General features: G+C 59.9%; 50 protein-coding genes (2 of these 50 cut by a window edge). 37 read left to right on the forward strand and 13 right to left on the reverse strand.

Annotation, left to right across the window (positions count from 1 at the left end):
• The 3 genes from IWX87_RS12485 to IWX87_RS12495 form a co-directional block, all read right to left on the reverse strand.
• Positions 1–262: the beginning of an NAD(P)H-hydrate dehydratase gene (locus IWX87_RS12485; RefSeq protein ID WP_196863848.1), read on the reverse strand. 1,325 nt of this gene lie to the left of the window's left edge; 262 of the gene's 1,587 nt are visible here — the first part of the coding sequence; its start codon is at positions 260–262; its stop codon lies beyond the left edge, outside the window.
• Between the two features lie 128 nt (positions 263–390).
• On the reverse strand, positions 391–894 hold the full coding sequence (gene lysM, locus IWX87_RS12490) for a peptidoglycan-binding protein LysM (RefSeq protein WP_196863929.1): 504 nt from the start codon (positions 892–894) through the stop codon (positions 391–393).
• Between the two features lie 359 nt (positions 895–1,253).
• The gene (locus IWX87_RS12495; RefSeq protein ID WP_196863849.1) at positions 1,254–2,606 is read right to left on the reverse strand and encodes an amidase; all 1,353 of its coding nucleotides are present in this window, start codon (positions 2,604–2,606) and stop codon (positions 1,254–1,256) included.
• A gap of 148 nt (positions 2,607–2,754) precedes the next feature.
• Between IWX87_RS12495 and rpsB the strand changes: the two genes are divergently transcribed.
• From rpsB to IWX87_RS12595, 20 genes are all read left to right on the forward strand, one after another.
• Positions 2,755–3,507, forward strand: a complete 753-nt coding sequence (gene rpsB / locus IWX87_RS12500; protein WP_196863850.1) for a 30S ribosomal protein S2 — start codon at positions 2,755–2,757, stop codon at positions 3,505–3,507.
• Positions 3,508–3,640: 133 nt separating this feature from the next.
• Positions 3,641–4,555: a translation elongation factor Ts gene (gene tsf, locus IWX87_RS12505; RefSeq protein WP_196863851.1), complete on the forward strand. Its 915-nt coding sequence runs from the start codon at positions 3,641–3,643 to the stop codon at positions 4,553–4,555.
• A 62-nt stretch (positions 4,556–4,617) separates the two neighbouring features.
• Positions 4,618–5,328, forward strand: coding sequence for a UMP kinase (gene pyrH / locus IWX87_RS12510; protein WP_196863852.1), 711 nt, complete (start codon positions 4,618–4,620; stop codon positions 5,326–5,328).
• Positions 5,329–5,393: 65 nt separating this feature from the next.
• Complete coding sequence (frr, locus tag IWX87_RS12515; protein ID WP_196863853.1) at positions 5,394–5,954, forward strand: ribosome recycling factor; 561 nt, start codon at positions 5,394–5,396, stop codon at positions 5,952–5,954.
• Between the two features lie 28 nt (positions 5,955–5,982).
• Positions 5,983–6,723: a polyprenyl diphosphate synthase gene (gene uppS / locus IWX87_RS12520; protein ID WP_196863854.1), complete on the forward strand. Its 741-nt coding sequence runs from the start codon at positions 5,983–5,985 to the stop codon at positions 6,721–6,723.
• A complete protein-coding gene (locus IWX87_RS12525) occupies positions 6,723–7,553 on the forward strand; it encodes a phosphatidate cytidylyltransferase (RefSeq protein WP_196863855.1) in 831 nt (276 codons plus the stop codon). The genes uppS and IWX87_RS12525 overlap by 1 nt, the downstream gene beginning before the upstream one ends.
• Positions 7,554–7,579: 26 nt before the next feature.
• Positions 7,580–8,767: a 1-deoxy-D-xylulose-5-phosphate reductoisomerase gene (gene ispC, locus IWX87_RS12530; RefSeq protein ID WP_196863856.1), complete on the forward strand. Its 1,188-nt coding sequence runs from the start codon at positions 7,580–7,582 to the stop codon at positions 8,765–8,767.
• Between the two features lies 1 nt (position 8,768).
• Positions 8,769–10,145: an RIP metalloprotease RseP gene (rseP, locus tag IWX87_RS12535; RefSeq protein WP_196863857.1), complete on the forward strand. Its 1,377-nt coding sequence runs from the start codon at positions 8,769–8,771 to the stop codon at positions 10,143–10,145.
• A gap of 13 nt (positions 10,146–10,158) precedes the next feature.
• A complete protein-coding gene (gene bamA, locus IWX87_RS12540) occupies positions 10,159–12,459 on the forward strand; it encodes an outer membrane protein assembly factor BamA (RefSeq protein WP_196863858.1) in 2,301 nt (766 codons plus the stop codon).
• Positions 12,459–12,965 (forward strand): OmpH family outer membrane protein, encoded by a 507-nt coding sequence (locus IWX87_RS12545; protein ID WP_196863859.1) that lies wholly within the window; start codon positions 12,459–12,461, stop codon positions 12,963–12,965. Before bamA ends, IWX87_RS12545 begins: the two co-directional genes overlap by 1 nt.
• A gap of 46 nt (positions 12,966–13,011) precedes the next feature.
• On the forward strand, positions 13,012–14,082 hold the full coding sequence (gene lpxD / locus IWX87_RS12550) for a UDP-3-O-(3-hydroxymyristoyl)glucosamine N-acyltransferase (protein ID WP_196863860.1): 1,071 nt from the start codon (positions 13,012–13,014) through the stop codon (positions 14,080–14,082).
• Positions 14,079–14,519 (forward strand): 3-hydroxyacyl-ACP dehydratase FabZ, encoded by a 441-nt coding sequence (fabZ, locus tag IWX87_RS12555; protein ID WP_036810831.1) that lies wholly within the window; start codon positions 14,079–14,081, stop codon positions 14,517–14,519. Before lpxD ends, fabZ begins: the two co-directional genes overlap by 4 nt.
• A 10-nt stretch (positions 14,520–14,529) precedes the next feature.
• Entirely contained in the window at positions 14,530–15,342 is an 813-nt protein-coding gene (lpxA, locus tag IWX87_RS12560) for an acyl-ACP--UDP-N-acetylglucosamine O-acyltransferase (RefSeq protein WP_196863861.1), read from the forward strand.
• Between the two features lie 94 nt (positions 15,343–15,436).
• Positions 15,437–16,576: a lipid-A-disaccharide synthase gene (gene lpxB / locus IWX87_RS12565; protein ID WP_196863930.1), complete on the forward strand. Its 1,140-nt coding sequence runs from the start codon at positions 15,437–15,439 to the stop codon at positions 16,574–16,576.
• On the forward strand, positions 16,548–17,165 hold the full coding sequence (rnhB, locus tag IWX87_RS12570; protein WP_196863862.1) for a ribonuclease HII: 618 nt from the start codon (positions 16,548–16,550) through the stop codon (positions 17,163–17,165). The genes lpxB and rnhB overlap by 29 nt, the downstream gene beginning before the upstream one ends.
• Positions 17,162–17,947: an RNA methyltransferase gene (locus tag IWX87_RS12575; protein ID WP_196863863.1), complete on the forward strand. Its 786-nt coding sequence runs from the start codon at positions 17,162–17,164 to the stop codon at positions 17,945–17,947. Before rnhB ends, IWX87_RS12575 begins: the two co-directional genes overlap by 4 nt.
• Before the next feature lie 257 nt (positions 17,948–18,204).
• Positions 18,205–19,386 (forward strand): glutamine-hydrolyzing carbamoyl-phosphate synthase small subunit, encoded by a 1,182-nt coding sequence (carA, locus tag IWX87_RS12580; RefSeq protein WP_196863864.1) that lies wholly within the window; start codon positions 18,205–18,207, stop codon positions 19,384–19,386.
• Positions 19,379–22,621 (forward strand): carbamoyl-phosphate synthase large subunit, encoded by a 3,243-nt coding sequence (carB, locus tag IWX87_RS12585; RefSeq protein ID WP_196863865.1) that lies wholly within the window; start codon positions 19,379–19,381, stop codon positions 22,619–22,621. The genes carA and carB overlap by 8 nt, the downstream gene beginning before the upstream one ends.
• A gap of 119 nt (positions 22,622–22,740) precedes the next feature.
• The gene (gene greA, locus IWX87_RS12590; RefSeq protein WP_196863866.1) at positions 22,741–23,217 is read left to right on the forward strand and encodes a transcription elongation factor GreA; all 477 of its coding nucleotides are present in this window, start codon (positions 22,741–22,743) and stop codon (positions 23,215–23,217) included.
• Positions 23,217–23,657, forward strand: coding sequence for a DUF4149 domain-containing protein (locus tag IWX87_RS12595; RefSeq protein ID WP_196863867.1), 441 nt, complete (start codon positions 23,217–23,219; stop codon positions 23,655–23,657). Before greA ends, IWX87_RS12595 begins: the two co-directional genes overlap by 1 nt.
• Positions 23,658–23,710: 53 nt before the next feature.
• Here the strand turns inward: IWX87_RS12595 and folD are convergent, their stop codons facing one another.
• From folD to IWX87_RS12610, 3 genes are all read right to left on the reverse strand, one after another.
• On the reverse strand, positions 23,711–24,556 hold the full coding sequence (gene folD / locus IWX87_RS12600) for a bifunctional methylenetetrahydrofolate dehydrogenase/methenyltetrahydrofolate cyclohydrolase FolD (protein WP_196863868.1): 846 nt from the start codon (positions 24,554–24,556) through the stop codon (positions 23,711–23,713).
• An 84-nt stretch (positions 24,557–24,640) separates the two neighbouring features.
• Complete coding sequence (locus IWX87_RS12605; protein WP_196863869.1) at positions 24,641–25,267, reverse strand: response regulator transcription factor; 627 nt, start codon at positions 25,265–25,267, stop codon at positions 24,641–24,643.
• 45 nt (positions 25,268–25,312) lie between these two features.
• Positions 25,313–27,883: a PAS domain-containing sensor histidine kinase gene (locus IWX87_RS12610; RefSeq protein ID WP_196863870.1), complete on the reverse strand. Its 2,571-nt coding sequence runs from the start codon at positions 27,881–27,883 to the stop codon at positions 25,313–25,315.
• A gap of 271 nt (positions 27,884–28,154) precedes the next feature.
• Here IWX87_RS12610 and aceE point away from each other — a divergent pair, with 271 nt between their 5' ends.
• From aceE to lpdA, 4 genes are read left to right on the forward strand one after another with little or no spacing between them, the layout of a single operon-like run.
• Positions 28,155–30,890, forward strand: coding sequence for a pyruvate dehydrogenase (acetyl-transferring), homodimeric type (aceE, locus tag IWX87_RS12615; RefSeq protein WP_231374771.1), 2,736 nt, complete (start codon positions 28,155–28,157; stop codon positions 30,888–30,890).
• A gap of 43 nt (positions 30,891–30,933) precedes the next feature.
• Positions 30,934–32,691, forward strand: a complete 1,758-nt coding sequence (gene aceF / locus IWX87_RS12620) for a dihydrolipoyllysine-residue acetyltransferase (RefSeq protein ID WP_196863871.1) — start codon at positions 30,934–30,936, stop codon at positions 32,689–32,691.
• Positions 32,688–33,278, forward strand: coding sequence for an MFS transporter (locus IWX87_RS12625; protein WP_196863872.1), 591 nt, complete (start codon positions 32,688–32,690; stop codon positions 33,276–33,278). Before aceF ends, IWX87_RS12625 begins: the two co-directional genes overlap by 4 nt.
• Positions 33,275–35,158 (forward strand): dihydrolipoyl dehydrogenase, encoded by a 1,884-nt coding sequence (lpdA, locus tag IWX87_RS12630; RefSeq protein ID WP_196863873.1) that lies wholly within the window; start codon positions 33,275–33,277, stop codon positions 35,156–35,158. Before IWX87_RS12625 ends, lpdA begins: the two co-directional genes overlap by 4 nt.
• Before the next feature lie 209 nt (positions 35,159–35,367).
• Here the strand turns inward: lpdA and IWX87_RS12635 are convergent, their stop codons facing one another.
• A complete protein-coding gene (locus IWX87_RS12635) occupies positions 35,368–35,988 on the reverse strand; it encodes a C40 family peptidase (protein WP_231374772.1) in 621 nt (206 codons plus the stop codon).
• 256 nt (positions 35,989–36,244) lie between these two features.
• Between IWX87_RS12635 and IWX87_RS12640 the strand changes: the two genes are divergently transcribed.
• The 9 genes from IWX87_RS12640 to IWX87_RS12680 all read left to right on the forward strand — a co-directional run bounded on the left by IWX87_RS12640 (position 36,245) and on the right by IWX87_RS12680 (position 43,770).
• A complete protein-coding gene (locus IWX87_RS12640; RefSeq protein ID WP_196863874.1) occupies positions 36,245–37,417 on the forward strand; it encodes a PQQ-dependent sugar dehydrogenase in 1,173 nt (390 codons plus the stop codon).
• Positions 37,418–37,515: 98 nt separating this feature from the next.
• Positions 37,516–38,319, forward strand: a complete 804-nt coding sequence (locus IWX87_RS12645; RefSeq protein WP_196863875.1) for an ABC transporter permease — start codon at positions 37,516–37,518, stop codon at positions 38,317–38,319.
• Between the two features lie 18 nt (positions 38,320–38,337).
• Positions 38,338–39,366 (forward strand): MlaD family protein, encoded by a 1,029-nt coding sequence (locus tag IWX87_RS12650; RefSeq protein WP_196863876.1) that lies wholly within the window; start codon positions 38,338–38,340, stop codon positions 39,364–39,366.
• Positions 39,363–40,037, forward strand: coding sequence for a hypothetical protein (locus IWX87_RS12655; RefSeq protein WP_231374773.1), 675 nt, complete (start codon positions 39,363–39,365; stop codon positions 40,035–40,037). The genes IWX87_RS12650 and IWX87_RS12655 overlap by 4 nt, the downstream gene beginning before the upstream one ends.
• A gap of 17 nt (positions 40,038–40,054) precedes the next feature.
• Positions 40,055–40,357, forward strand: coding sequence for a hypothetical protein (locus IWX87_RS12660; protein WP_196863877.1), 303 nt, complete (start codon positions 40,055–40,057; stop codon positions 40,355–40,357).
• 236 nt (positions 40,358–40,593) lie between these two features.
• On the forward strand, positions 40,594–41,118 hold the full coding sequence (locus tag IWX87_RS12665; RefSeq protein WP_196863878.1) for a hypothetical protein: 525 nt from the start codon (positions 40,594–40,596) through the stop codon (positions 41,116–41,118).
• Entirely contained in the window at positions 41,115–42,392 is a 1,278-nt protein-coding gene (locus IWX87_RS12670) for an Hsp70 family protein (RefSeq protein WP_196863879.1), read from the forward strand. The genes IWX87_RS12665 and IWX87_RS12670 overlap by 4 nt, the downstream gene beginning before the upstream one ends.
• A 286-nt stretch (positions 42,393–42,678) precedes the next feature.
• Complete coding sequence (locus IWX87_RS12675; RefSeq protein WP_196863880.1) at positions 42,679–43,158, forward strand: phasin family protein; 480 nt, start codon at positions 42,679–42,681, stop codon at positions 43,156–43,158.
• Positions 43,159–43,305: 147 nt separating this feature from the next.
• On the forward strand, positions 43,306–43,770 hold the full coding sequence (locus tag IWX87_RS12680) for a DUF2721 domain-containing protein (protein WP_196863881.1): 465 nt from the start codon (positions 43,306–43,308) through the stop codon (positions 43,768–43,770).
• A gap of 248 nt (positions 43,771–44,018) precedes the next feature.
• Here IWX87_RS12680 and IWX87_RS12685 read toward each other — a convergent pair whose 3' ends face one another.
• Complete coding sequence (locus IWX87_RS12685; protein WP_196863882.1) at positions 44,019–45,680, reverse strand: 4-hydroxyphenylacetate 3-hydroxylase family protein; 1,662 nt, start codon at positions 45,678–45,680, stop codon at positions 44,019–44,021.
• 108 nt (positions 45,681–45,788) lie between these two features.
• On the opposite strand from IWX87_RS12685, the gene IWX87_RS12690 reads away from it, so the two are divergent.
• From IWX87_RS12690 to IWX87_RS12700, 3 genes are all read left to right on the forward strand, one after another.
• Complete coding sequence (locus tag IWX87_RS12690) at positions 45,789–46,439, forward strand: TetR/AcrR family transcriptional regulator (protein ID WP_196863883.1); 651 nt, start codon at positions 45,789–45,791, stop codon at positions 46,437–46,439.
• Positions 46,436–48,157: an acyl-CoA dehydrogenase family protein gene (locus IWX87_RS12695; RefSeq protein ID WP_196863884.1), complete on the forward strand. Its 1,722-nt coding sequence runs from the start codon at positions 46,436–46,438 to the stop codon at positions 48,155–48,157. Before IWX87_RS12690 ends, IWX87_RS12695 begins: the two co-directional genes overlap by 4 nt.
• A 71-nt stretch (positions 48,158–48,228) precedes the next feature.
• Positions 48,229–48,852 carry an isochorismatase family protein gene (locus IWX87_RS12700; protein ID WP_196863885.1) on the forward strand — a complete coding sequence of 208 codons (624 nt, stop codon included), beginning with the start codon at positions 48,229–48,231 and terminating at the stop codon, positions 48,850–48,852.
• A 19-nt stretch (positions 48,853–48,871) separates the two neighbouring features.
• On the opposite strand, the gene IWX87_RS12705 is transcribed toward IWX87_RS12700, so the two are convergent.
• Positions 48,872–50,626 carry an ABC transporter ATP-binding protein/permease gene (locus IWX87_RS12705; RefSeq protein ID WP_196863886.1) on the reverse strand — a complete coding sequence of 585 codons (1,755 nt, stop codon included), beginning with the start codon at positions 50,624–50,626 and terminating at the stop codon, positions 48,872–48,874.
• Between the two features lie 389 nt (positions 50,627–51,015).
• Between IWX87_RS12705 and IWX87_RS12710 the strand changes: the two genes are divergently transcribed.
• Positions 51,016–52,929: a propionate--CoA ligase gene (locus tag IWX87_RS12710; protein ID WP_196863887.1), complete on the forward strand. Its 1,914-nt coding sequence runs from the start codon at positions 51,016–51,018 to the stop codon at positions 52,927–52,929.
• A 112-nt stretch (positions 52,930–53,041) separates the two neighbouring features.
• On the opposite strand, the gene IWX87_RS12715 is transcribed toward IWX87_RS12710, so the two are convergent.
• The 4 genes from IWX87_RS12715 to dapE all read right to left on the reverse strand — a co-directional run.
• Positions 53,042–53,527 (reverse strand): hypothetical protein, encoded by a 486-nt coding sequence (locus IWX87_RS12715; RefSeq protein WP_196863934.1) that lies wholly within the window; start codon positions 53,525–53,527, stop codon positions 53,042–53,044.
• Between the two features lie 109 nt (positions 53,528–53,636).
• Positions 53,637–55,655, reverse strand: coding sequence for an ABC-F family ATP-binding cassette domain-containing protein (locus IWX87_RS12720; protein WP_196863888.1), 2,019 nt, complete (start codon positions 55,653–55,655; stop codon positions 53,637–53,639).
• An 81-nt stretch (positions 55,656–55,736) separates the two neighbouring features.
• A complete protein-coding gene (gene prmB / locus IWX87_RS12725; protein ID WP_196863889.1) occupies positions 55,737–56,651 on the reverse strand; it encodes a 50S ribosomal protein L3 N(5)-glutamine methyltransferase in 915 nt (304 codons plus the stop codon).
• On the reverse strand, positions 56,648–57,671 hold the 3' portion of the coding sequence (gene dapE / locus IWX87_RS12730; RefSeq protein WP_196863890.1) for a succinyl-diaminopimelate desuccinylase. Its footprint extends 197 nt past the window's final position; the window shows 1,024 of its 1,221 coding nt (coding positions 198–1,221); the start codon falls outside the window, past its right edge; it ends in the stop codon at positions 56,648–56,650. Before dapE ends, prmB begins: the two co-directional genes overlap by 4 nt.

The raw sequence follows: 57,671 nt of genomic DNA on the forward strand, positions 1-57,671 counted from the left end.
TCCAGGTCACCACCACGCACTTGCCCCATTGATGCAGGTGCATCGCTGCCTCGAAACCATCGCCGCCGTTGTTGCCCGGCCCGCACGCGATCCAGATGCAACGGGCATGTGGTGCCAAAGCCATTGCCAGGCGTGCAACCGAAAGACCGGCGCGCTGCATCAGCATGTGCGGTGCAAGCTTGCTTGCCATCTGTTTCTCAATCAGGCGCGTACTGGCAACAGTGTGAAGCGGAAAACTTGTGAGGTTGGAGATTTTCTGCATTCCGCCATTGTGCGGGTTTGCCGATATTGCGAACGCTCCAAAAATTCGGCGGTCTGACAAAAAGGCGAAAAAAAGCCCGGCAAACCGGGCTGGCAAGCACACATCATGGTGCGAAGGCGTCAAAAGGGTCAGGCGTCAGGTGGAATCCTCAGAACCTGTCCCGGATAGATCTTGTCCGGATCGCTCAGCATGGGCTTGTTTGCCTCAAAAATCTGGGTGTATTTGTTGGGCGTTCCGTAGAACTGCTGGCTGATCTTGGACAGGTTGTCGCCGCTGGCCACGACATACATTTTGGACTCGGGCGAACTGGTGGCGACGGTCATCATGTCTTTGACAGCAGCCACTTTTTCCACGTTCCCACAACACAAAAGAACTTTTTCCTTCGTTGCTTGGTCCGGTGCCAGCCCGGCCACTGTCACCGTGCTGCTGGGCGCATCAAAGCTGACCTGCAAGTTTTCAACCTTCAAACCCTGAGTATTAATATAGGCGGCAATTGCGTCTCCAGCCGTCTTGCTCAGGGCCGCAACATTTTCAGGTGTCGGTTTTGCGGTTGCGGCTTCCTGAGCCGCCTTGGCTTCGCCGCGACCGAAAAGTTTCTCGCCGGCTTCCTTGATAAAATCGAACATGCCCATTGGGATTCTCCAGTCAAAATGAATCGCCCGGTGCAACATGCCGGGACTGGAATCACTTTAAAGCTTTCTTGGGTCGCAACCGGCAGCGACTCTGTGACAGAGCCTGTAGGACAAGTCCGCCTTGAAACCATCACATACTTCCGGGCGCTGCCGTAACTCAGCACCGAGCCACTGAAGTCAACCCTGGCGGATTCACAGGCCGTAGGGATTCACAAAGTGCCAGCGGCCACAATTGCGATTTTCATATGCTGGAGTTGGACCGGGCATGAAGATCGCGCCTCATCGCGTCAAACGGGAACCTCCTGCTTTGACAAAAAGGTGGATACCGCTAAACCAGCAAGCATTCATAAATAATATTTTTATATCGAAGAAGCCAGGGCTGCCTCGATTTGCAGCGCCAAGTCCAGCAATGGATCATCATGCATGGCCGCATGCCATAGCATCAGCCCGACCGGTAACTGGTCTGGTGTGTGGCAGGGAATGGAAATGGCGCAGCCGTCAAGCATGTTAACCACCGAGGTATTGCGCAGCAGCAGTGAATTGACGCGGAAAAATTCATCGTCGTTGTGCAGCACGCTTGCAATCGATGGCGCGACCATGGGCACGGTGGGAGACAGCACGGCGTCAAAGTTGTGCAGCCGCGCTTGCATGCGGACAATCCATGCTTGGCGCGCTGCCAGCAAGTCGATGTAATCGGCGGCGCGCATGCTGGCGCCGCGCAGGATGCGAAGTGCTACGCGGGGGTCGTATTGCGCTTCGTGCTCGGCCAGCAGTTTGCGGTGCCAAGCGTGACTTTCTGCTGCTGACAGTCCGCCTGTGGCGTTGATAGATGCCAATTCGTTGAGTTCTTCTAACGCCACCTCTTCAATACTGGCCCCCGCCCGGCGCAATTGCTGCAGGCTTTTCTCGAATGCCATCGCCACCGTGCTGCTCAACCCGTCCTGCATCAAAGTGCGCGCGACCGCCAGCCGACACGATGACAGCGGCTTGCAGGCCAGTCGGACGGTGCGTGCTGACAGAATTTCGTGCACCGTCACCGCATCGCGTACCGAGCGGGTCAGCGCGCCTATCGTGTCGAGGCTGGTTGACAGCGGCACGGCGCCGTTCAGCGGCACCAGGCGTGCGGTGCTTTTAAAGCCGACGATGCCGCACAGTGCTGCAGGAATCCGCAGAGAGCCGCCAGTGTCGGAGCCCAGTCCCACCAGGGCCGCCCCGGTGGCGACAGACACGGCCGCGCCGGAGGACGAGCCCCCCGGAATGCGCTCGATATCGGCATCGGCCGGGTTCACAGGCGTGCCGTAGTGGGGATTGGTGCCGACACCTGAAAAAGCAAACTCGACCATGTTGGTGCGGCCAACCAGCACCGCGCCCGCAGCGCGCAGTCGTGCCACGGCGATGGCATCGGCCCGGGCGGGTGGCATTGCGGCGAGCACCTTCGATCCAGCCATGGTGACCTGTCCCGCTACATCGAAAAGGTCTTTGATCGAAACCGGAATGCCGGTCAGCGGCAAACTGGGATCTTTATCATTGCCACGTAGAGGTGAATTGGGCATGCCTTGGGCTTGTGCTGGCATGAAGGCATGGCGACAGGTGTCGCCCAAAGCTATAGACGCGGCCTGCGAAAGGATTTCCTCAGTGCTGTTTTGTCCATCATGGACAGATTGCCGTGCGGCGTGAAGGTCGTTCGGTAATAAGGGTTTGTACGGGTTCATGGGGATGGAATGTTATACTCAGCTGGCTCTGCCAATGGCGACAAGGTCGTTTGCAGGGTAAATCGCAAATCAGCCATACAAGGTGTTGTCCGGAAATTCCTCTGGCAATAAGCGCTGGTTTTAGAAACAACCTTCGGAGTTATGAATTATGTCCACGAACATGCGCGAAATGCTGGAAGCCGGCGTCCATTTTGGTCACCAAACCCGCTTCTGGGACCCAAAAATGGCCCCCTTCATTTTTGGCCATCGCAATCGCATTCACATCATCAACCTAGAAAAATCGCTGCCGATGTTCCAGGAGGCGATGAAATTCGCCAAGCAGTTGACTGCCAACAACGGCACCATCCTGATGGTCGGCACCAAGCGTACCGCTCGCGAAACCGTAGCCTCCGAAGCGCAACGCGCCGGCATTCCTTACGTTGACCAGCGTTGGCTGGGTGGCATGCTGACCAACTTCAAGACGGTCAAGACCTCGATCAAGCGTCTGAAGGAAATGAAGGCTCAACAGGAAGCCGGCCTGGACACGATCAGCAAGAAAGAGCAGCTGACGTTCAAGCGCGAAATCGAAAAGCTTGAAAAAGACATCGGCGGCATCCAGGACATGACGGCATTGCCAGACGCCATCTTCGTGATCGACGTGGGTTTTCACAAAATTGCCATCCTGGAAGCCAAAAAGCTTGGCATTCCGCTGATCGGTGTGGTGGATACCAACCATTCTCCACTCGGAATCGACTACGTGATTCCCGGCAACGATGACTCCTCCAAGGCTGTGGCTCTCTATGCCCGCGGCATTGCAGACGCGGTGATCGAAGGCCGTGCCAGCGCCATGGACAATGTTGTCCGCGCCGTGTCTGACGAAGGCTCGGACGAGTTTGTCGAAGTGGAAAACGCTGCCGCTTGATCGTCATTGGCCCAGTGCCAAACGTATAAAAGGGGCTCATGTAGCCCCTTTTTTGCAAGTTAACAAGATGAAGGGCGCGAACTGCAGCGAACTTCCAAGTCCTAAACGAAATTACGGAGAACTAGAAATGGCAATGGCAATTACTGCAAAAATGGTGGCTGAACTGCGCGCCAAGACCGACGCACCGATGATGGAGTGCAAAAAAGCGCTGACCGAAGCGGAAGGCGACTTCGAAAAAGCCGAAGAACTGCTGCGCGTCAAACTTGGCAGCAAGGCCGGCAAAGCAGCTTCCCGCATCACCGCTGAAGGCGTAGTAGCCATGGCCCGTGAAGGTGACAACGCCGCGCTGGTGGAAATCAACTGCGAAACCGACTTCGTGACCAAAAACGACAGTTTTCTGGCTTTTGCCGATGCGGTCGCACAAGCCATTGTCAAGAACAATCCAGCCGATCTGGCCGCTCTTGCTGCATTGCCGATGTCCATGGACAGTTTTGGTCCTACCGTCGAAGACGTTCGCAAAGGCCTGATCGGCAAGATCGGCGAAAACATGACGGTTCGCCGCTTCAAACGGTTTTCCGATGGCAAGTCGGCTGCTTACCTGCACGGCACACGCATTGGCGTGGTGGTCGAGTTTGAAGGCGACGAAGCCGCTGCCAAGGACGTGGCCATGCATGTGGCCGCCATGAAGCCAGTGGCCTTGTCCAGCGCCGATGTGCCGGCCGAGCTGGTGGCCCGTGAACGTTCAGTCGCTGCTGCCAAGGCGGCAGAAGACGCTTCTGTAGCGCAGGCTGCTGGCAAGCCAGTCCAGTCCGCTGAAATCGTTTCCAAGCGTATTGAAGGCGGCGTTCAGAAATACCTGAAGGAAGTCAGCCTGAACAACCAGACCTTTGTCAAGAATGACAAGCAGACTGTCGAGCAGATGCTCAAGGAAAAGGCGACCAGCGTCAAATCTTTCACGCTGTATGTTGTCGGCGAAGGCATCGAAAAGAAGGTTGACGACTTCGCCGCCGAAGTTGCAGCTCAGGTGGCTGCCGCCAAGGGCGCCTGAGCCCTGGCGTTCATCCGGAAGTCCATTTTTTTACACATTAATCCCATCACGAAAGCAATCGCATGCCAGCCTACAAGCGCATCTTGTTAAAACTGTCAGGCGAGGCCCTGATGGGCGATGATGCATTCGGCATCAACCGCGCAACCATTGTTCGCATGGTGGAGGAAATTGCCGAGGTCACGCGCATGGGCGTGCAGGTGGCTGTGGTCATCGGTGGCGGCAATATCTTTCGTGGCGTGGCCGGCGGTTCGGTGGGTATGGACCGCGCCACTGCCGATTACATGGGCATGTTGGCCACGGTTATGAATGCCTTGGCGCTGGGAGATACCATGGACAAGGCCGGTCTGATTGCCCGCGTGATGTCGGCTATTGCCATTGAGCGTGTGGTGGAGCCTTATGTCCGGCCCAAGGCCTTGCAGTATCTGGAAGAGGGCAAGGTGGTTGTTTTTGCAGCTGGCACGGGTAATCCGTTTTTTACAACCGACACGGCCGCAGCCTTGCGCGGCGCTGAAATTGGTGCTGAAATTGTTTTGAAGGCTACCAAAGTTGATGGCGTCTATTCCGCGGATCCGAAAAAAGACCCACTGGCCACGCGCTACACCAATATCACTTTTGACGAAGTCATCGGCAAAAACCTTGAAGTGATGGACGCCACGGCGTTTGCGCTTTGCCGCGACCAAAAGCTGCCGATCAAGATTTTCAGCATTTTCAAGCATGGTGCGCTTAAGCGAGTGGTCATGGGTGAGGACGAAGGAACCCTGGTTCACGTTTGAGTTTGCCTTTGGTGTCAAAGAGCCGTTGTGCATTTTTTTGAATTCAGTCATCAGGAGATTCGATAATGAGCATTGTTGAGATCAAGCAGCAAGCAACGCAGAAAATGCAGCAGTCCCTGGAATCCTTCCAGCACAGCCTGACCAAAATCCGCACTGGCCGCGCCAACCCCGGCCTGCTCGACACCGTGCATGTTGACTATTACGGATCAATGGTGCCCATCAGCCAGGTAGCCAACGTGGCGCTGCTCGATGCCCGGACCATCAGCGTCTCACCATGGGAAAAAAGCATGGGCGCCAAGATCGAAAAAGCCATCCGTGATTCCGATCTGGGCTTGAATCCTGCATCGCAAGGTGATCTGATCCGCGTTCCAATGCCAGCCATGACCGAAGAGCGCCGCAAGGAACTTACCAAAGTCGTGCGCGCCGAGGGCGAGCATGCCAAGGTGGCCATCCGCAATCTCCGCCGTGAGGCCAATGACAGCGTGAAGAAACTGGTCAAGGACAAGCTGGCTTCCGAAGACGACGAACGCCGTTCGCAGGATGAAGTTCAGAAGTCCACTGACCGTTTCATTGTCGAGGTGGACAAAATGGTCGCCAGCAAGGAACAAGACCTGATGGCCGTTTGATGTTGTCTTACCTGGTCCGAACCAACCCATGGCTACTTCCACCGTGATCGTTCCGAACCATATTGCCATCGTCATGGATGGCAATGGCCGATGGGCCAAGAAACGCTTTTTGCCACGCATCGCGGGTCACAAGCAGGGCGTCGACGCACTCAGTGACTGCGTGAAGAGCTGTCTTGAGAAGGGTGTTCGCGTCCTGTCGGTGTTTGCATTTTCTTCCGAGAACTGGAACCGGCCATCAGATGAAGTTTCCGGGCTGATGGACTTGCTGGTGCTTGCGCTGGCCAAGCAGGTGCCACGTCTGAACGCCAACGGCGTGCAGCTTCACTTTATCGGAGATCGCCAGCGGCTTTCCGGCAAGGTTCAGGCGGGGCTGCTGGAAGCTGAATTTAAAACGGCGGGCAACCAGCGCCTGATCTTCAACGTGTGTTTCAACTATGGCGGACGCTGGGATATTGCCCAGGCGGCGCAAAAACTTGCCAGGCAGGGCGACGCCATCACCGAGCAATCGCTCGACCGGGCAATGGCACTTGCGCATGTGCCGGATCCTGATCTATTGATCCGCACTGGGGGGGAATTGCGCATCAGCAACTTCATGCTCTGGCAGACTGCGTATTCAGAACTGTATTTTTCCAACCGACTCTGGCCTGAATTCGACGAAGCTGCACTTGACGAAGCAATTTTTGCCTACAGCGCACGCGAGCGACGCTTTGGCAAAACCTCTGCCCAACTTGGCACTTCGCACAAGCTTTCCAACGAAAATGCTGCCTGATGCTTAAACAGCGTGTCATGACCGCCATCTTTCTGCTGGCAATTTTGCTTCCTGCGCTTTTCTACAAATCACCGGTCCCTTTTTGCGCATTGGCCTTGCTGATGATTGCTGCAGGTGCCTGGGAATGGGGGCGTCTCAATGCCTTTGGGCAGGTTGGCGCTTTGGGGCTGGCAGCGTTATGTGTACTGGCCTGCGGCCTGTCATGGTATGGCGGCTTGCTGAACCGACCACTGCCCATGGTTTGGGCAGCTTCCGGTGCCGCCTGGGTATTGGCGGGGGCGTGGCTCTTGCGTACCGGCGTTGCCGGCTGGTCCAGAATTCCAAAGGCCTTGCGTCTTTGTGGCGGCCTGGTCGCGCTGTGGCTGGCGTGGCTGGCGATTGCACAAGCGCGTGTCATGGGCATAGAATTTTTACTGTCAGTGCTGGTGCTGGTCTGGGTGGCCGACATCTTTGCCTATTTCGCGGGCCGTGCCCTGGGCGGCCGCTTCAGCGAGTGCAAGCTGGCGCCATCCATCAGTCCCGGCAAAAGCTGGGAAGGCGTCTGGGGCGGCATGGCCGGCGTGGTGGCGCTTTCACTGGTTTGGTCTTTCTGGGGCGGAAACTCACTTTACAGCCAACTGCTCCAGCGCCATGGCATGGCCCTGATGCTGCTGGCGGTAATTTTTCTGGCGGCCATGAGCGTGGTGGGCGATTTGGTTGAGTCTCTGATCAAGCGAAGCGCAGGTGCCAAGGATTCGAGTGGTTTGCTGCCGGGCCATGGAGGCGTGCTGGACCGCGTGGATGCGCTGCTGCCTACCTTGCCTCTGGCCATGATGCTGGTCACCCTGTAACCCTTTGCGGCCGGACTTTCTCAACCATGACCTTCAAAAAGCAGCGCATCACCGTACTGGGTTCGACCGGCTCCATCGGCGTCAGCACGCTGGAGGTGATTGCACGGCATCCTGATCGTTTCGAGGTGTTTGCGCTGAGTGCCGCCACCCAGGTTGATCTTATGCTGGCTCAGTGCGCGCAGTTCAAGCCGCAGTATGCCGTGATGGTCAGCGAGCCACATGCCCGCATGTTGGCTGAAAAAATCAAGTCAAATGGGCTGTCTGCGCATGTCCTGTATGCGCAAGATGCTCTTGAAATGATAGCGTCGCACGATCAGGTCGATGCGGTGATGGCGGCGATTGTGGGCGCTGCCGGGTTGCCGTCGTGTATGGCGGCGGCCCGGTCTGGAAAACGCCTGCTGCTGGCGAACAAGGAAGCGCTGGTGGTCGGTGGCGACGTATTCATGCGCGCTGTCGAAGCCGGCGGCGCCAGGCTGCTGCCGATTGACAGCGAGCATTCGGCCATCTTCCAGTCGTTGCCCGATGACGCATTGAGTTGGCCGCGCCGTGTTGAAAAAATCATCCTGACCGCTTCAGGCGGGCCATTTCGCACCCATGCGCCTGCCAGCTTGCGCCATGTGACACCCGAGCAGGCCTGCGCGCATCCTAACTGGGTGATGGGGCGCAAGATTTCGGTCGATTCAGCCACCATGATGAACAAGGCGCTTGAAGTCATAGAGGCCAAGTACCTGTTTGGCATGGCGCCAGCGCAAATTGAAGTCGTGATCCATCCGCAGAGCATCATCCACTCCATGGTCCAATACCACGACAGCTCGGTTGTGGCGCAATTGGGAACGCCCGACATGCGGGTGCCGATTGCCTATGGCCTGGCTTGGCCAGAGCGCATCAGTTCTGGCGCGAAGACGCTGGATTTCACAAACTTGGCCAATATGACGTTTGAAGTCCCCGACGTTGCGCGTTTTCCGGGTTTGCCGCTGGCCTGGGAAGTCCTCAAGGCGCCCGTCGGCAGCGCCGCCGTCCTGAATGCTGCCAATGAAATAGCGGTGGCGGCATTTTTAGACAGGCGAATCCGCTTTGACCAGATTCATCACGTGAATCATGCAACGCTTGAGACGGTTTGCGTCTCTGATATCCATGATATTGAAGGCCTGCTGGCGCTGGATGCCGAATCGCGCCAGGTTGCGGGTCAAATTGCTGAACGTTTGGAGGCCTGACATGCTGACGCTCATTTCATTTCTGGTGACCCTTGGAATTCTGATTGCCGTGCACGAGTACGGCCATTACAGGGTGGCCGTGGCCTGCGGCATCAAGGTATTGAAGTTTTCCATCGGCTTTGGCAAGCCGCTTTTTACCTGGCGGCTGAAGGGCAAGGACACTGATTTTTCTATCGGCATGCTGCCGCTGGGCGGCTATGTGAAGATGCTTGACGAACGGGAAGCGCCTGTCGATCCGGCCGAGCGCCATCTCGCGTTCAATACCCAGCCGCTCAAGTCACGTGCCGCGGTCGTGGCAGCGGGGCCGCTGGCCAACCTGCTACTGGCCGTGCTGCTGTATGCGGTGGTGAACTGGAGTGGTGTGCAAGAACCCAAGGCGATACTGGCCAGTCCGGTAGCAGGCTCATTGGCGGCGCGAGCCGGGCTGAGTGGCGGCGAGATTGTTCAGAAGGCGGCTTTCGACGGCGAGGAGCTGGAAACGGTTCGCTCGTTTGAAGATCTCCGCTGGCGCCTGACCCAGGGCGCGCTGGATGGGCAAGATTTGCAACTGCTGCTCGGCGCCGAAGCAGGCGCATCGACACGAACAGTTATGTTGTCACTCAGCAAACTTGATGCCGCCAATGCCGATGCCCAACTGTTCCGAAAAATCGGCATCACCGGGCCATGGACCGCACCTGTGATTGGCGAAGTCATGGTGGCCAGCGCCGCTGAAAAATCAGGCCTTAAGGCGGGCGATGTGGTTCAGCGAATTGGCGATATCTCAATCGTCGATGGCCAGCAGTTGCGTGACACCATTCGCTCCTATGCCCAGTCGCCAGAGGCAAGCCAAGGCGCCGTGGTACCTCAAAGCTGGCGGATTTTGCGGGCGGGGCAGCCACTCGCCTTGCTGGTCACCCCTGAAATTCGCCAGGAGAACAATGTAGCGGTGGCCCGCATCGGCGCTTACGTCGGCGCGCCGCCTGAATTTGTCACGGTGCGTTATGGCCCGCTCGATGGCCTGTGGCAAGGCGCTGTCCGTACTTGGGAAGTGTCTGCGCTAACCCTGAAGATGATGGGAAAAATGGTCATCGGTGAAGCATCGTTGAAGAACCTGAGTGGTCCGCTCACCATTGCCGATTACGCCGGCAAGTCTGCCACCATGGGATGGACGTCTTATCTTATATTTCTGGCCCTGGTCAGTGTCAGTCTGGGCGTGTTGAACCTGCTGCCGCTGCCGGTTCTGGACGGTGGTCACCTGATGTATTATCTTTGGGAATGGATCACCGGTCGGGGCGTGTCTGACGCCTGGATGGACCGTCTGCAGCGCGGTGGCGTTGCAATTCTCCTGGGCATGATGAGCATTGCCCTTTTCAACGATGTCACCCGGCTTGTCGGCTAACTCCTCTCAATTCATGCAAAAGAAATTCAATCGTCTTCAAGTTCGTGCTGTCTGCGCCATCGCAGCCAGTCTGTTACTCGCCAATACAGCCTGGGCCGTTGACCCTTTCACCGTTCGGGACATCCGGGTCGAAGGTCTTCAGCGCGTTGAGCCCGGCACCATTTTTGCCTCGCTGCCTTTTAGGGCTGGTGAAACCTACAACGACGACAAGGGCTCCAGCGCCATTCGCGCATTGTTTGGTCTGGGCCTTTTCAAGGATGTGCGGCTTGAAGTCAATGGCGATGTGCTGGTTGTGATTGTCGAAGAGCGTCCTACCGTCGCCGACGTGGACTTTGTCGGGACCAAGGAGTTTGACAAGGACGTTTTGAAAAAGGCGCTTCGCGATGCCGGTATCGCTGACGGCCAGCCGTTCGATAAAGCACTGGCTGACAAGGCTGAGCAAGAACTCAAGCGCCAGTACATCAACAAGAGCCTGTATGGCGTCGAGGTCATCACTACCGTCACACCGATCGAGCGCAATCGCGTCAACCTGACCTTTAACGTGGTTGAAGGTGATGTGGCAAAAATCAACGAAATCCGCATCACTGGCAACAAGGCATTCAATGATTCGACGTTGCTCGGACTGTTCGATCTGAACACCGGCGGCTGGTTGAGCTGGTACACCAAATCAGACCGTTATTCCCGCCCCAAGCTGAATGCAGACATTGAGTCTTTGCGTTCTTATTACCTGTCGCGTGGCTACCTGGAGTTCAAGGTAGACACTTCGCAGGTGGCGATTTCTCCGGACAAGCAGAGCATTGCGATCACGCTGAACGTGACAGAAGGCGAGCGTTTTGTTGTGTCGGGCGTCAAGCTGGAAGGCAACTTCCTGGGCAAGGAGGAAGAATTCAAGTCCTTGGTGGTCATCAAGCCCGGCGAGCCTTACAACGCAGATTCGGTGGCTGAAACCACCAAGGCCTTTACCGAGTATTTCGGTGTGTTTGGTTTTGCTTTTGCCAGGGTCGAGGCGGTTCCCCAGATCGACCGCGCGAACAACCGCGTGGCTTTTGTGCTTCAGGCGGATCCTTCCCGTCGTGCCTATGTGCGGCGCATCAATGTGTCGGGCAACAACCGAACCCGCGACGAAGTAGTGCGCCGCGAATTTCGCCAGTTCGAGTCGTCCTGGTACGACGGCGACAAGATCCGCCTTTCGCGCGACCGCGTCGACCGCCTGGGCTTTTTCACCGAAGTGAATGTGGAAACGCAGGAAGTCACGGGTACACCCGATCAGGTGGACATCACCGTCAATGTGGCTGAAAAGCCCACCGGTAATTTGCAGCTGGGCGCCGGCTATTCCAGCGCTGACAGTGTCTCGCTGATGTTCGGCATCAAACAGGAAAACGTCTTTGGCACAGGCAATTACCTGGGCATTGAAGTCAACACCAGCAAGTCAAATCGCCAGTTGGTGTTGAGCACGATCGATCCCTATTTCACGGCCGACGGCATTTCGCGCTCTATTGACGTTTATGACCGGACCTCGCAGCCGCTTTCAGGGCAGGGCGGCGACTACAAGTTGAAGACCCGCGGTGCAAGCATCCGTTTTGGCGTTCCGTTCACGGAAACCGACACGGTTTACTTTGGCACCGGCTACGAGTCTTTGACCATCGTTCCCGGTACCAACCTGCCCGTCAGCTACCAGGACTATATTAATAAATTCGGTGAAAAGAGCAATTCGATTCCCTTGACAGTGGGATGGTCACGCGACAGCCGCGACAGTGCCCTGGTGCCCACCTCGGGACGTTTTCAACGGGTTTATGGCGACTGGGGTATTGCTGGCGACATCAGGTTTGTGCGTGCCAATTACCAGATCCAGCAGTACATTCCGCTGAACAAGCAATTCACAGTAGCCCTGAACGGTGAACTGGGCTGGGGCAAAGGACTGAACGGCCAACCTTACCCACTGTTCAAAAATTACTATTCCGGTGGCTTGGGCTCGGTGCGCGGTTTCCAGCAGGGATCGCTGGGTCCTCGCGACAGTACCGACCTTTCCGTCGGCGCACCGAAAAAGCTGACACTCAATGCCGAATTGATCGCGCCGTTTCCAGGGGCTGGAAACGACCGCACCTTGCGCATGTACGGATTTGTCGATGCCGGCAATGTGTTCAAGGACAGCTATAAACTCAGCGGCCCTGATGGCCTCAGGGTGTCTACCGGTCTTGGCATCAGCTGGATTTCCCCTGTCGGCCCGTTGCGCATTGCTTACGCCGTGCCCCTTCGTAAACAGGCCGGCGATAAAATCGAACGTTTGCAATTCCAAATTGGTACCTCTTTCTAATGAAAAATTTTTCCAGCAAAATTCTCCTCGGCCTGGTGATTGCAGTCGCCGGTTTTTCCGCCAGCGCGCAGGAATTCAAGGTGGGCGTCGTCAACCTCGACCGCATTTTCCGCGAAGCCAATTCGGCCAAGGCGGCCCAGACCAAGCTGGAGCAGGAATTCAGCAAGCGTGAAAAAGAACTGACCGATCTTGGAACCCAGTTAAAAACCCAGTCGGACAAATTCGAGCGTGAAGCGCCGACACTGGCGGAAAGCCAGCGAACCGTGCGCCAGCGGCAACTGGTTGACCAGGACCGGACCTTTCAGACGAAGCGCCGGGAATTTCAGGAAGATCTGAGCGCCCGCAAGAATGAAGAGCTGCAACTGGTGATCGAACGTGCCAACAAGGTCGTCAAAACCTTGGCAGAAACTGAAAAATACGACTTGATTCTTCAAGAATCGGTATACGTGAACCCCAAGCATGACATCACCGACAAGGTGATCAAGGCGCTGAACGCTTCCAAGTAATTTCCGTTGGTGTGCATAAGCATGAGCGTGGAAAAGGCTGGCCTGCATGACGCTCAAACTTGCTGACATCACCCGGCTGCTGGGCGACCAGGTGCCGGCCGAACTGATCGGAAACCCGGAAGTGCTGATTGAGGGGCTGTCCACCCTGGACGCATCGGGTCCGAACGAACTTACCTTCCTCAGCAATCCGAAGTACCTCGGACAGTTTGCGCAATCCGGGGCAGGCTGCGTGATCGTCGCGCACTCAGTCCGCGATGCGGCACTGAAGCGCGGTTCCTGCATCGTGGTGAACGATCCCTACCATTACTTTGCACTGGTCACCCAGCTCTGGAAAAGGCTGCATGCGCCAGATACCGCGCCCGCCATCCATTCCAGCGCGCTAATTGATCCGACCGCCCGCATTGGCGCGAATGTGTCGATAGGTGCATTCGCCTGCATTGAGGCTGGTGCAGCGATTGGCGAAGGTGCCCGGATTGGCGCGCATTGCGTCATTGGCATGAATGCCTCTGTTGGTGCACACAGCAGGCTTTCAGCGCGCGTGACAGTGGCTGACGGTTGCAGCATCGGTGAGCGCTGCATCATCCATCCCGGCGCCGTGATTGGCGCGGACGGCTTCGGCTTTGCGCCGCACGGCGGCCAGTGGGTCAAGATCGAGCAGCTGGGCGCAGTGCGCATCGGCAACGACGTGGAAATCGGCGCCAATACCTGCATTGACCGGGGCGCCCTGCAGGACACTGTGCTTGAAGACGGTGTCAAGCTCGACAACTTGGTACAAATCGGCCACAACGTCCGGGTAGGCCGGCATTCCGCGATGGCTGGCTGCGCAGGTGTCGCCGGCAGCGCGACGATTGGGGCGCATTGCACCGTCGGCGGCGGTGCGATCGTGCTGGGTCATTTGAGGCTGGCGGACGGTGTACATGTCTCGGCAGCCACGACCGTGACCCGGTCGCTGTTAAAGCCTGGCCATTACACCGGCCTGTTTCCCATCGACGACAATGCCGCCTGGGAAAAGAATGCCGCCACGCTCAAGCAGCTTCATGCGCTGCGTGAGCGGCTCAAACAAACAGAAAAAACCCTGCTGCAACTGCAGGCTAGATTCAAAGAAGAAAAATCATGATGGACATTCACCAGATTCTCAAGTTATTGCCGCACCGTTATCCCATCTTGCTGGTCGATCGGGTGCTTGAAATTGAAACCGGCAAAAGCATCAAGGCGTTGAAAAACGTCACGATCAATGAGCCTTTTTTCATGGGCCATTTTCCAAAGCATCCGGTCATGCCCGGGGTGCTGATGATCGAAGCGATGGCGCAGGCGGCGGCGCTTCTGTCGTTTTCCACGCTGGGCGTCACGCCCGACGACAAGACGGTGTATTACTTTGCCGGCATCGACGGCGCGCGTTTCAAGCGTCCGGTGACCGCTGGAGACCAGATGATCATGGACGTGAGCCTGCTGCGCATGAAGGCTGGAATTTTCAAGTTCAAGGGCGTGACGCGAGTTGACGGAAACATTGCCTGTGAGGCCGAACTGATGTGCACTATGCGCACAGTGGCCTGAGGGCGCGGTCATGACGCTGGCAGCCGAGCCTTCGGGCATCCATGCGACGGCCCTGGTTGACCCCCGCGCCCAGCTCGACAGTTCGGTGACTGTCGGGCCCTACACGGTGATCGGCCCCCATGTCAGCATAGGCGCTGGCACGACGGTCGGCGCACATTGTGTGATCGAGGGCCACACCCGCATTGGCATTGACAACCGCATTTTCCAGTTCAATGCGCTGGGCGGTGTGCCGCAGGACAAGAAATACGCTGGCGAGCCGTGCGAGCTGGTCATTGGCGACCGCAATACGATTCGCGAGTTCTGCACCTTCAACATCGGTTCGCCCGGCGACCTGGGCGTGACCCGCATGGGCAACGACAACTGGATCATGGCTTACGTGCATGTGGCGCATGACTGCGTGGTCGGCAACCAGACGATTTTTGCCAACAACACCACGCTGGGCGGTCATGTTCACGTTGACGACTGGGTGATCCTCGGCGGCTTTACCGGCGTACACCAGTTCGTGCGGCTGGGCGCCCACAGTTTTACTGCTGTTTCTTCAGTGGTACTCGCTGATTTGCCACCCTTTGTAATGTGCCAGGGCCAGCCCGCCAAAGCGCGCTCGATGAACTTTGAAGGCTTGCGCCGCCGGGGTTTTTCAGCTGACCGTATTTCGGCTGTCAAGGCCATGCACAAGGCGCTGTACCGCGGCGGGTTGACACTGGAACAGGCCAAGCTGAATATTGCTGAATTGACTCAAAAATATCCGGAGTCCATGCCAGACGTGCAGATGATGCTTTCGTTTCTAGAGCAATCCTCGCCGCAGCGCGGTATCGTTCGCTAAAGCCGCAATGTCGGCCGCGCCACTGCCCCTGCCACTGCGAAGTGAGCAGGGCTTTTCTGTCCGCTCCAGTGCCCCCTCGGCCCCTGACATCGCCATGGTCGCTGGTGAAACCTCGGGTGACCTGCTGGCAGGCTTGCTGCTTGACGGCCTCACATCACGCTGGCCTGCCTTGACGTCTGGCGGCATCGGCGGCGCACAAATGGTCCGTCGGGGATTTCAGGCCTGGTGGCCGAGCGAAAAACTGGCTGTTCGCGGTTATGTCGAGGTGCTGCGTCACTACCGCGAAATTTCCGGTATCCGCGAGCAACTGAAAAAACGCCTGTTAACGGACCCCGGCAATCGTCCCGATGTCTTCATCGGCATTGACGCGCCTGATTTCAACCTCGGGCTGGAGGCGGCGTTGAAGGCTGGGGGCATCAAGACGGTGCAGTTTATCTGTCCCTCGATTTGGGCGTGGCGGGCCGACCGGGTGGAAAAAATCAGACGCAGTGTTGACCATGTGCTGTGCATCTTTCCATTTGAACCGGCCCTGCTGGCTGCTCACGGAATTGCCGCGACCTATGTCGGCCATCCGCTGGCGGCCGTGATTCCAATGCAGCCGGACCGACAGGCGGCCCGCCACGCGCTGGGCTTACCCGACAAGGCCACGGTCGTCGCCATTTTGCCTGGCAGCCGGAAATCGGAAATCGAGTACCTGGCTTTAAGATTGTTTCAGGCTGCAGCGCTTGTCAAGCGGGCATACCCCGCGATTCAATTCATAGTGCCGGCGATTCCGGCGCTGAAAGCTCTGATCGAGCAACTGGCTGATCAGGCTGGCGTCCGCGCCGATGTGCAGATCGTTGCTGGTCAGTCGCACAGGGTACTGGCGGCCTGTGACGTCACCCTGATCGCCAGTGGTACCGCGACATTGGAAGCGGCACTGTTCAAGCGCCCTATGGTGATTGCCTACAACATGAACTGGCTGTCGTGGCAGATCATGCAGCGCAAGCAACTGCAGCCTTGGGTCGGCCTGCCGAATATTTTGTGCCGCGATTTTGTCGTGCCTGAACTGCTGCAGGATCAGGCAACGCCCGAGGCGCTGGCGCAAGCGCTGCATGAATGGATTGATGCAAAATCATCGGCCCCTGAAAAAATCAGAGCCGTTGAACAGCGATTTACCCAGCTGCATGCAGAACTGCAGCGAGACACTTCCCAATTGACCACCGATGCAATCCAGAAAATCCTTGAAACCTGAACAGACTGTCTTTTCGTGGGACACGCCCGGCTTGATGGCCGGTGTCGACGAAGCCGGACGCGGGCCGCTGGCCGGACCGGTGGTGGCGGCAGCTGTCATTCTGGATCCTTTCAATCCCATCGCGGGCCTGGCCGATTCAAAAAAACTCACGGCGTTGCGACGCGAGAAGCTGTACGACGAAATCCAGGCCAAGGCGCTGTGCTGCTCGATTGCCATGGCGAGCGTGGAAGAAATTGACAGCCTGAACATTCTGCAGGCGACTTTGCTGGCCATGAAGCGGGCGGTAGAAAACCTTCGGCTCAAACCGTCAAAGGTGCTTGTCGATGGCAACCAGTTGCCCCGGCTGCTGATCCTGGCCGAGGCGATTGTCAAGGGCGATGCGCTGGTTCCGGCCATTTCGGCAGCGTCGATTCTGGCCAAGGTCTACCGCGACCGTTGGTGCGGCGACTATCACCTGCTTTACCCGCAATACGGTTTTGCCGGCCACAAGGGTTATGGAACGGCCAAGCACCTGGCTGCCTTGCGCCAGCACGGTGCGTGTCCGCAGCATCGGCGTTCGTTTGCGCCTGTGGCTGGGGTGTTGCGATGAGCAGCGGTTTTTCTGTTCCGGTCACGCATGTTTCGTCACGCGACAATATTCTGGTCAAGGACCTGCACCGGCTGTCGCATGACAACACCGCTTACCGCAAGCAGGGCCGCGTCTGGCTGGAAGGCGACCACCTGTGCCGAGCCGCACTGGCGCGCGGCCTGAAACCAGTCATCGCAGTTTTTTCAGAGTCTTTTTGGCCTCTGGCGCACGCCGAGTGGGCATCAGTAGCTATGAAAAACATAGTGATAGCCGATGCACTGCTGCCCGATATCAGCGGACTCGAATCGCCAGCGCGCATGGGCTTCGTGCTCGAACTGCCAGCCGTGCCCGAAGTCCAGCCCGGCGCTGCGTCGGTCATTCTGGACCGTGTGCAGGATGCCGGGAATGTCGGCTCCATCCTGCGCAGCGCGGCGGCTTTTGGTTTCAGCCAGATCATCGCGCTCAAGGGAACAGCCGCGCTGTGGTCGCCCAAAGTGCTGCGCGCCGGCATGGGCGCGCATTTCGCCCTGCGTCTGATCGAAGGCGTTGACCCCGAGGCATTGTCGGGACTCACGGTGCCGATTGTGGTGACCAGCTCGCACCACGGCAGCTTCGTACACCAGCAGAAATTGCCAATGCCGTGCGCCTGGGCCATGGGCCATGAAGGGCAGGGCGTCAGCGATGACCTGATGGCCAGAGCCAGCCTGAAGGTGCGAATCGACCAGCCGGGCGGCGAGGAGTCACTCAACGTCGCCGCAGCAGCAGCCATTTGCCTTTACGCAAGTTCGCTTTCCGAAACCTGAGCAGCAAAGCGGCGAAACTTCAAGCAGGGGCCGCGGAACTGGCTTCGCCAGGCCGCAGGCGAAGCGGCCCCCTCGGGGGGCAGGGAGCCACACAAAGTGGGCGACCGTGGGGGCGTTATATAATCAGTGGCTTTTCAAAACACAGCTTCGCCCAAGCGCATACAAAGCCATCCCCCTTCACAAAAGCCGCCTGCAAGCGTCTGAAAAAGACGCTTCCTGTGCTTGCTTGGGCGAACCGTACACAACCGGAGAACCCAGTGCTTTTGTCTCTTCAGGGAAATACCCCGCCCGCCATTTTGGCGCTCGCAGACGGCACGGTCTTTATTGGCAATTCGATTGGCGCTCCAGGTGCCACGATCGGTGAGGTGGTGTTCAACACCGCCATGACCGGCTACCAGGAAATCCTCACGGACCCGAGCTATTGCCAGCAGATCGTCACCCTTACTTATCCGCATATCGGCAACTACGGCATTAATGCCGAAGACGTCGAAGGCAGCAAAGTCCACGCCGCCGGCCTGATCATCAAGGACTTGCCGCTGATCACGTCGAACTTTCGCGCGTCCATGACGCTGGCCGAATACCTGGTTCGCGAAAACATCGTGGCAATTGCAGGGATTGACACCCGCCAGCTGACGCGCCACCTGCGCATCCACGGCGCGCAAAATGGCTGCATCCTGGCGCTAGCGTCCGGAGAAGCTGTCAGCCAAGCGGCCATTGACAAGGCGATTGCCACCGCCAAGGCGGCGCCCAGCATGGCTGGCCTTGATCTCGCCAAGGTCGTGTCGGTCAAGCACACCTACGAATGGACACAGACCGAATGGAAACTCGGCTCGGGCTACGGCGTGCAGATCACACCGCGCTTTCATGTCGTTGCCTATGACTTCGGCGTGAAGAAAAACATCCTGCGCATGGTCGCCGAACGCGGCGCGCGCATCACGGTGGTGCCGGCGCAGACATCGGCGGCCGATGTGCTCAAGCTCAATCCGGACGGAATTTTCCTGGCCAACGGCCCGGGCGATCCGCAGGCTTGCGATTACGCCATTGCGGCGATTGGGGAATTGATCGAAACCGGCATTCCGACCTTCGGCATCTGCTTGGGCCACCAGATCATGGCGCTGGCCGGCGGTGCGAAGACTTTCAAGATGAAGTTCGGCCACCACGGCGCGAACCATCCGGTGAAAGACCTGGACACCGGCCGCGTCAGCATCACCAGCCAGAACCACGGGTTTGCGGTCGATGAAACCACACTGCCCGCCAACCTGCGACCGACGCACATCAGCCTGTTTGACGGCACGCTGCAGGGTCTGGCCCGCACCGACAAGCCGGCGTTCTGCTTCCAGGGCCACCCGGAAGCGTCACCCGGACCCCACGACATTTCCTACCTGTTCGACCGCTTCACAGCGCTGATGGCGCAAAGCCAGGAGAAGAAGAATGCCTAAGCGCACAGACATCAAATCAGTTCTCATCATTGGTGCTGGCCCGATCATCATCGGCCAGGCCTGCGAGTTTGACTATTCCGGCGTGCAGGCCTGCAAGGCGCTGCGCGAAGAGGGCTACAAGGTCATCCTGATCAACAGCAACCCGGCCACGATCATGACCGACCCGGCGACAGCGGACGTCACCTACATCGAGCCGATCACCTGGCAGACGGTGGAAAAGATCATCGCCAAGGAACGGCCCGACGCGATCTTGCCGACCATGGGCGGACAGACGGCGCTTAACTGCGCGCTCGATCTGTGGCGCAACGGCGTGCTGGAAAAATACGATGTCGAGCTGATCGGCGCCAAGCCTGAAGCCATCGACAAGGCTGAAGACCGCCTGAAGTTCAAGGACGCGATGACCAAGATTGGTCTCGGTTCGGCGCGCTCGGGCATTGCGCACACCCTGGAAGAAGCCTGGACCGTGCAGAAAACGCTGGGTTTCCCCACCGTGATCCGCCCCAGCTTCACGCTGGGCGGCACGGGTGGCGGCATTGCCTACAACCCGGAAGAGTTTGAGGAAATCTGCAAGCGCGGCATTGAAGCGTCACCGACCAGCGAGCTGCTAATTGAGGAATCGCTGCTCGGCTGGAAAGAGTACGAGATGGAAGTGGTGCGCGACACCGCTGACAACTGCATCATCGTCTGCTCGATTGAAAATCTCGACCCGATGGGCGTGCACACCGGCGACTCGATCACCGTCGCGCCGGCCCAGACGCTGTCGGACAAGGAATACCAGATCCTGCGCAATGCTTCGCTGGCCGTGCTGCGCGAAATAGGCGTCGATACCGGCGGCTCCAACGTGCAGTTCTCCATCAATCCCGATGACGGCCGCATGGTGGTGATCGAGATGAATCCGCGGGTGTCGCGTTCGTCGGCGCTGGCGTCCAAGGCCACGGGTTTCCCGATAGCCAAGGTTGCCGCCAAGCTGGCCGTCGGCTACACGCTCGACGAGCTGCGCAACGAGATCACCGGCGGCGCAACGCCGGCCAGCTTCGAGCCGAGCATCGACTACGTGGTCACCAAGATTCCACGTTTTGCGTTTGAAAAATTCCCGACCGCCGATTCGCGCCTGACGACGCAGATGAAGTCGGTTGGTGAAGTCATGGCCATGGGCCGCACCTTCCAGGAATCGTTCCAGAAAGCCCTGCGCGGGCTGGAAGTCGGCGTGGACGGCATGAACGAGAAAACCCAGGACCGTGAAGTGCTGGAAAAGGAACTCGGCGCGCCTGGGCCCGACCGCATCTGGTACGTGGGCGACGCGTTCGCCATGGGTTTGAGCGTCGATGAAGTTTTTGCACTGACAAAAATCGACCGCTGGTTCCTAGTGCAGATCGAGCAGATCGTCAAGATTGAGCTGGAGCTGGAAACCACGACGCTGGACAAGATCGATGCCGTCACCCTGCGCGCGCTGAAGCAAAAAGGATTCTCTGACCGCCGCTTGGCGCGCCAGCTCAAGACCACCGACACCGCGATCCGCGAAAAGCGTATTGCGCTGGGTGTGCGTCCGGTCTACAAGCGGGTCGATACCTGCGCGGCCGAGTTTGAAACCAACACCGCCTATTTGTATTCGACCTACGAGGCTGAGGGCAGCGAATGCGAAGCCGCGCCCACGGACAAGAAAAAAATCATGGTGCTGGGCGGCGGTCCGAACCGCATCGGCCAGGGCATCGAGTTCGACTATTGCTGCGTGCACGCTGCCATGGCGATGCGCGAGGACGGCTACGAGACCATCATGGTCAACTGCAATCCTGAAACCGTTTCGACCGACTACGACACCAGCGACCGCCTGTACTTTGAGCCGCTCACGCTGGAAGACGTGCTGGAAATTGTCGACAAGGAAAAGCCGTTTGGCGTGATCGTCCAATACGGCGGGCAGACGCCCTTGAAGCTGGCGCTGGACTTGGAAGCCAACGGCGTGCCCATCATCGGCACCTCGCCCGACATGATCGACGCCGCCGAAGACCGCGAGCGCTTCCAGAAGCTGCTGCACGCACTCGACTTGCGCCAGCCGCCCAACGCCACGGCCCGCACCGAGCCGGAAGCGTTGGAAAAAGCCGCCGCACTCGGTTACCCGCTGGTGGTGCGCCCCAGCTATGTGCTGGGTGGTCGCGCCATGGAAATCGTCCACGAGCAGCGCGACCTGGAGCGCTACATGCGTGAAGCGGTCAAGGTCAGCCATGACTCCCCGGTGCTGCTGGACCGCTTCCTGAACGACGCCATCGAATGCGATGTCGACTGCATCCGCGATTCGGAAGGCAAGACCTTCATCGGCGGCGTGATGGAGCACATCGAGCAGGCCGGCGTTCACAGTGGGGACTCGGCGTGTTCGCTGCCGCCGTATTCGCTGAGCCTGGAAACCGTCACCGAAATCAAGCGCCAGACCGCCGCCATGGCCGAAGCGCTGAACGTGGTCGGGTTGATGAATGTGCAATTCGCCATTCAACACATCGACGGCCTGGATGTCATCTACGTACTGGAAGTCAATCCGCGGGCATCACGCACCGTGCCTTTCGTCAGCAAGGCCACCGGCATCCAGTTGGCCAAAGTGGCGGCGCGCTGCATGGTCGGCCAGTCGCTGGCATCGCAGGGCGTGACGCGCGAAGTCACCCCGCCGTACTTCAGCGTCAAGGAAGCCGTGTTTCCCTTCGTCAAGTTCCCCGGCGTGGACACGATTCTCGGCCCCGAGATGAAGTCCACTGGCGAGGTCATGGGGGTTGGCAAGACCTTTGGCGAAGCGTTCGTGAAGTCGCAGATCGGCGCCGGCACGAAGCTGCCCACGTCCGGCAAGGTTTTCCTGACTGTCAAGAACAACGACAAGGCGCGCGCGGTGGACGTGGCGCGTGCACTGGTTGAGCTCAAGTTCGAGCTGGTGGCCACCAAGGGAACAGCCGCGGCCATCAATGTGGCCGGCATTGCCTGCGGCGTGGTCAACAAGGTGACGGAAGGGCGGCCGCACGTTGTGGACATGATCAAGAGCAACGAGATTGCGCTGGTCATCAACACCGTGGAAGAACGCCGTAACGCGATTGCCGATTCACGGCAGATCCGCACTTCGGCCCTGCTGGCCCGTGTGACGACCTTCACCACCATTGCAGGCGCTGAAGCGGCGGTTGAAGGCATGAAGTACCTGGACAACCTGAGCATTTATTCGATCCAGGAACTGCACGCCCAACTGGCAGCGCAGGCAGCTTGACGATCAGGTGAAACTCCCGGTTGACCTTGCCGAACATGCATTAAACTAAAACGTCAAGACGATCAAACATACCGCCGCCAGGTGACTGGTGGCGGTTTCGCATTTTGCAGGACCCAAACATGACCACCTTACCCATCACCAAGCGCGGCGCGGAAAAGCTGAAAGCCGAATTGCACAACCTCAAGACGGTTCAGCGCCCGTGGGTCATCAATGCGATTTCAGAAGCGCGTGCCCAAGGCGACCTGAGCGAAAACGCCGAATACGAAGTCGCCAAGGACCGCCAGGGTTTCATCGAAGGCCGCATCCAGGAAGTCGAAGGCAAGTTGTCAGCGGCCCAGATCATTGATCCCACCACTTTCGAGCCGGGCACACGCGTCGTGTTTGGCTCGACCGTGAAACTGGAAGACGAAGCCACTGGCGACAGCGTGACCTACCAGATCGTGGGTGAAGACGAGGCTGACATCAAGCTGGGGCTGGTCAACATCGGCTCGCCGATTGCCCGCGCGCTGATTGGCAAGGACGAGGGCGACAGCGCAGAAGTGCAGGCACCTGGCGGCATCCGCCGCTACGAGATCGTGTCGGTCAGCTACCTTTGATGCAGCCGCCAGCGCGTCAGCGAATCGGGCTGCTGGCGGCGGCCCTGTGGTGGGGCAGCTTGACGGCACTGGGTTTTGTCGTCGTGCCGATGCTGTTCATGCACCTGGGAAGTCCGGCGGCTGCAGGCGCCATGGCGGCCAAACTGTTTGGCGCGCAAACCTGGCTCAGCACGGGTTGCGCCTTGCTGATGTTGCTGGTGTTTAATCAAAAAGACCTGTACGCGCAAGCAGCACCTGCGCAAGCAGCTATGAAATTCATAGTAGCTGGCATGTTGCTGGCCTTGCTGGTTGAATTTGCCGTGGCACCGCGCATTGTCAGCGCCCGCGTTGACGGCGGCAACCTGCGGCTCTGGCATGGGTTGGGCAGCGCGATGCTGGTGGGCCAGTGGCTGTGCGCCGGGTTCGCGCTCTGGCGCCTGAGCGCCCGCCCGGAGCGGTAACCACGCAGCGCCGTATCACGGCACGCTGAATGAGCAATGGCTCGCTGCCTGATCTAGCCGCGTTCAGCAGCTTCCAGGGTGTTGACCAGCAGCATGGTGATGGTCATCGGGCCCACCCCGCCGGGCACGGGTGTGATGTAGCTGGCCACTTCCTTGACGCCGTCAAAATCCACGTCGCCGCAAAGTTTGCCTTCATCGTTTCGGTTCATGCCCACGTCGATCACCACCGCGCCGGGCTTCACCATGTCGGCGGTCAGCACGTTGCGCTTGCCGACTGCCGCCACAATCACGTCGGCTTGCAGTGTCATGGCTTTCAAATTGGCGGTGGCGCTGTGGCAAATCGTGACGGTGGCGTTTTTCTGCAGCAGCATCAGCGCCATTGGCTTGCCGACGATGTTGCTGCGGCCAATCACCACGGCATGCTTGCCGCGAAGATCGTAGCCGATGCTTTCCAGCATCTTCATGCAGCCATACGGCGTGCAGGGCCAGAAACCGGGCTGGCCGACCATCAGCGCGCCGGCGCTGCCGACATGAAAGCCGTCCACGTCTTTTGCCGGTGAAATCGCCTCGATGACCTTTTGCGCGTCGATGTGCGCCGGCAGCGGCAATTGCACCAAGATGCCGTGAATCGCCGGGTCGTTGTTCAATGCGTCGACGCGCGCCAGCAGTTCGGCTTCGCTCATGGCGGCCGGGTAGCGCTCCAGCACTGAATGCAGACCGTTGTCTTCGCAGGCCTTCACCTTGTTGCGTACATACACCTGGCTGGCCGGGCTGTCGCCGACCAGTACCACAGCCAGTCCCGGCGTGATGCCCCGGGCACGCAGGGCGGCTGCACGAACGGCAACTTCGCCTCGCAGTTGATGCGAAAGTGCAATGCCATCGATGAGTTGGGCGGTCATGTTCTTAAGTTTCAAGTAAAAACGCCCGTCAGCGCAAGTGCCACGGGCGTAGGCTGCTATTAAAAACGGAGTATTTGATGCGAGTCAGACCTTGGGGGCAGTGGAGCCCAAGGCGATTTTCAACAGGTCCGCCACGGTGTTGGCATTGAGCTTTTCCATGATGTTGGCGCGGTGCGCCTCGACCGTCTTGATGCTGATGCCCAGGTCGTCGGCAATTTGCTTGTTCAGGCGGCCGGCAACGATGCGGTCCAGAACCTGCGCTTCGCGTGACGTCAGCTTGGCCAGCAACGCGTCGCGGCTGGCCGACTGCTGGTGGTCGTTGAAGGCATCCTTGGCCTGCGCCAGCATGCGCTCGACCAGGTCGACCAGCGCGGCTTCCTGGAAGGGTTTCTGGATGAAATCCATCGCACCTTTTTTCATGGTGTCCACGGCCATTGGCACGTCGCCGTGGCCGGTAATGAAGACGATCGGCAGCGGCGACTTGCGTTCCAGCAGGCGGTCCTGCAACTCCAGACCGGTCATGCCGCCCATGCGGATGTCGACGATCAGACAAGCCACCTCACGCGCATCGTAGCGGCTCAAAAACGTTTCGGCTGAATCAAAACAGCGCACCCGGTAGTCCTTGCCTTCAAGCAGCCATTGCAGCGAGTCACGAACGCCTTCGTCGTCATCGACGACATAGACAGTGCCTTTTTTGGGTATCAAACTCATGCCTTGCTTTCTTCGTAAACTTGAATGGAAATGGTGGCGTTTTTTCTAGGAACTGCCCGCAGTTTCGGCAGTTATGGTATCGGTGGCAGAGGCTGCCGGTGATGTCAAGGGTATTAGCGGAATCCAGAAGGTAAACCGGCAGCCGATAACGTCGTCGCCATTGTAGAGGTTGACCGCTTCCAGCCTGCCCTGGTGGGATTCGACAATGCTGCGGCACAGTTTCAGGCCAATTCCCATGCCTTCGGCCTTGGTCGAATAGAAGGCCTCAAACAAACGCTCCATGACCTCGGGCGTCAGTCCCCGGCCGGAATCAAGGACCGAAAACTCGACCACGTTCTGGCCGTTGATCTGCTTTGGCAGCACTTGCAGCTCGACATTGCGCTGGGCTGTGGGCCGGTGCGACTGGGCAATCGATTCGGCCGCATTCTTCATCAGGTTGATCAGCACCTGTTCAATCAATATCCGGTCCACCATCACGTCGGGCAGGCGGGCGGCAATGTGGTGCGTCAGCCGCACATGGTGGCGCCGGAGTTCGATTTCCGCCAGTTCCATGGCATTGCTCACCAGTGTCGCCACATCTGCCGAAGTGCGGTTGGGTTCGCTGCGTTTAACGAAGGCGCGGATGCGCTGAATGATCTGCCCGGCCCGCCAGGCCTGCTTGGCAGTTTTCTCCAGCGCCACCAGCAGGTCGTCATTGCTGATCTGGTTGGCCTTGATGCGCGACACCATGCCGTTGCAGTAGTTGTTGATGGCGGTCAGCGGCTGGTTCAACTCATGCGCCACGCTTGACGCCATTTCGCCCATGGTGATCAAACGGCTGGCGTTTTGCGCGCGTTCGTTTTGCTGGGCGGCCTGTTCCTCTGCATGGCGGCGCGGAGTGATGTCGGTGGCAATCACCATCTGCGCCAAACGGCCATCGACCCAGGTCAGGTAGCGGGAACGCACTTCCAGCCATTTGGCGAGTTCGGGAACAAAGATTTCGGCATTTGCAGTCAGCGCATCGGTCAGCGCCTCAGTCGGAAAACCGGCCATGTCGTCCACCGCATCCTGGGCATCGCCCGATGGGTTGAGGGTAGGCACGCCGACTTGCGCCACAAGGTTGACATGGCTTGAGCCCTGGCCACCAAACCATGAACGGTACAGCCGGTTGGCAAACAGCAGTTCGCTGCCACCCATCGGCGCCACGGAAACCGCAGCGTCCAGTCCTTCAAGGACGGTGGTGAACCGTTCGTAGGAGGCGGTGAGTTCCTCGCGGATGCGCTTGGGTTCGGTGATGTCGGTCATCGACGTCATCCAGCCAGTTTGTTGGCCCCGCGGATCGATCAAAGGCGACACGTACAGGCGGGCATCGAAGGTGTTGCCGTTCTTGCGTTTGACGCGTACTTCGAAGCCGCCGGCCGGCGTTCGGCCGTGGAGTTCATCTTCGAGCCGGCCCATCAGCGTGCCGATTTCTGACTCGGGCCAATGTGGAAATGGCGCGGTACAGCCGACGAGTTCGTCTTCCGTCAGCCCGGTCATCTGGCAAAAAGCCGGGTTGACATAGGTGATGCGGCCCTGCAGGTCGAGCGCGCGCATGCCGGTCAGCATCGAGTTTTCCATCGCACGCCGAAAATGGGTTTCGGTCTGCAATGCCTCTTGTGCCTGTACCCTGCGCCGGGTATGGCGCCAGTTGCCCAGCAGCATCCACACGGTCAGTGCACTCAGCGCGCTGACCAGCCAGAAAAAGCCGCTGCCCACCACGCCCTGCGAGGCGCGGTAGCCTTCGGCCCGGATCAAGAGGCCATTGCCCACGGGCGACACCGGAATTTCGTATTTGGCCGCGTCTTCGGCCCAGGGCAGCCACCGTGCCGCACCATTGCGGGCCGGCGGCAGGTTGCCTGCCAGCACAGTCTCTTTGTCGTCCACCAGGGCAACCGCGTACTTGGCGGTGATTTCCGTAGGAATGCCAAAGCGCAGCAGCCCATCCACTGAATACTCCCCCATGATCACACCAGCGAATCGGCCTTGTTCATCCAGTGGAACCTGCAATTGCAGGCTCGCTGCGTTGGAGCGCCGGGTGTCCTGCAATAACAAGGGTCTGGAGTAAACCGGCTGGCGCAGGTCGCGTGCCAGTTCGTAGGTGCCGTCGGTCTCACCCAGCCTGAGCGGCTCGCCGACAGTACGCGGCCCCATGGCGTTGGCACTGGGTGAAACATACGATGCTTTGATGCGCCGCCGGTTGTCGATCCAGGTGATCGCCATCAATTCCGGATTCTGGTTCACCAGCGCTTCTGCCTGAATCAGAAATTCTTCGACATCAATCTCTTTGTTGGACACGTCCCGGCCGATTCGCATCAATTGCTCCTGCCGTTCCAGCAGCCGCAGCCTAAGGCGTTGCTGGGCATATTCGACATCACGGGTGACCGCCTGCTGTTCGCGGTCTATTTCTTCAATGCGCAGGTAGCCAAATGCGGCGATCACAGCCGCCAGAAACAGAACCACGGAAAACAGCGGTCCCAACGCAATGAACCGGTCCTGGCGAGACGGGGACTGTTTGCGCCACCAGCGCCGCCATAGCGGGACGGACGCTGGATTGACCGTGGCGTCGGTGGAAGGGGAGAGCGGAAACTGGGACATGGGAAAACAAGTGATTTTAAAGTGAACAGGTCCACATGACAGATGCAGTTACAAATCCATAAGTTCAATGTAGGTAAGCAATGAACAAGTCATAAAATTTCATCATGCAAAATTGAAAAGCACAATTTGAAATTTACAAATAATTGTGAGAAACTAGGCGCTTAAACTTGGTTTCAGTTTAAAAACGGGACCTGAACGCGCGCCCGCAAGGCTGAACATTGCCTTGCATGGGTTCAAAGTAACAAGCGAAAAGATTTATCCAGGAGACAAAATGGCAGCCAATCCAGACGAAACCCAGCAAACCGGCATTTCCCCCGCCGGCGCTTACCTTGAGCCGGTGCAGGACAAAGACACGCAGGAGACGCGCGAGTGGATGGATGCGCTGTCCGCCGTCATTGAAAGCAACGGCCCCGAGCGCGCTCACTTCCTGCTTGAGCAACTGCTCGAACATGCCCGCCAGAACAGCATCGACATGCCTTTCTCGGCCACCACCGGTTATGTCAACACCATTGAGACCGACCAGGAAGAACGCTCGCCCGGCAACCTGATCATCGAGCAGCGGCTGCGCGCCTACATGCGCTGGAACGCCATGGTCATGGTGGTGAAGGCCAACCGTCTGCACCCTGCCGACGGCGGTGACCTGGGCGGTCACATCGGTTCGTTTGCCTCGCTCGCTAGCCTGTTTGGCGCCGGTTTCAACCATTTCTGGCATGCCGAGAGCGAAAACCACGGCGGCGACTGCCTTTACATTCAGGGCCATGTGTCGCCCGGCGTGTATGCACGCGCCTACCTTGAAGGCCGTCTGAGCGAAGAGCAACTGCTCAATTTCCGCCAGGAAGTTGATGGCAAGGGCTTGTCGAGCTATCCGCATCCCAAGCTGATGCCCAATTTCTGGCAGTTCCCTACGGTGTCGATGGGCCTGGGCCCGCTGATGGCGATTTACCAAGCCAGGTTCCTCAAGTACCTGCATGCACGCGGCATTGCCAACACCGAAAACCGCAAGGTCTGGGTGTTTTGCGGTGACGGCGAGATGGACGAAGTCGAATCGCTGGGCGCCATCGGCCTGGCTGCGCGTGAAAAGCTCGACAACCTGGTCTTCGTCATCAACTGCAACCTGCAGCGGCTCGACGGCCCGGTGCGCGGCAACAGCAAGATCATCCAGGAACTCGAAGGCGAATTCCGCGGTGCCGGCTGGAACGTCATCAAGCTGATCTGGGGTTCTGGCTGGGACCCGCTGCTGGCTCGCGACACCGAAGGTGCGCTCAAGAAGATCATGATGGAGTGCAACGACGGCGACTACCAGTCGTTCAAAGCCAATGACGGCGCCTATGTGCGCAAGCACTTCTTCGGCCGCGACCCGCGCACGCTGGAAATGGTTTCCAAGATGAGCGACGACGACATCTGGAAGCTCACCCGTGGCGGCCACGACTCGCAAAAAGTCTATGCCGCATTCCATTCAGCGGTGAACCACACCGGCCAGCCCAGCGTGCTCTTGATCAAGACCGTCAAGGGTTTTGGCATGGGCAAGATTGGCGAGGGCAAGAACAATGTCCACCAGACCAAGAAACTGGGCGACGAGGACATCAAGGCCTTTCGCGACCGTTTCAACATTCCGATCCCCGACAGCCAGCTGGCCGAACTGCCGTTCTTCAAACCGGCCGACGACACCCCTGAAATGCAGTACTTGCATGAACGTCGCAAGGCGCTGGGTGGCTATCTGCCGCACCGCCGCACCAAAGCCGATGAAAACTTCACCGTGCCGGCCATCGAGACCTTCAAGGCCGTGATGGAGCCGACCGCCGAAGGCCGTGAAATCTCGACCACCCAGGCGTATGTGCGTTTCCTGACGCAGTTGCTGCGTGACCAGGCGCTCGGCCCGCGCGTCGTGCCGATTCTGGTGGATGAAGCCCGCACTTTCGGCATGGAAGGCTTGTTCCGCCAGATCGGCATCTACAACCCCGCCGGCCAGCAGTACACCCCTGTCGACAAAGAACAGGTGATGTACTACAAGGAAGACAAAAAGGGCCAGATCCTGCAGGAAGGCATCAACGAGGCCGGCGGCATGAGCAGCTGGATTGCGGCGGCCACCAGCTACAGCACCAACAACCGCATCATGGTGCCGTTCTACGTGTACTACTCGATGTTCGGTTTCCAGCGCATCGGCGACCTGGCCTGGGCGGCGGGCGACATGCAGGCACGCGGTTTCTTGCTGGGCGGCACTTCGGGCCGCACCACGCTGAACGGCGAAGGCCTGCAGCACGAAGACGGCCACAGCCACATCCTGGCCGGCACGATTCCGAACTGCATCAGCTACGACCCGACCTACGCGCACGAAGTCGGCGTGATTCTGCACCACGGGCTCAAGCGCATGGTTGAAAAGCAGGAAAACGTCTACTTCTACATCACGCTGCTGAACGAAAACTACGCCATGCCCGGCCTCAAGCCCGGCACCGAAGAGCAGATCATCAAGGGCATGTACCTGTGCAAGGAAGGCCCCAAGCTGGCGCCGACCGTGCAGTTGCTCGGCTCGGGCACCATCCTGCGGGAATCGATTGCCGCGCAGGAATTGCTGGAAAAAGAGTGGGGCGTTTCTGCCAATGTGTGGAGTTGCCCGAGTTTTAACGAGCTGGCACGCGATGGCCAGAACACCGAGCGCTGGAACCTGCTGCATCCGCTGGAAACCCCGCGCACCTCGTTCGTCGAGGACCAGTTGCAAGCCCATGCCGGCCCGGTCATTGCCTCGACCGACTACATGAAGGCCTTTGCCGAGCAGATTCGCTCCTACATCCCGAAGGGCCGCACTTACAAAGTGCTGGGCACCGACGGTTTTGGCCGCAGCGATTTCCGCAGCAAGCTGCGCGAACACTTCGAGATCAACCGCCATTACATCGTCGTGGCGGCGCTGAAGGCGCTCAGCGAAGAAGGCACGGTGCCGGTTGCCAAGGTGGCCGAAGCGATCCGCAAGTACGGCATCAATGCCGACAAGATCAATCCGCTTTACGCTTGACGTAAAAATTCAGTCCAAGACGCAAGCAAACGGAGACAAGAACATGGCATTGGTAGATATACAAGTCCCTGACATTGGCGATTTTGATGAAGTCACGGTGATCGAACTGCTGGTCAAGCCCGGCGACAGCGTGACGGCCGAGCAGTCGCTGATCACAGTCGAGTCGGACAAGGCCTCGATGGAAATCCCGTCCAGCCATTCCGGCGTGGTGAAAGAGATCAAGATCAAGCTCGACGACAAGGTCAAGCAGGGCTCGGTCGTGCTGACGCTGGAAGTTGAAGGCGCTGCGGAATCGGAGCCAAAACAGGCTCCTGCGCAGGCTGCGCCTGCTGCGGCAGCTCCTAAAACCGAAGCAACGTCTGCGCCGGCACCAGCCGCGCCAGCCGCAGCCCCGGCAGCCCCGGCAGCCGCGACGGCTGGCTTGGTCGAAGTCATGGTTCCCGACATTGGCGACTTCAAGGATGTGGTCGTGATCGAGGTGCTGGTCAAGACGGGTGACACCGTCAAGGTCGAGCAATCGCTGATCACCGTGGAATCCGACAAAGCCTCAATGGAAATCCCGTCCAGTCATGCCGGTGTGATCAAGGAGCTCAAGGTCAAGCTGGGCGACACCATCAACATTGGCGACCTGCTGGCGATTCTGGAAGGCGCTGCCAGTGCTGCTGCTCCCGCGCCCACCGCCGCACCTGCGCCGCCAGCACCGGCCACTGCTGGCGGCAGCCCCGACCCCGCTGCAGCCAATGCCGCCGGCAGCGCCAAAGGCTATGGCGATCCTGCGCCAACCCCGACCGCAGCAGCACCCGCCGCCGCCCAGGCCCAGCCCGCGCATGAACCCATGGCCGCAACATCGACCAGTCTGCCGCATGCTTCGCCTTCGGTGCGCAAGTTTGCCCGCGAACTGGGCGTGCCGCTGGCCGAACTCAAGGGCTCCGGCCCCAAGGGCCGCATCACGCAGGACGATGTCCAGGCTTTCACCAAGTCAGTGATGACGGGCGACACCCGCACCCAGGCGCAGGCAGCCAAGGCGCCCGCGCCGGCTGCTGCAGGCGGTGGCGGCACCGGTGCCGGCCTGGAACTGTTGCCCTGGCCAAAGGTCGACTTCACCAAGTTTGGCCCGGTCGAGCGCCAGCCGCTGTCGCGGATCAAGAAGATCAGCGGCGCCAACCTGCACCGCAACTGGGTGATGATTCCGCATGTCTGCAACCACGACGACGCGGACATCACCGAACTCGAAGCCTTCCGCGTGCAGATGAACAAGGAAAACGAAAAATCCGGCGTCAAGATCACGATGCTGGCTTTCCTGATCAAGGCCGCGGTGGCCGCGCTCAAGAAGTTTCCGCAGTTCAATTCCTCGCTCGACGGCGACCAGCTGGTGCTCAAGCAGTATTTCAACATTGCCTTTGCCGCCGACACACCAAACGGCCTGGTCGTTCCGGTCATCAAGGACGCCGACAAGAAAGGCATCATCCAGATCTCGCAGGAGATGGGCGAGCTGGCCAAGAAAGCGCGCGACGGCAAGCTCGGTCCGGCCGACATGCAGGGCGCGTGTTTTACGATCTCGTCGCTGGGCGGCATTGGCGGGCGTTACTTCACGCCCATCATCAATGCGCCTGAAGTCGCCATCATGGGCGTGTGCAAGAGCCGCATCGAGCCGGTCTGGGATGGCAAGGCTTTTGCGCCACGCCTGATGCAGCCGCTGTCGCTGAGCTGGGACCACCGCGTGATCGATGGCGCGGCGGCGGCGCGTTTCAATGCGTATTACGGCCAGGTGCTGGCGGACTTCCGCCGAATCTTGCTGTGACCACGCTGGTGGTTGTCAAGAAAGCGGGTCAGGTCGTGATGGCTGCCGACACGCTTGTGACCTTTGGCGATACCCGCCTGAGCCACCGCTTTGAAAGCAACAGCAAGATTTTCAAGGTCGAGACGCCGCAAGGGGTCAGTCACATCGGCATGGCCGGAACCGTGGCGCACTTTCCCGTGCTGCGCAAGGCCATGTCGACGCTGCCCCCCGAGGAACTTCGGCTGAACAGCCGCGAGGAGGTGTTCGACACCTTTCTCCGGCTTCACGCCATGCTCAAGGAATCGTTTTTCCTGCAAAGCAAGGAAGACGACAACGACCCTTACGAGTCCAGCCAGTTCACCGTGCTCATTGCCAACGCCACCGGCATTTATGGCCTTTACAGCTACCGGGAAGTCTTTGAATTCAAGGAATTCTGGGGCGTGGGCTCGGGCCGCAGCTTTGCGCTGGGTGCCATGCATGCGAGCTGGGCCAAGGCCAGAACCGCCCGCGAGGTGGCCATGGCCGGAATGAACGCCGGTTGCGAATTCGACAAGAATTCCGGTGGACTGATTGACCTATTCACCCTCAAATTGAAAGCCTCCTCATGAGTGCCTCTGCAAACTTCATCGACATCAAGGTGCCCGACATTGGCGACTTTGATGAAGTCTCCGTCATCGAAGTGCTGGTCAAGGCCGGCGACACCATCAAGGCCGAGCAAAGCCTGATCACTGTGGAAAGCGACAAGGCTTCCATGGAAATCCCGGCTTCGCAAGGCGGCGTGGTCAAGGACATCAAGGTCAAGCTTGGCGACATGGTCAAGCAGGGCTCGGTCGTACTGACACTGGAAGTCGCTGGCGCCGCGAATGCCGCAGCTGCGCCGGTTGAAGCACCAAAACAGGCTGCCGCGCAGGCTGCACCTGCACCTGCTGCTCCTGAAAAAGCAGCGCCTGCTGCAGCAGCTCCAGCCACTACGCCAGCGCCAGCCGCCGCCAGCTTCGGCGGCACGGCCGATCTGGACTGCGACCTGCTGGTGCTCGGCGCCGGTCCCGGCGGCTATTCGGCCGCCTTTCGTGCCGCCGACCTGGGCCTCAAGGTGGTGCTGGTCGAGCGCTATGCCGCGCTGGGCGGCGTCTGCCTGAACGTTGGGTGCATTCCGTCCAAGGCGCTGCTGCATGTCGCTGCCGTGATGGACGAAGTCAGCCACATGGCGGCTCTTGGCATTGATTTTGGAGCGCCCAGCGTCAACATCGACAAGCTGCGCGGCCACAAGGAAAAGGTCGTCAACAAGCTGACGGGCGGGCTGGCCGCGATGGCCAAGATGCGCAAGGTCACTGTCGTGCGCGGCTACGGCGCTTTCGTCGGTGCCAACCACGTGGAAGTCGAGGAAACCGGCGGCACGGCGCAGGAAAAAACCGGCAAGAAGCAGACCATCGGTTTCAGGAACTGCATCATTGCTGCGGGCAGCCAGGCCGTGCGCCTGCCCTTCATGCCGGAAGACCCGCGCGTGGTGGACTCTACAGGCGCGCTGGAGCTAAAGGAGGTTCCCAAGCGCATGCTGATCCTGGGTGGCGGCATCATCGGCCTGGAAATGGGCACCGTGTACAGCACGCTGGGCGCGCGCCTGGACGTGGTGGAAATGCTCGACGGCCTGATGCAGGGCGCAGACCGCGACCTGGTCAAAATCTGGCAGAAGATGAACGCACCGCGTTTTGACAACATCATGCTCAAGACCAAGACCGTGGGCGCCCGGGCCACGCCCGAAGGCATTGAGGTGACATTCGAGAGCGCCGAGCCGGGCGGCACGGCCCCTGCGCCGCAGGTGTATGACATGGTGTTGCAGGCTGTGGGCCGCACGCCTAACGGCAAGAAGCTGGCCGCCGACAAGGCCGGTGTCAGCGTGACCGATCGCGGTTTCATCAACGTCGATATCCAGATGCGCACCAACGTGCCGCACATCTTCGCCATCGGCGACATTGTTGGCCAGCCGATGCTGGCGCACAAGGCGGTGCATGAGGCGCACGTGGCGGCCGAAGTGATTGCCGGTGAACTGCAAGGCAACAAGGAACTGGCCAGCGCTGCATTCAATGCCCGCGTGATCCCGAGCGTTGCCTACACGGACCCCGAGGTGGCATGGGTCGGCCTGACCGAAGACCAGGCCAAGGCGCAAGGCATCAAGGTCAAGAAGGGCCTGTTCCCGTGGGCCGCTTCAGGCCGCGCGATAGCCAATGGCCGCGACGAAGGCGTGACCAAGCTGCTGTTTGACGACAGCCCGGAGGCGCACGGCCACGGCAAGATCCTGGGCGGCGGCATGGTCGGCACGCACGCGGGCGACATGATCGGCGAGATTGCGCTGGCGATTGAAATGGGCGCCGACGCGGTGGACATCGGCAAGACCATCCATCCGCATCCGACACTGGGCGAGAGCATTGGCATGGCAGCAGAAGTGGCGCATGGCAGCTGCACTGACTTGCCGCCGATCAGGAAATAGGTATTTGCGGCGCCATGCCGGGTTTGAACGCTTCGGTAAAACAAAAAAGCCTCGTGTCCCTTTGAACGTGCAGGAGCCTTTTGGTTTTTTAATGCTGAGATTTCAGTCGACTTCAAACGAAAAAGCCGCCTTGCACATACGGCGTATGCGCAAGGCGGCTCTCAAACATGAATATTTTTTGTGCTGTTGGCGGGCATAAACCCGGCGATTCAGCGAATGGAGGCTCCGTCGTCAATTGAAGCCTTGACCGGCTTCGACTGCATTGGGTTAACCGATTCGGCGGCATCGCCGATGACGCGACGTGCGCCATTGAAGCGGTTTTGCCAATAACTGCCACCCATGCTTTCCACCCTGACTTCAGCACCCGCCCTGGGAGCATGAATAAACTTGCCGTTGCCGACATAGATGCCGACGTGGCTGAAGGCGCGCCGCATGGTGTTGAAGAACACCAGGTCACCGGGTTGCAATTCGGCTTGGCTGATTTTCTCGGTGGCTGCCGCCTGCTGTTCGGCCTTGCGTGGCAGCAGCAAGCCGATGCTTTGCTGGTACACGGAGACCACAAAACCACTGCAGTCAAATCCGGTGTCAGCATCGGTTCCTCCCCATTTATAGGGAACCCCCAATAAGCTCATGGCATTGACGACCAGCTCGGACGCTTTATGGCTAACGTTCTGGCGCACATAGTCCATTTTGTTCAGAAGCCCCCGCTCGGCGAGCAGCCTGTCGATCTCGTCGCTGGAAGTGGCGGGAGATGCTTGGGCGTTCAAGGTGCAAAGTGCAGCAAGGGCCAGGACGAGTACAGAGGGAATCATTCGCATCGCGGCGAGCATACTTGACGGATAGGCCCTGCGTCAATAAAAAATTGTTACCTTAGTTTCTTTTATTACAGTTAAATATTATTGTATTTAATTGAAAAATTCGTTTCTTGATATGTGAAGTGTTGGATTTTTGAAAATAAGCACTTGTCCAGCATTGCTCCCGGGACGAACCAGATTGGCGAATGGCATAGGGTTTAGCTCCCTTGGTTTGAACTATTCGCCCCAGTCGACATCACAAAGCCATTAAAACAATGCAGGGATTCAGAAGATGTTTTCAACGCTGAACCTGCGTGCGCTTTGTGCTGCCACGGTCATCACCTCAAGCCTGCTGTCACTGCAGGTGCATGCGCAGGCAGTTCGCGCTGACACCGTGGCGTCAGGTCTGCAAAATCCCTGGGCGCTGGCATTCTTGCCAGACGGTCGCTTTTTGGTCACCGAGCGGGCCGGCCAGCTGCGCTTGCTGGCTGCCGATGGCAAGGCATTGGCAACCGTCACCGGCTTGCCCGAGATCGCAGCCGGCGGGCAGGGTGGTCTGCTCGACATCGTGACGGACAGTGACTTTGCACGCAACCGCACCTTGTATTTCTGCTATTCGGAACCTGCTGCCACCGGCCGGGCCAACAGCACGGCGCTGGCCAGCGCCCGAATGAGCGCTGACGGCGCGCGGCTGGAAAATCTCAAGGTGCTTTTCAGCCAGAAGCCGAAAGTTGCCAGTTCGGCCCATTTCGGATGCCGTATTGTTGAAGGCCGCGCGCCGGGTGCGAATGGCCAACCGGACGGTAAATTATTCCTGACACTGGGAGAGCGGTTTTCACGCAAGGACGACGCACAAAAACTTGACAACCACCACGGCAAGATTGTTCGCATCAACAAGGATGGCTCGGTGCCTGCCGACAATCCCTTTGCCAACCAGGCAGGCGCATTGCCCGAAATCTGGAGCTATGGCCACCGCAATGCCCAAGGCGCCACGCTTGGGCCCGACGGCACGTTCTGGATGCACGAGCATGGGCCGCAGGGTGGCGACGAAATCAACCTGCCCCGGCCGGGTGCGAATTACGGCTGGCCCGAGATCACTTATGGCGAAAACTACGGCGGCGGCAAGATGGGCGAAGGCCTGAGTCGCAAGGCCGGCATGGAGCAACCGCTGCATTACTGGGTTCCGTCGATCGCACCGTCCGGCATGGCTTTTTTAACCAGCGAACGGTATGGCAAGACGTGGCAGGGCAACCTGTTTGTCGGGTCGCTGAAGTTTTCTTACCTTGACCGGATAGAACTCTCGACACCCTTCGGCGGCAAGGTGGTTCGCGAGCACAAGCTGCTGGCCGATGTCGGCGAGCGCATCCGCGATGTGCGCCAAGGCCCCGATGGCCTGCTGTACGTGCTGACCGACAGCAGCAACGGCAAGCTCATCCGGCTGCTGCCCGAACCCCCCGGCAAGTGAAAGCGTGCCTTCGGGGCTGCGGGTCGGCAATACGCTGGTGACGCATTCGGTCGCTGTTTTGGGGTTTGGCCGAACAAACCCCCCGTTATCATGCAGGCATGACACCAAGCACGCCCTGGCACAACCGCCTGACCCAGACGGGTTGGTCTGCCCGGCAGTGGTTCACCGAATGGTGGCAACTGGTGCATCTGGGCGCGGTGATCATGGTGCTGGCGCTTTCGCCCTCTAGCTACAGCCGCGAAAACCGAATAGTCCTGGGGCGCCATGTCTACACCAGCACGGCGCCGGTGCTGCTGGGTTTTTCGCTGCTGTGCGCGCTGGTGACGGTGGTACTCACGCGCATCGTGATGGTGACGGCGCTGAGTTATGGCCTGTCTCAATATGCGCTGCAACTGTTGATTCGTGTGCTGGTGCTGGAGTTGATTCCCCTGACCGCCGCGCTGTTCGTGGCGCTGCGTTGCACAATTCCCGATGGCGCCGAACTCACCGCGCTGCAGGCCAGTGGCGAACTTGACAACATGCGCCGACAGGGCGTTGAGCCGATACGCCGCGAAGTGCTGCCGCGCGTGGTGGCGGGCATGTTTGCCGGCATCACGCTGGCCGCGCTGAGCTGCGTGGTGGCGCTGGTCGTGGCCTATGTCGCGGTGTACGGCTTCGCCGTGTCGGGCCTGCCGGGCTACACCCGGTTGTTCGGCCAGGTGTTCACACCTGCCGTCACGCTGATTTTTGTGCTGAAGACAGTGTTTTTTTGCCTGGCCGTTTCGCTCATTCCAATGGCTTCGGCCTTGTACGGCATGCGCGGCGCCAGTCTGCGCTCCAGTGCCGAAATGCGCGGCCTGGTTCGTATGTTTGCCGTTTTGCTGCTGGTTGAAGTGGCTTCGCTGGTTGGCAACTATTACTGAATTTGAAATACACCTTTCATGAGCCGTTCCTCTCCCGATTCGTCCCCGCCACTGCTGCCGCCCGTTGGCCAGGGTTCGGCGCAGTCTGCGCACCTGCCGGACCGCAGCATTCCTGAAAACATGGCTGGTCTGGAATTCAAGGCTCGGCTTTTGCTGCTGTTCATGCTGCTGCTGGTTTGCAGTTCCGCGCTGTATGTGCTTTATGCACGTGGTGTTTTTGAAAGCACGCAGCGACTGGTGCTAATGGCCGAGGATTCCGAAGGCGTCGTGGTTGGCATGGACATGACTTTTGCCGGCTTTCCGATCGGCCGGGTGCGACGCATTGAACTGGCCGAAGACGGCAAGGCACGCATTTTGGTCGATGTAGCCGAAAAGGACGCCCACTGGCTGCGCAGCAGCAGCGTTTTCACGCTCGTCAAGGGCATTGTCGGCGGACCCAACATTCGCGCCTACACCGGGCTGCTGAACGATCCGCCCCTGCCCAAGGATGCAGTGCGAACCGTTTTGCAGGGCGACGCCAGCGCAGAAATTCCCAGGGTCATTGCCGCCGCCAAGGAACTGATTGACAACCTCAACAGCCTGACCGGGAGCAGCGGCTCGGTGGGCGCCAGCCTGGCCAACCTGCAGGTGCTGACCGAACGACTCAACGGCCCTGGCGGTGCCCTCACGGTGCTGCTTGGCAGCGAAGCCGAGGCCAGGAAGTTTTCTGCCACGCTGGACCGCACCAATTCTTTACTCGCCAAGCTCGATGGCATCGCGGCCAAGACCGATACCCAGGTGTTTGGCGACAAGGGCGTGCTGCCCGCAACCCGCGCCACGGTGCTGCAACTCAATGCCATGCTGGGCGAGGCGCGCACCAGCCTTCAAAAGGTCGATGCCATTTTGGTCAATGCCCAGGCGATCACGTCGAATGCCAAAGAAGCCACGAACGACCTGGGCGCCTTGCGTGGGGATGTCGAAGCCAGCCTGCGCAAGGTCGAAGGCCTGGTCAGCGAGATCAACCGCAAATGGCCGTTTGCACGGGATGCAGAAATGAAGCTGCCATGAAAAATTGCCCTGTGACGATGAAGCTGGTGTTTGCACTCGGCACCGTTTGGGTCCTGGCCGCTTGCAGCAGCGCACCCAGGCCGCCGGACTGGCAAGTCGAAGCCAAGGGTTCCATGGAGCGTTCGGTCGCCGCCTATCTGGAAGGCAACAGCCGCGTCGAAGCCGCTGAACTGGCGCGTGCGCGCAGCCAGTTGTCGCGCACCGGCCGGCCCGACCTGCTGGCCACCGCCGAACTCCTGCATTGCGCCAGCCGGGTGGCCAGCCTGGTGTTCGAGCCTTGCGCGGGCTTCGAGCCGCTCCGGGCGGATGCGACAGCCTCCCAGCGTGCCTATGGCGACTACCTGCGGGGACAGGTGCAGGTTGACAGCATCGCCTTGCTGCCGCCCGCCCAGCGCGCCGCAGCAGCGGGTGATACCGGAACGCTTGCGGGCATTGCCGATCCGCTGTCGCAGCTTCTGGCAGCCAGCGTGCTGCTGCAGACCGGCCGCGCCAGTCCGTCCGTGATTGCTTTGGCAATTGACACGGCTTCCGCTCAGGGCTGGCGGCGTCCGCTGCTGGCCTGGTTAGGGGTTCAGCTCCAGCGGGCAGAGCAGGGCGGCGACGCGCAAGAGGCGGCCCGTCTGCGCCGTCGCATTGCCATCGCACAAGGTCCGGATGCGACCGTTAAATAATTCGGGAAGGACAAAAAATGAGCTACACCCTCAAACTTTACGCTTTCGAAGACGCCAGCCCGCAGCAGCTTGCGGCCGCCGAGCAGCGTTTTCGCAAGGCGCTGGACGCGTCGCTGGGCGACGCCAGCCTGGTGGCGCCGGTGTATGGCGCGTATTGCCGCATGGTCACAATCTACGGCGAACACCCGGCGCAAGATGTGTTGTCGCCTGAAGAGCTGGAAATCTTCACCCAGTGGCAGGCCGCCGAATCCGCCGCCCTGACCGCCGCGCTGGGACCGCACCGCTACATGGGTGATGCGCAGTTCGAGATAGGCCTCTGATCGGGCTGGCGCGTTTATTTGTGAGTATAAATAATTTTTATATTGCCAAATACGTCTTTTCCGCACGACTGGCATACCAAAGCAGCTATAAATTCAGTAGCTAAAAGCACTCTGCCGCCTTGAGCCTGGTCACGCGGTGGATCGGCTTTGAGGTCACAGTAAAATTCGCATCCCCATCCCGAATCCCTTTTGTGCATGCCCTTTTGCGGCGTGGTTTTTGACCTGAGTGAAGCGCCTTGACTGATTCCCACCCCACCCCGCCAGATTCCGGCAACGAATCTTCTTCAACTGACCCCGTCAAAATCCAGGAGCCGCGTTTGTGGAGCGGCGACGGCTGGACCGCCCGGGTTCTCAAGAACGAAGACGACGACGGCTGGGCCGTGGCCATGGTCAAGGACGGCGAGCCCGAGCCGGCGCTGGTCGGCCCCTGGACCATGGGGCGCGACAAGAAAAACCCCAAGCCGCTGGACGTCAATGCCTTCAACACGCTGGTCAAGACTGCTTCGGAGTTTGTTCGCCGGCATGAGCAGCAACTGCATGCCAGCTTGCACCAGCGCATCACGGTGACGGCGAATGCCGCACGCATCACGGTGTCTCTCGACATCGTTCCTGATGAAGACCATCCACACGCCGTCTTGAGTGCCCACGACGAGACCGGTGAACTGCTGGCCGAAGTTCGTGTGGCGCCGTCGTTCAAGCTGAACCGCGCCAGTGCCGTTGCCTGGGCCGAAGGCGGCTTCATCAAGCCGGCAGACCGATGAGTGGCCTGCTGGAGCCGGCGGCGCCGGTGGCCGCCTGCGGCATTGACTTTGGCACGTCTAATTCCACTGCCGGCTGGAGCCGCCCGGGCCAGCGCACCTTGCTGGCGCTGGAGGACGGCAAGCTGACGCTGCCGTCGGTGATTTTTTTCCATGCCGAAGATGCGCATGTCAGTTATGGCCGCGCCGCGTTGGCCGATTACCTGGAGGGTCATGAAGGCCGGATGATGCGGTCGCTGAAAAGCCTGCTCGGCACGTCAATGATGGACGAATACACCGAGGTGGCGGGCCGCGCCGTGCCGTTTCGCGCGCTGCTGGCCCAGTTCATCGGCGAACTCAAGCGCCGGGCCGAACAGGCAGCGGGGCAGGAATTCACCCGCGCGGTACTGGGCAGGCCGGTGTTTTTCGTCGATGACGACGCGGCGGCCGACCGGCGCGCGCAAGACACGCTGGAAGACATTGCCCGCCAGGCGGGCCTGCGCGACATTGCCTTCCAGTACGAACCCATTGCGGCCGCGTTTGACTACGAGTCACAAATCTCGCGCGAGGAACTGGTGCTGGTGGTGGATATTGGCGGCGGCACGTCCGACTTCACCCTGATTCGCGTCGGCCCCGAGCGTGCGAAGTGCGCCGAGCGGCGGGATGACATCCTGGCGACTAGCGGCGTGCATATTGGCGGCACCGATTTCGACAAGGCACTGAGCCTGGCCAGCATGATGCCGATGTTGGGGCTGGGCAGCCTGCTCAAAAGCGGGCGCGAAATGCCGTCCAGCCACTACTTCAACCTGGCGACCTGGCACACCATCAACTTGGCGTACACCAAGAAAGCCTGGGCGGAAATAACCGAACTGCACCGTGATGCAGCAGACCGGCTCAAGATGGAACGGCTGCAAAGCCTGGTGCGAGAACGCGCCGGCCACTGGCTTGCGCTTCAGGTCGAAGACGCCAAGATTGCGCTGTCAAATGCCGAAGCAGCGCAGATCGATATCGGACGAATTTCAGCGGGTGAAACCGTGAACCTGCATCGGGCAGAACTGGACCGGTCGATTGACGGGCTGGTAAATTCTGTCGAGCAGACTGTTGCCCGGCTGTTGGTCGATGCCGGCATCACCGCCTCAGGCATCGACACGGTGTTTTTTACCGGCGGCTCCAGCGGCGTTCCTTTGCTGCGAGAGCGGGTACTGGCGCTGACGCCGCAGGCCCGCTGCGTTGAAGGAGACTTGTTCGGCAGCATCGGCGCCGGCCTGGCGCTCGATGCACAGCGAAAGTTTGCCTGAACGTCCGGCCGGGTGATGGCAACCTATTTGTCGTTCGTGCGGGTCTTGAAAGTGGCTTGGGGGACGTGTTGTCCTTCTTTATTCGGCAGCATGCAGGCCCTTGGTTGATAGGGAAAATATGAAAAGGAGTTCAGCCTGCCACTGTGCCATGCAATTTTTCTGTCAACTTTCGTTAAGGTTTTTACAGTCTTATCCGTGGATGTCGGGCGCAAATGCACTCAAAATTTAAACTCGTGGCAACCCTCGGGTTACCTGCCTTTCAAATTTTTTTGAACAAGGAATTGCAATGATCACGAAAGTAAAGAACAGCACTGCCCAGCCTGCTGAAAGCCATCCGCCGAATATTCTTTCGGAACTGGGTCGCCATCATCTTGCCTTGGTGGTTGATGGCACCACGGTCATGTGCCGCGGCAGTGAGGCTCTGCGAAAAATCCAGCAAAATGCTGCGCACGAAGCTTCGGTTTTCCACGAAGAAACAGCGCAAAGACTTTTCGTCTCATGCCAGCCTGCCGAACTCATGGCAATCCAGTCCGAACTTCTGCGTTTCGCAGTGCAGAGCGCGGGAAAATACTGGCAGCAAGTGGCCGCAAACGCGATGCAGACTCAAGTGGAAATGATCAAAAGCGTGACCCACGTTCTGGAGCGCGAAAAAGACACAGGGACCAAGTCACCAATGGAAGTCCTTCAGTCTGCCATGCCGCCGCTGGCCAGCAGTTTCTTTCCGATGACGGCCCATGTGCCGGATGGTCAGTCGCTGCATTCCTGACATTCCGTCCCGCTGCCTGCGTGCAGCAGTATCCCTGGAAGTTTCAAGCACGGTTCTTGCGGGCCGTTCCTTGCGTTCTGGCTGGCTTAGCCAAGCGCCTTTGCATGAGAAAATGACTGTCCCATCACCTTATGCATCGGAGTCCGGATGAATTTTGCGACCGACCTTGCGACCGTGACCCACGGCATACAACTGGCTGTCGCCCCTGTTTTTCTGTTGACTGCCGTATCCGGCATGATCGGTGCCGTGGCAGGGCGACTGGCACGGATCATCGACCGGGCCAGATTTCTTGAAGGCCGGCTTGAAAGCGGTGATGTCGAACCAGTGCGCGCCGCCAGGATGTATGACGAACTGCGCCGACTCAGGCACCGGGGCTGGTTGGTCAATGGCTGCCTGGCCCTGCTGACGTTTTGCGCCATTTTGATTGGCACTACCATCGTCTTGCTGTTTTTGGGCGAAACCAGCGAATTGCCAATTTTCAAGATCGCGACCGTTTGCTTTCTGGCTGGCGTCATGTGTTTTCTGTCCGCGCTGGTCTGCTTTCTGGCGGAAACACTGCTGGCAACGCATTTGTTGAAGTTCGCGGAATTGCCCGCGCCAGTCAAACCATGAAGAAACCATAAAGAATTGCCGGGTGGCGCTTTGCTGTCATGGTTTCGTTGCTATCAATAAAAAATTTATTTGTGATACTTGTTCAAACCAAGCGAAGGAACGTGTCTTCTTTTCAGCGGCCTGTGTTTTGGCGTGGGTGTTTTCACCTTGACCCTGGAATGGTTTTGTAAATCCTGCGTTTCTGGCATCCACGCATGCCGGAATCCCTGGATTACTTGACAAACAGGGGCCCACCCCGGTTTGAGCGGCTACTCACCAACTCGGGGAACGCCAGCGCGCCGTGAGGGCAGGTTCGCCTGAACCTCCGGCAAATCGACCATCACCGGCTGGCCGGGCGTGGTGCAGCCGGTATCGCAGCATTTGCCGGGCTGGCGGTTTTTGGTGATGGCGCGTTGCGGGTCGTGCGGCGCTGCGGCAGGCGAGCCATCGGCGGCAATGCCGCGCTCCAAAATCCGCTCTACCAGTTCCACCTTCGATCCGATCGGGTAGTTGCGGTAGATTTCCTGTTTCATGGCCGCAGGGGATCCGCCGCCGTGCAGGCTGATCACGCTGTACCAGCCGCCCTGGTAGCCGGCCGTCAGGTCTTCGATAAACCGCGCGGTTTCGATCCGCTGCTCGTAGGGTACGTCCGGATTGGCGCGCAGCACTTCCGACAGTTTCGCCCCGGTTTCGGGGTTGTGGTCTTCATCCGGGCCGGGCAGGGTGACAATCAGCCCGCCGCTCACGTAGTGGGCAATCCGGTGCATGTCGTAGATCTTGGTGGCCAGCAGCAGCTTGCCGATATTGGAAAATACCGGGTCAGGCATGAAGGTCTGGCTATGGACATCTGGCTTGCCATACACGCTGGCGGCCACGCCGCAGGCATAAAAACTTTCGGTGATGGTGATCAACTCGACCATCTGCTCGCGTAAATGCGTTTCCTTGCCTGGATCGAACCCGTTCGCCTCGCACATCAGCGCGCCGGCGCCAATCAGCAGGTCGCCGAATCCGGCGCGCGCACCAATGCAGGTGTGGCGGTGGTGCGTGGCGTAGCTGTAGGTCAGGTGGCCCGAATGCTCCCATTCGCCAGCGTAAAACACGCTGTCCCACGGCACGAATACCCGCTCGAACATCACCACGCCCGTGCTCTGGCCGTACTTGCGGCTGAACAGTGGCTCGCCATGCTCGACCTTCTCTCCGGGCCGCCCAGCTGGGCGCGCAATGATGGTGATCCCGGGCGCATCAACCGGCACGGCGCAGCAGACGGCAAAGTCGGCGTCCTCCTTGCCCATGTTGCGGCATGGCATGACAAGCAATTCATGCACATACGGCGCGCCGGTCACGATGGCCTTGGTGCCCGAGATGACGATTCCTTTGGCATTGCGCTCGACGACGTGCAGGTAGCTGTCCACGTTGGCCTGCTCGTGCGGGCGCCGGCTGCGGTCGCCCTTGGCATCGGTCATCGCAATGCCCAGCGTCAGGTCCTGGTCCTGCACGCGGTGCAGGTAGTTCAGGAAACGGGCGGTGTTCTCACCGGTGCCGCGTGCGTCGTCGATGCGGCTTGAGACCTGGCCGATGGCGTTGAGCGCGTCGTGCGTCAGGTAGCGCTGGGCGCAGCCGGTTTCCTGGCAGACCAGCCGCACGGCCTCCAGCTTGTTCAGCAGGTCGCCGCTGCTGGTGTTGATGTGGCTCAAGCGGTTGACACGCTTGCCGCTGGTGTGTTGCACGGCGGTCATGACAGGCGCGTATTTTTCCTTCAGCGCGTAGTCGTAGGTCAGCGCAATTGCATTGATGCCGGGGCCAAATCCGCGCTCGTCGGCCACGCTGTCAACCTGCCGGCCGTCAAGAAAAACGCGCGGCTTGTAGCGGCGCAGCGATTCGCGGTAGTCGGCGCCGGACATTAGCGCGGGGGCGGGGGCGGGTGCATTCATTAGAATTTTCCTGTAGTGGGTTCCAAATAATTTAAACACTGTTCAATTTAATTATCAAGTGTTTAATTTTGCGTGGTTGCTCCACCTGTTTCCGCTTATATTCAGGCCATGCAAGCCAAAATTCAACGCCAACAGGCCCTGAACGACTCGCGCCGGGCGCTGATGCTGGACGCTGCGCGTTCGGTGTTCCAGCGGCTCGGCATCGAAGGTGCGAGCATCCGGGAAATCGCCAAGGCTGCCGGCTACACGCCCGGTGCCATCTATTCTTATTTTGAAAACAAGGAAGCGATCTACGGTGCGTTGCTGGCTGAATCGCTGGAGCGGCTGAACAACGTGGTCGATACCGCCGATGCGCCTGACGGTTCGGCGGCTGATGTTCTAAGGGCCAAAGCCAGCGCCTGGTTCGGCTTTTATGCCGCCAATCCGCGCGACCTGGACCTGGGCTTTTACCTGGTGCAGGGCATGCAGCCGCGCGGGCTGAATGCTGATCTCAATGTCCAGCTCAATGACCGCCTGCACGATGCGCTGCGTCCGTGCGAAGCGGCATTACAGGCAATGGGGCTGACGCCGCACGAATCGCTGCGTGAAAACACCGCACTGTTTGCCCACGGCGTCGGCCTGTTGTTGCTTCAGCACACCGGTCGCATTCGCATGTTCGGCCAGGACGCCACCGACCTTTTCAACCGTTACCTTGACGATTTGTCCGCTCGTCTGGCCCGTGGCCAGGACGCCTGCAACCCAAGCTGGAGACTCTCATGAACGCACCCATTGACACCCATCAGCTGTTGCCCTTGCCGCAGGGCGAAAGCCTTCATGTCACGCATCTTGTCAAGAACCAGGCCAGCCCGCTGACCGGCTTCAATGCATTCGACCAGGACGCCGTGCTGTCCGCCGCCGTGCAGCGCGAAGTGCCGTGGGCGTCGGGGCGCTGCCAGGCGCTGGGGCGGCTCGTCGGCGACGAGGACATTCAGGACCTGGCCCGCCTGGCCAACCGGCACCTGCCCGAGCTCAAGACGCATGACCGCTACGGCAACCGCACCGACTGGGTCGAATTTCACCCCAGCTGGCACCAGCTGATGGCGCTGGCCTGGAAGCACGAGGTGCATTCGCTGGCCTGGACTGCGCCCGAGGCGCAGCCGCACTATGCCCGGGCCGTGCTGTCCTACCTCTGGAACCAGGTCGAGCACGGCACGGCCTGCCCGACCGGCATGGCGTATGCGTCTTATGCCGGCTTTCAGTCCGAGCCCTGCCTGAAGCTGTGGGCCGACAAGGTGCGCGGTACGCAGTATGAGTTCAGCCGCCGCGAAGTGGCCGACAAGGCGTCGGTCGTGATCGGTTACGCCATGACCGAAAAGCAGGGCGGCTCGGACCTGCGCGAGACGCAAACCACGGCCCGCTTTTCGCACAGCGCCGGCTACCACGGCGCCACGGCCCACTGGTACGAGCTGACGGGCCACAAGTGGTTTTGTTCAGTGCCGCAGTCTGACGGCTTTTTCACGCTCGCCAAGGTGGCCGGCGGTGTGACCTGCTTTTTCCTGCCGCGCACCTTGCCGGACGGCAGTTTCAACCGGTTTTTCATCCAGCGACTGAAGGACAAGTGCGGCAACAAGTCCAATGCCTCCAGCGAAATCGAATATGCCGGCACGCTGGCGATTCGCGTCGGGCCGGAAGGCGGCGGCCTGCGCGAGATCTTGTCGCACGCGCACCTGACGCGGCTGGACTTTGCCGTCGGGTCGGCCGGCCTGATGCGCCAGTCGCTGACGCTGGCGCTCAACCATGCCGGCACCCGCCGGGGCTTCGGGCAGACGCTGGCCGAGCAGCCGATGATGGCCAATGTGTTGGCCGACATGGCCATCGAGGTCGAGGCGGCGACGCTGCTGGCGCTGCGCGTCGCCAGGGCCACCGACCATATCGAAAGCAGCGCGCAGGAAAAGGCCTTCGCGCGGTTGGCCACGCCGATGGCCAAGTTCTTCAACTGCTCGCGGGCGCCCGCCATTGCCTACGAAGCCCTGCAATGCCACGGTGGCAACGGCTTCATCGAGGAAAACCCGATGGCCCGGCTCTACCGCGAGGCGCCGCTGAACAGCGTCTGGGAAGGCACTGCCAACATGATGTGCATGGATGTGCGGCGCTCGCTGCTGAAGGAGCCCATCACGCGCGAGGCCTTCATGGCCGAAGTCAATTCGGTCCACGGCATGGATCGCCGCTTCGACGCCTACCTGCAGGCCTTGCCGCCCCTCGTCCAGGCGGCCATTGACGATGAATTCCTGGCCCGGCCGGCCTGCGAAGCCATGGCCCGTGCCGTCCAGGGCGTGGAACTGCTGCGCCACTCCAGCATCGAGGTGGTCGATGCCTTCATGGGCACGCGGCTCAATGCCCAGGCCGCGGGCTGGGGGTGCACCCTGGGCTCCATGGGTGCTTCGGTTTCCCGTGCGCAGGCCGGCCGCATCGTGGACCGGGCGCGCGTCGCTCGCTAGCGGCCCGCAGGCGGTCGGTCGTCACTGGTGGCAAGGGCTGGGATAATGGCCGCCAACCCAAAGGAATAACCATGTTGCTAGATGCCGACGACTCCCAGCTTGTGCTGATTGATTACCAGACCCGCCTGATGCCGGTGATTTTTGAACATGAGATCGTCGTGGCCAATGCCCTGCGCCTGGCCCGCATGGCCCGCATCCTGGACGTTCCGGTCTGGGGCACTGCGCAAAACCCCGAAAAACTCGGCCAGAACCTGCCCGAGTTGCAGGCGGCGATTGATTCGGCCGGCGGCAAGACCATGGCAAAGATGCATTTCAGCGCCGCCTCCGACGGCCTGGTTGAGTGGCTGCGTCCGCCAGTTCGCAAGGCACCGACCGGCGGCAATGCGCGCAGCCTGCCCAAGCACCTGCAAAAGCCCGCAGAGCCAGAAGAAGAGGGCCGCAGCATGATCGTCATTGCCGGCTGCGAAGCGCATGTCTGCCTGATGCAGACCGCGCTGGAACTCCTCGAAGAAGAGTTCGACGTGTGGGTCGTCACCGACGCCTGCAGCTCGCGCAGCGAGCGCAACCGCGACGCCGCGTTCGACCGGCTGGCCGGCAACGGCGCCGAACTGGTCACCACCGAGATGGTGGCCTTTGAATGGGCACGCACCTGTGAACACGACGCCTTCAGGGAATTGCTTGCGCTGGTGAAGTAATTTCGCGTTGCCCTGTAAATCACTGATAGCCGCTCGCTCTTTGCAGCGTCCACTGGCCATCCCCACGCAGTTCGAGTACCCATTGGTGGTATTTCGCCACCGCCGGGTGGTGGCTGATGCTGACCGGCGTGATCGACAGGCCGGCCAGCTGGCTGTACAGCAACTCTTCGTTTGCCGCATCCAGTGCGCTGGTGGCTTCGTCCAGCAGCAGGTAGCGCGGCCTGGCGAGCAGGGCGCGGGCAAAGGCCAGCCGCTGCTGCTCGCCGACCGACAGTACCCGGCCCCAGTCAAGTTCGGCGCGCAGGCCACCGAAGCGCCCGGCCAGCGTCGGCAGGTTCACCCGCGTCAGCCAGTGCAGCAGTTCCTCGTCTGAAATATCGCTGTCCGCGTGCGGATACGTCAGTTGGCTGCGCAGGTCGCCCAGTAGCAAATAGGGCTGCTGGGGCATGAACTGCATGTCCGATCCGGCCGGGCGCGTGATCGTCCCCGAGCCCGTGGTCCACAGTCCGGCAATTACCCGCAACAGCGAACTCTTGCCCGTGCCGCTGGGTCCGGAAATCAGCAAGCCTTCGCCGGGCTTGACTTCCAGCGTGAGCTCGCGCAGCAGCAGGTGCTCGCGGCCGGGCGTGAGAATGGTCACCTGCTCAAGCGACAACCCAAAGCCGTGCCGCGTTTCGACATGCTGCACGCTGTCGTCTGCGTCTGCGTCTGCGTCTGCGTCTGTGTCTGTGTCTGCGTTGGTCGGGCGGCTGGCATTGGCTTGCAAGGCATCGGAAAAAGTATGCAGCCGCTCGACGCCGGCGGAAAAACGGCTGAGGCTTTCAAAATGCTCGACGATCACCGTCAGCGCGCTCAGGATGGCGGCAAACGCACCGGCGGCCTGGATGGCGCGGCCGACTTCCAGCCGCCCCGACAGCACATCGCCGGCAATGATCACCGTCGGCAGCACGATTGTCAGGAAAGCATGGGCGTACTGGAACAGGTTGAGCCCGAACTGCCAGCGCAGCACCTGCTGGTAGTTGGCATAGACCCTGGAAAAAATGGCTTGCAGCACCGTCATCTCACGCGCCTCGCCGTCGTGAAAGGCAATCGGCTCGGCGTGCTCGCGCACCCGCACCAAGCCGAAGCGGAAGTTGGCCTCGCGCTGCAGCTGGCGAAAATTCAGCCCGATCAGCCGCTTGCCAAATGCTGTGGCGGTGAACACGGTGCTGAACACCGCATAGCCGATCAGGAACAACACCAGCCCCCGCGAGATTGACCACAGCACGGCGGAAAAGGCGACGAGTTGCAACACCGAGCCGAGCACGATCATTGAAAAATACAGCGACTGCTGGGTGAAGGTGTTGATGTCCTCGGCAATGCGCTGGTCGGGGTTGTCGATGCCGTCGGCAGCGCCCAGCCGGTAGTAGGCGCGCTGGTCGAAATAGCGCGCCAGGAAGGAATCCGTCAGCCAGCGGCGCCAGCGCAGTCCGAGCGTGTCGCGCACGTAGTAGTACAGGGCGTAGATCGGCACCGCCGCCACAAGAATCGCCGTGTAGCGCCAGATCGATGCCCAGAAGCGGTCGGCATCCTGCGCGGCCAGCGCCGAGGTGAATTCGCCGGTTTCCTGGTTGAACAGCACGTTGAAGGCGGTCTGCCCCAGCAGTAGAACAACCAGCAAAAGCAGCAGGCCACGGGCGCGCCAGCGTTCTTCTGAAAACCAGTATGGCCGTGCAATCTCTGTAAAGCGACGCCACAGTCGGGCGTTGAAGCCGGGTTCTTCTGCTGTGCTCATGAAGTTTTGCGTCAAGTGGGCCAGCCGCCGATTTAATCCGAAATGGACAGAGACCGCAGATGAAAATGAAAAAATCAATTTTTAGTATGAAAACTGTCCTTTGCGCTTGATGGGCGTTTAACCACAGCTATTTTTATAGGAGCAATCAGGATGCTTCCGAGAATCTTGAACACCAGACGTCAGCTTGCAGAAAGACCGTTGTTCATAATTAAGAATGCAGTTTCCAGATATCTTGGGTGTGGGTTTTCTTCATGCCGACCGTGATGTGAACGAAATTCCCTGGCCTGCGATGCATAAAAGCCGACGGCCTTGATGATGCGCAAACCCATCTGCCGTGAGGTGGTCAAAATTTCAATCGACAGTTTTTTTCAAAATTCCGGAGACCATTCATGACCAGCTATGCAGACTTTTACCGCCAGTCCATCGACCAGCCCGACGCTTTCTGGGCCGAACAGGCCGGGCTGATCGACTGGCACCAGCCGTTTGACCGCGTCTGCAATTACGACAACCCGCCCTTCGTCAACTGGTACGAAGGCGGCCAGACCAACCTGTGCCACAACGCCGTGGACCGCCACCTTAAAGACCGGGCTGACCAAGCCGCGCTGATTGCCGTCTCCAGCGAAACCGGTACCGAGAAAATCTACACCTTCGGCGACCTGCACGGCGAAGTGCAGCGCATGGCCGCCAGCCTAAAAGCGCTCGGCGTTGAAAATGGCGACCGCGTGCTGATCTACATGCCGATGATTGCCGAAGCCGCTTTTGCGATGCTGGCCTGCGCACGCATCGGTGCGGTGCATTGCGTGGTGTTTGGCGGCTTTGCCAGCGGCTCTTTAGCCTCGCGCATCGAGGACGCGGCGCCCAAGGTCATCGTCAGCGCCGACGCCGGCTCGCGCGGCGGCAAGGCGCTGCCCTACAAACCGCTGCTCGACGAAGCCATACGCCTGTCGAGCCACAAGCCGGGCGCCGTGCTGCTGGCCGACCGTGGCTTGGCAAGCATGGAACTGGTCGCCGGGCGCGACCACCGCTGGAACGAAATGCGCGAAACACATTTCGATGCGAAAGTGCCGTGCGAGTGGCTGGACTCGACCGCCATCAGCTACACCATCTACACCAGCGGCACCACCGGCAAGCCCAAGGGCGTGCAGCGCGACACCGCCGGCTATGCCGTGGCGCTGGCCGCCAGCATGAAGCACATCTTCGACGGACGTGCCGGCGAAACCTTCTTCTCGACCAGCGACATCGGCTGGGTGGTCGGCCACAGCTACATTGTGTATGGCCCGCTGATTGCCGGCATGGCGACCATCATGTACGAAGGCCTGCCGACACAGGGCATGGACAAGAAGCCTAATGGCGGCATCTGGTGGGAACTGGTCGAAAAGTACAAGGTCACCGTCATGTTCAGCGCCCCGACTGCCGTGCGCGTGCTGAAGAAACAAGACCCGGCGCTGCTGACCAAATACGATCTGTCCAGCCTGCGTGCGCTGTTCCTGGCCGGCGAGCCGCTGGATGAACCGACGGCGCGATGGATCAGCGAAGGCTTGAATGTGCCGATCATCGACAACTACTGGCAGACCGAAAGCGGCTGGCCGATTTTGACGATCGCCAACGGCGTCGAGAAAAAGCCAAGCAAGTTCGGCAGCCCCGGCATTCCGATGTACGGCTACCACGTCAAGCTGCTGCACGAGGCGACTGGCGAAGAACTCACCGCGCCGGGCGAAAAAGGCGTGGTCGTGATCGAAGGCCCGACGCCTCCGGGCTTCATGCAGACCATCTGGCAAGACGACGCGCGTTTCGTCAACACCTACTGGAAAAGCATTCCCGGCAAGCTGGTGTACAGCACCTTTGACTGGGGCATTCGCGACGCCGACGGCTACTTCTTCATCCTGGGCCGCACCGACGATGTGATCAACGTCGCTGGGCACCGGCTCGGCACGCGCGAGATCGAGGAAAGCATTTCCGGCCATGCGCAAGTGGCCGAAGTGGCCGTGGTGGGCGTGGCCGATGGACTCAAGGGCCAGGTCGCCATGGCCTTCGTGGTGCTCAAGGATTCCAGCATGATGGGCGACAGCGCCGCCTGCGCCAGGCTGGAAGCCGAGATCATGAAACGCGTGGACGGTGACCTGGGCGCAGTGGCCCGGCCGGCGCGGGTTCGTTTTGTTGCGGCCCTGCCCAAGACGCGAAGCGGCAAACTGCTGCGCCGCGTGATTCAGGCTGTGTGCGAAGGCCGCGATGCCGGTGACCTGACGTCGATGGACGATCCGGGTGCGTTGCAGCAGATCCGGGACCGGATGGACGCCGTTTAAGCTGCAGCGTCTGTGGCCATGCTGGGTACTGGCTGTTCACGCGGTCAGCACCCTTTTGTTTTTCAGAAAGTGAAGGTCTTGGCCTGACAGTCTCACCAGCCGTGGTGCAGCCTCAATTCAACCGCAGTTGCGCCTGCTGGGCCACCCGGATGCAGTCCTTCATGTGCTCTTCGCCAAAGTAGCGGATGGCCGCGTAACCCACGCTGGCCGCCACGAGTTGGCCGGCCAGCGGAATGTACTTGGCCAACTGCTTGGTCGCCATGCGCGTGCCAATCTTCGTGCCGGCCTTGATGATCAGGTCGCGGCTGATGAACTTGCCCACCAGAACCGAGCCGACCATGGCCACGGCTTTTTGCACCTGTTCGCGCTTTTCCGGATCAAGCTGGTCGATCTGCTCGGGCGCCAGACCAAACTCCTTGTTGATGGCCGGAATCAGTTTGGACAGCAGTGCCGCATCCACCGCCCAGTCCAGGCCGGGCACCGGCACGGCGCTGGCAACAGCAGCGAACATCGCGCGCTTGTGCAGCAGCTTGCGGCTGCGAATCACCGCCGCTTGAAGCGCCGCATCGTCAGCGGCGAGTTGCAGGGGAGTGGGCATGGCTCGAAAACCTTTCATGGGATGTCGTCTTGCGTGCCATGGTTTTTATCACGCGGCAAGGCTTGCCGCCCATCGCCTCCAGCCAATCACGGGCTGGGCATGTGGCGTTTCATGCAGCAACGACTTCGAGCTTTTCCGTCACCTCCAGCCAGCGCTCTTCCAGCTTGGCCAAGTCGGCCTCAATCACCTTGAGCCGCTTGCCGGCCTGGGCAATTTCTGCCGGTGACTTGGAAGAGGTCAGCAAGGTTTCGAGATTGGCTTTTTCACTGTTCATGCTGAGCAACTGGCGGTCGATCTTTTCCAGATCCTTGCGCAGCGGCTTGGCTGCATCGGATTGCTGCTGTCGGCGTTGGGCATCTTCTTTCTTGTCGGATGAATTTTTAGCATCAAAAGTACTTGTTGCGCTTGCTGCATCTGCGCTAGCTGCTATTTTTTTGGCAGCAACTGGGGCTGTCGCGCTGTTGTTCGACTTCTTGGCTTCTTCGCGCATGCGCTTGGCCTCGTCAAGCAGGTAGCGCTGGTAGTCGTCCAGGTCGCCGTCAAACGGGGCCACGCCACCGCGCGACACCATCCAGAACTCGTCGCACACGGCGCGCAGCAAGGCGCGGTCGTGGCTGACCAGCATGACTGTGCCTTCAAACTCATTGAGCGCCATCGACAGCGCCTCACGCGTCGCCAAATCCAGGTGGTTGGTCGGCTCATCAAGCAGCAGCAGGTTGGGCCGCTGCCAGACAATCATGCACAGCACCAGTCGCGCTTTTTCGCCGCCGCTCATGGAGCCAACGGACTGCTTGACCATGTCGCCGCCAAAGTTGAAATTGCCCAGAAAGCTGCGCAAGTCCTGCTCGCGGGTCGGCTGGTTGCCCAGCTTGCCGGCGGCGCTGACTTCCTTCACCAGACGAATCATGTGCTCCAGCGGGTTGTCGGCCGGGCGCAGCACGTCGAGCTCCTGCTGCGCAAAATAACCGATGTTCAAGCCCTTGCCCTCGGTCATTTCGCCTTCAATCGGCGCCAGTGCGCGCGCCACGGTTTTCACCAGCGTTGACTTGCCCTGGCCGTTGGCACCCAGAATGCCGATGCGTTGGCCGGCCAGCACGGACTTGCTGACGTTCTGCACGATGACGGTGGGCGGCGTGCCTTCGGGCGCATCCTCGGGCGCGGGGTAGCCGAAGTAGGCGTTCTGCATCGACAGCATCGGGTTGGGCAGGTTGGCCGGTTCCTTGAACTCGAAGGTGAAATCGGCTTCGGCCAGCAATGGCGCGATTTTCTCCATGCGGTCGAGTGCCTTCACCCGGCTTTGCGCCTGCTTGGCTTTGCTGGCCTTGGCCTTGAAGCGGGCGATGAACTTTTGCAGGTGGGCAATCTTGTCCTGCTGCTTGTTGAAAGCGCCTTGCTGCAGCGCCATCTGTTCGGCGCGCAGGTCTTCAAACTTGCTGTAGTTGCCGCCATAGCGTGTCAGTTTGGCGCTTTCGATGTGCATCGTCACATCGGTCACCGCATCGAGGAATTCGCGGTCATGGCTGATGACCAGCATCGTGCCCTGGTAGCGCTTGAGCCAGGCTTCCAGCCAGACCAGTGCGTCCAGGTCCAGGTGGTTGGTCGGCTCGTCAAGCAGCAGCAGGTCAGACGGGCACATCAGCGCGCGCGCCAGTTGCAGACGCATGCGCCAGCCGCCGGAAAAGCTGTTGACCGGGTTGTCGAGTTCGCTGAGCTTGAAGCCCAAGCCCAGGATCAAGGCCTGCGCGCGCGATTGCGCGTCGTGCGCGCCCGCGTCGTACAGGTCCATGTAGGCGTGCGCCATGCGGTCACCGTCGCCGCTGAGTTCGGACGCATCGACTTCGGTCTGTGCGGCCAGCAGCACCACATCGCCCTCGATCACGTAGCTGGTGGCGCTTTGCTCGGTTTCGGGCATGTCCTGCGCGACCTGCGCCATTTTCCACTGCGCCGGAATGTAGTATTCGCCGCCGTCTTCGTGCAGCGAGCCGTTGAGCATGGCGAACAGCGACGACTTGCCCGCGCCGTTGCGGCCCACCAGGCCAACATTCTCGCCAGGGTTCAGGGTGACAGACGCGCTGTCGAGAATCACTTTGGAGCCACGACGCAGCACCACGTTTTTAAGGGTAATCATTTATTAACAGACTGAAGAAATAGGATCGGACCGCAGGGCGCCCGGCAAAGCGCTTGCGGTCCGAAATACGAAAGCCAAGGGTCAGGCCAGCTGTTCCCGCGTCAGCAGCAAGACCTGGTCGGGGCCGGCGCTGGTTTCAAACCAGAGCGGCTCCAGGTGCGGAAAAGCGCGTACAAAATTTTCGCGCTCGTTGCCGATTTCCAGCACCAACACCGCATTTTCGTTCATTTGCGCGGCAATGGCCAGAAAAAGGCCACGAATGAAGTCCATGCCGTCGCTTCCACCGTGCATATTGCCCGACAGCGCCAGGCCCGGTTCGGCCCTGAATTCGGCGGGCAGGGCGGCCATGCTGGCGGCATTTACATAAGGAGGGTTGCACAGGATCAGGTCGTAAGGGCCGGGGCAAGCCGCCAGGCCGTCCGATTCGACCAGGGTGATACGGCTGCCCAGCTGGTGCCGCTCGACGTTGATGCGCGCAACGTCCAGCGCGTCCCGGCTGATGTCAGCGGCATCAACCACCACTTCCGGATAGGCCATGGCGGCCAGCACCGCCAGGCTGCCGTTGCCGGTGCACAGGTCGAGCACGCGCAGCGTCTCGTCGCTCAGCCAGTCATCAATGCTCCCGTCGTCGAGCAATTCGGCGATCAGCGAGCGCGGAATGATCACGCGTTCATCAACATAAAACGGCACGCCCATCAGCCAGGCTTCGTTCGTCAGGTAGGCGGCAGGCTGTCGGGTACTGATGCGCTGGTCCACCAGCAGGGCAACCTGCGCCTGGTCTTCGGGGGCTACCGGCCGGTTTTCGACCGATTCCAGGTCGTCGATCTCCAGGCCCAGTTTCCACAGCACCAGCCAGGCGGCTTCATCGAACGCATTGGTCGTGCCCTGGCCATACCCATCGGCAAAACTCAGGCCGGCGGCGTCCAGCCGGTCGGCCATCTGCTCAATCACCTCCAGTACGGTCACGGTGGGGGCGGGGATGGGGGTTTTTGTCATATCTGACTCGCCAGGCGTTCGAGCACGCCCTTGTAGATATTCTTTAGCGGATCGATCGAGCTGACCGCCACGCATTCATTGATCTGGTGGATGGTGGCATTGACCGGCCCGAGTTCAATCACCTGCGGGCAGACCTTGGCGATGAAACGGCCGTCGCTGGTGCCACCGGTCGTGGACAGTTCGGTCTGCAAGCCGGTCTCGGCCAGGATTGCACCACGCACCGCATCAACCAGCGTGCCTGGCGTGGTCAGGAAGGGCAGGCCGCCCAGAGTCCATTTCAGGTCGTATTCAAACTGGTGCCGGCTCAAAATGGCCAACAGGCGTTGCTGCAGTCTTTCAGGCGTCGATTCGGTGCAGAAGCGGAAATTGAAGTCCACCACCAGGTCGCCCGGAATTACATTGGTTGCGCCGGTGCCGGCATGCATGTTGGACACCTGCCAGCTGGTGGCGGGGAAAAATTCATTGCCCTGGTCCCACTGCGTGGCGACAAGTTCGGCCAGAGCCGGCGCGAACAGGTGGATCGGGTTTTTCGCCAAATGCGGGTAGGCGATATGGCCCTGCACGCCCTTGACCGTCAGCTTGCCGCTCAGCGTGCCGCGCCGGCCGTTCTTGATCATGTCGCCCAGGTTTTTCACCGAGGTCGGTTCGCCAACGATGCAATAGTCAAGCACTTCGCCGCGCGCCTTGAGCTGGTTGCAGACGACGACTGTGCCGTCAAGCCCCGGACCTTCCTCGTCGCTGGTGATCAAAAAAGCCATCGACAGCGCCGGCCGGGGATGCGCTGCCAGAAATTCCTCGACCGCCACGACCATGGCGGCAATTGACGTTTTCATGTCGGCGGCGCCACGTCCGTACAAATTACCGTCCCGGTGGCTGGGCGTGAACGGGTGGCTGTGCCACTGCTCCAGTGGGCCGGTTGGCACCACGTCGGTGTGGCCGGCAAACACCAGCGTCTTGACGCGGATTTCGGCAGTGTCTGGATTTGCTATGGATTCAATAGCTGCTTGCAAAGGCTCAGCA

This window comes from Polaromonas sp. CG_9.7 (assembly GCF_015752205.1).
Lineage (GTDB): Bacteria > Pseudomonadota > Gammaproteobacteria > Burkholderiales > Burkholderiaceae_C > Polaromonas.

Bases quoted from the DNA above. Each gene is read 5' to 3' on its own strand.
- lysM (WP_196863929.1), bottom strand. From the start codon at position 894: ATGGGCATGTTCGATTTTATCAAGGAAGCCGGCGAGAAACTTTTCGGT.
- IWX87_RS12495 (WP_196863849.1), bottom strand. From the start codon at position 2,606: ATGAACCCGTACAAACCCTTATTACCGAACGACCTTCACGCCGCACGG.
- rpsB (WP_196863850.1), top strand. From the start codon at position 2,755: ATGTCCACGAACATGCGCGAAATGCTGGAAGCCGGCGTCCATTTTGGT.
- tsf (WP_196863851.1), top strand. From the start codon at position 3,641: ATGGCAATTACTGCAAAAATGGTGGCTGAACTGCGCGCCAAGACCGAC.
- pyrH (WP_196863852.1), top strand. From the start codon at position 4,618: ATGCCAGCCTACAAGCGCATCTTGTTAAAACTGTCAGGCGAGGCCCTG.
- frr (WP_196863853.1), top strand. From the start codon at position 5,394: ATGAGCATTGTTGAGATCAAGCAGCAAGCAACGCAGAAAATGCAGCAG.
- uppS (WP_196863854.1), top strand. From the start codon at position 5,983: ATGGCTACTTCCACCGTGATCGTTCCGAACCATATTGCCATCGTCATG.
- IWX87_RS12525 (WP_196863855.1), top strand. From the start codon at position 6,723: ATGCTTAAACAGCGTGTCATGACCGCCATCTTTCTGCTGGCAATTTTG.
- ispC (WP_196863856.1), top strand. From the start codon at position 7,580: ATGACCTTCAAAAAGCAGCGCATCACCGTACTGGGTTCGACCGGCTCC.
- rseP (WP_196863857.1), top strand. From the start codon at position 8,769: ATGCTGACGCTCATTTCATTTCTGGTGACCCTTGGAATTCTGATTGCC.
- bamA (WP_196863858.1), top strand. From the start codon at position 10,159: ATGCAAAAGAAATTCAATCGTCTTCAAGTTCGTGCTGTCTGCGCCATC.
- IWX87_RS12545 (WP_196863859.1), top strand. From the start codon at position 12,459: ATGAAAAATTTTTCCAGCAAAATTCTCCTCGGCCTGGTGATTGCAGTC.
- lpxD (WP_196863860.1), top strand. From the start codon at position 13,012: ATGACGCTCAAACTTGCTGACATCACCCGGCTGCTGGGCGACCAGGTG.
- fabZ (WP_036810831.1), top strand. From the start codon at position 14,079: ATGATGGACATTCACCAGATTCTCAAGTTATTGCCGCACCGTTATCCC.
- lpxA (WP_196863861.1), top strand. From the start codon at position 14,530: ATGACGCTGGCAGCCGAGCCTTCGGGCATCCATGCGACGGCCCTGGTT.
- lpxB (WP_196863930.1), top strand. From the start codon at position 15,437: ATGGTCGCTGGTGAAACCTCGGGTGACCTGCTGGCAGGCTTGCTGCTT.
- rnhB (WP_196863862.1), top strand. From the start codon at position 16,548: ATGCAATCCAGAAAATCCTTGAAACCTGAACAGACTGTCTTTTCGTGG.
- IWX87_RS12575 (WP_196863863.1), top strand. From the start codon at position 17,162: ATGAGCAGCGGTTTTTCTGTTCCGGTCACGCATGTTTCGTCACGCGAC.
- carB (WP_196863865.1), top strand. From the start codon at position 19,379: ATGCCTAAGCGCACAGACATCAAATCAGTTCTCATCATTGGTGCTGGC.
- greA (WP_196863866.1), top strand. From the start codon at position 22,741: ATGACCACCTTACCCATCACCAAGCGCGGCGCGGAAAAGCTGAAAGCC.
- IWX87_RS12595 (WP_196863867.1), top strand. From the start codon at position 23,217: ATGCAGCCGCCAGCGCGTCAGCGAATCGGGCTGCTGGCGGCGGCCCTG.
- folD (WP_196863868.1), bottom strand. From the start codon at position 24,556: ATGACCGCCCAACTCATCGATGGCATTGCACTTTCGCATCAACTGCGA.
- IWX87_RS12605 (WP_196863869.1), bottom strand. From the start codon at position 25,267: ATGAGTTTGATACCCAAAAAAGGCACTGTCTATGTCGTCGATGACGAC.
- IWX87_RS12610 (WP_196863870.1), bottom strand. From the start codon at position 27,883: ATGTCCCAGTTTCCGCTCTCCCCTTCCACCGACGCCACGGTCAATCCA.
- aceE (WP_231374771.1), top strand. From the start codon at position 28,155: ATGGCAGCCAATCCAGACGAAACCCAGCAAACCGGCATTTCCCCCGCC.
- aceF (WP_196863871.1), top strand. From the start codon at position 30,934: ATGGCATTGGTAGATATACAAGTCCCTGACATTGGCGATTTTGATGAA.
- lpdA (WP_196863873.1), top strand. From the start codon at position 33,275: ATGAGTGCCTCTGCAAACTTCATCGACATCAAGGTGCCCGACATTGGC.
- IWX87_RS12635 (WP_231374772.1), bottom strand. From the start codon at position 35,988: ATGCTCGCCGCGATGCGAATGATTCCCTCTGTACTCGTCCTGGCCCTT.
- IWX87_RS12640 (WP_196863874.1), top strand. From the start codon at position 36,245: ATGTTTTCAACGCTGAACCTGCGTGCGCTTTGTGCTGCCACGGTCATC.
- IWX87_RS12645 (WP_196863875.1), top strand. From the start codon at position 37,516: ATGACACCAAGCACGCCCTGGCACAACCGCCTGACCCAGACGGGTTGG.
- IWX87_RS12650 (WP_196863876.1), top strand. From the start codon at position 38,338: ATGAGCCGTTCCTCTCCCGATTCGTCCCCGCCACTGCTGCCGCCCGTT.
- IWX87_RS12655 (WP_231374773.1), top strand. From the start codon at position 39,363: ATGAAAAATTGCCCTGTGACGATGAAGCTGGTGTTTGCACTCGGCACC.
- IWX87_RS12660 (WP_196863877.1), top strand. From the start codon at position 40,055: ATGAGCTACACCCTCAAACTTTACGCTTTCGAAGACGCCAGCCCGCAG.
- IWX87_RS12670 (WP_196863879.1), top strand. From the start codon at position 41,115: ATGAGTGGCCTGCTGGAGCCGGCGGCGCCGGTGGCCGCCTGCGGCATT.
- IWX87_RS12675 (WP_196863880.1), top strand. From the start codon at position 42,679: ATGATCACGAAAGTAAAGAACAGCACTGCCCAGCCTGCTGAAAGCCAT.
- IWX87_RS12680 (WP_196863881.1), top strand. From the start codon at position 43,306: ATGAATTTTGCGACCGACCTTGCGACCGTGACCCACGGCATACAACTG.
- IWX87_RS12685 (WP_196863882.1), bottom strand. From the start codon at position 45,680: ATGAATGCACCCGCCCCCGCCCCCGCGCTAATGTCCGGCGCCGACTAC.
- IWX87_RS12690 (WP_196863883.1), top strand. From the start codon at position 45,789: ATGCAAGCCAAAATTCAACGCCAACAGGCCCTGAACGACTCGCGCCGG.
- IWX87_RS12695 (WP_196863884.1), top strand. From the start codon at position 46,436: ATGAACGCACCCATTGACACCCATCAGCTGTTGCCCTTGCCGCAGGGC.
- IWX87_RS12700 (WP_196863885.1), top strand. From the start codon at position 48,229: ATGTTGCTAGATGCCGACGACTCCCAGCTTGTGCTGATTGATTACCAG.
- IWX87_RS12705 (WP_196863886.1), bottom strand. From the start codon at position 50,626: ATGAGCACAGCAGAAGAACCCGGCTTCAACGCCCGACTGTGGCGTCGC.
- IWX87_RS12710 (WP_196863887.1), top strand. From the start codon at position 51,016: ATGACCAGCTATGCAGACTTTTACCGCCAGTCCATCGACCAGCCCGAC.
- IWX87_RS12715 (WP_196863934.1), bottom strand. From the start codon at position 53,527: ATGCCCACTCCCCTGCAACTCGCCGCTGACGATGCGGCGCTTCAAGCG.
- IWX87_RS12720 (WP_196863888.1), bottom strand. From the start codon at position 55,655: ATGATTACCCTTAAAAACGTGGTGCTGCGTCGTGGCTCCAAAGTGATT.
- prmB (WP_196863889.1), bottom strand. From the start codon at position 56,651: ATGACAAAAACCCCCATCCCCGCCCCCACCGTGACCGTACTGGAGGTG.